Source organism: Nocardioides zeae (genome assembly GCF_010686755.1).
GTDB lineage: Bacteria > Actinomycetota > Actinomycetes > Propionibacteriales > Nocardioidaceae > Nocardioides > Nocardioides zeae.
On record NZ_JAAGXA010000006.1, the window covers coordinates 1 to 56517 of the forward strand.

Annotated in this window: 52 protein-coding genes (1 of these 52 only partly in view); 27 read left to right on the forward strand and 25 right to left on the reverse strand. The window is 72.7% G+C overall.

Annotated features, from left to right (window positions below; all coding sequences use genetic code 11):
* Nucleotides 1-177: 177 nt before the first annotated feature.
* Nucleotides 178-663, reverse strand: a complete 486-nt coding sequence (locus tag G3T38_RS09635) for a MarR family winged helix-turn-helix transcriptional regulator (protein ID WP_163772101.1) — start codon at nt 661-663, stop codon at nt 178-180.
* 65 nt (nt 664-728) lie between these two features.
* Here G3T38_RS09635 and G3T38_RS09640 point away from each other — a divergent pair, with 65 nt between their 5' ends.
* Complete coding sequence (locus G3T38_RS09640) at nt 729-1538, forward strand: methyltransferase domain-containing protein (protein WP_163772102.1); 810 nt, start codon at nt 729-731, stop codon at nt 1536-1538.
* Between the two features lie 10 nt (nt 1539-1548).
* Nucleotides 1549-2028, forward strand: coding sequence for a hotdog fold domain-containing protein (locus tag G3T38_RS09645; RefSeq protein WP_163772103.1), 480 nt, complete (start codon nt 1549-1551; stop codon nt 2026-2028).
* A gap of 46 nt (nt 2029-2074) precedes the next feature.
* Here G3T38_RS09645 and G3T38_RS09650 read toward each other — a convergent pair whose 3' ends face one another.
* The 4 genes from G3T38_RS09650 to G3T38_RS09665 all read right to left on the reverse strand — a co-directional run bounded on the left by G3T38_RS09650 (nt 2075) and on the right by G3T38_RS09665 (nt 5484).
* A complete protein-coding gene (locus tag G3T38_RS09650) occupies nt 2075-2926 on the reverse strand; it encodes an amino acid ABC transporter permease (RefSeq protein WP_163772104.1) in 852 nt (283 codons plus the stop codon).
* A complete protein-coding gene (locus tag G3T38_RS09655) occupies nt 2923-3621 on the reverse strand; it encodes an amino acid ABC transporter permease (RefSeq protein WP_163772105.1) in 699 nt (232 codons plus the stop codon). The genes G3T38_RS09650 and G3T38_RS09655 overlap by 4 nt, the downstream gene beginning before the upstream one ends.
* An 88-nt stretch (nt 3622-3709) precedes the next feature.
* Entirely contained in the window at nt 3710-4615 is a 906-nt protein-coding gene (locus tag G3T38_RS09660) for a transporter substrate-binding domain-containing protein (RefSeq protein ID WP_163772106.1), read from the reverse strand.
* A gap of 92 nt (nt 4616-4707) precedes the next feature.
* Nucleotides 4708-5484: an amino acid ABC transporter ATP-binding protein gene (locus G3T38_RS09665; protein WP_163772107.1), complete on the reverse strand. Its 777-nt coding sequence runs from the start codon at nt 5482-5484 to the stop codon at nt 4708-4710.
* A 149-nt stretch (nt 5485-5633) separates the two neighbouring features.
* Here G3T38_RS09665 and miaB point away from each other — a divergent pair, with 149 nt between their 5' ends.
* Nucleotides 5634-7145: a tRNA (N6-isopentenyl adenosine(37)-C2)-methylthiotransferase MiaB gene (gene miaB / locus G3T38_RS09670; RefSeq protein ID WP_163772108.1), complete on the forward strand. Its 1512-nt coding sequence runs from the start codon at nt 5634-5636 to the stop codon at nt 7143-7145.
* A 16-nt stretch (nt 7146-7161) separates the two neighbouring features.
* On the opposite strand, the gene G3T38_RS09675 is transcribed toward miaB, so the two are convergent.
* Genes G3T38_RS09675 through G3T38_RS09690 form a run of 4 tightly spaced genes read right to left on the reverse strand, consistent with a single transcriptional unit; the run spans nt 7162 to nt 10888 of the window.
* Nucleotides 7162-7932 (reverse strand): IclR family transcriptional regulator, encoded by a 771-nt coding sequence (locus G3T38_RS09675; RefSeq protein ID WP_163772109.1) that lies wholly within the window; start codon nt 7930-7932, stop codon nt 7162-7164.
* Nucleotides 7933-7942: 10 nt separating this feature from the next.
* Complete coding sequence (locus G3T38_RS09680) at nt 7943-8851, reverse strand: SDR family NAD(P)-dependent oxidoreductase (protein ID WP_163772110.1); 909 nt, start codon at nt 8849-8851, stop codon at nt 7943-7945.
* Nucleotides 8852-8854: 3 nt separating this feature from the next.
* On the reverse strand, nt 8855-10081 hold the full coding sequence (locus G3T38_RS09685; RefSeq protein ID WP_206675843.1) for a serine hydrolase domain-containing protein: 1227 nt from the start codon (nt 10079-10081) through the stop codon (nt 8855-8857).
* 39 nt (nt 10082-10120) lie between these two features.
* Entirely contained in the window at nt 10121-10888 is a 768-nt protein-coding gene (locus G3T38_RS09690) for an SDR family NAD(P)-dependent oxidoreductase (protein WP_163772111.1), read from the reverse strand.
* A 348-nt stretch (nt 10889-11236) separates the two neighbouring features.
* Here G3T38_RS09690 and G3T38_RS09695 point away from each other — a divergent pair, with 348 nt between their 5' ends.
* The 5 genes from G3T38_RS09695 to G3T38_RS09715 are packed head-to-tail and all read left to right on the forward strand — an operon-like array spanning nt 11237 to nt 17140.
* Entirely contained in the window at nt 11237-12337 is a 1101-nt protein-coding gene (locus G3T38_RS09695) for a sugar ABC transporter substrate-binding protein (RefSeq protein ID WP_163772112.1), read from the forward strand.
* Nucleotides 12337-13992 carry a sugar ABC transporter ATP-binding protein gene (locus G3T38_RS09700; protein WP_163772113.1) on the forward strand — a complete coding sequence of 552 codons (1656 nt, stop codon included), beginning with the start codon at nt 12337-12339 and terminating at the stop codon, nt 13990-13992. Before G3T38_RS09695 ends, G3T38_RS09700 begins: the two co-directional genes overlap by 1 nt.
* A complete protein-coding gene (locus G3T38_RS09705; RefSeq protein WP_206675844.1) occupies nt 13985-15055 on the forward strand; it encodes an ABC transporter permease in 1071 nt (356 codons plus the stop codon). The genes G3T38_RS09700 and G3T38_RS09705 overlap by 8 nt, the downstream gene beginning before the upstream one ends.
* 4 nt (nt 15056-15059) lie before the next feature.
* On the forward strand, nt 15060-15953 hold the full coding sequence (locus G3T38_RS09710) for an LLM class F420-dependent oxidoreductase (protein WP_338037572.1): 894 nt from the start codon (nt 15060-15062) through the stop codon (nt 15951-15953).
* Nucleotides 15950-17140 (forward strand): 4-hydroxybenzoate 3-monooxygenase, encoded by a 1191-nt coding sequence (locus G3T38_RS09715; protein WP_338037573.1) that lies wholly within the window; start codon nt 15950-15952, stop codon nt 17138-17140. Before G3T38_RS09710 ends, G3T38_RS09715 begins: the two co-directional genes overlap by 4 nt.
* Before the next feature lie 2 nt (nt 17141-17142).
* Here G3T38_RS09715 and G3T38_RS09720 read toward each other — a convergent pair whose 3' ends face one another.
* Genes G3T38_RS09720 through G3T38_RS09730 form a run of 3 tightly spaced genes read right to left on the reverse strand, consistent with a single transcriptional unit; the run spans nt 17143 to nt 18249 of the window.
* Nucleotides 17143-17406, reverse strand: coding sequence for a hypothetical protein (locus G3T38_RS09720; protein ID WP_163772114.1), 264 nt, complete (start codon nt 17404-17406; stop codon nt 17143-17145).
* A gap of 37 nt (nt 17407-17443) precedes the next feature.
* The gene (locus G3T38_RS09725) at nt 17444-17995 is read right to left on the reverse strand and encodes an NUDIX domain-containing protein (protein WP_163772115.1); all 552 of its coding nucleotides are present in this window, start codon (nt 17993-17995) and stop codon (nt 17444-17446) included.
* Nucleotides 17992-18249 (reverse strand): antitoxin, encoded by a 258-nt coding sequence (locus tag G3T38_RS09730; RefSeq protein WP_163772116.1) that lies wholly within the window; start codon nt 18247-18249, stop codon nt 17992-17994. Before G3T38_RS09730 ends, G3T38_RS09725 begins: the two co-directional genes overlap by 4 nt.
* A 42-nt stretch (nt 18250-18291) precedes the next feature.
* On the opposite strand from G3T38_RS09730, the gene miaA reads away from it, so the two are divergent.
* Nucleotides 18292-19230 (forward strand): tRNA (adenosine(37)-N6)-dimethylallyltransferase MiaA, encoded by a 939-nt coding sequence (gene miaA / locus G3T38_RS09735; RefSeq protein ID WP_338037574.1) that lies wholly within the window; start codon nt 18292-18294, stop codon nt 19228-19230.
* Nucleotides 19227-19796: a dihydrofolate reductase family protein gene (locus G3T38_RS09740; RefSeq protein WP_163772117.1), complete on the forward strand. Its 570-nt coding sequence runs from the start codon at nt 19227-19229 to the stop codon at nt 19794-19796. Before miaA ends, G3T38_RS09740 begins: the two co-directional genes overlap by 4 nt.
* A 154-nt stretch (nt 19797-19950) precedes the next feature.
* Here the strand turns inward: G3T38_RS09740 and G3T38_RS09745 are convergent, their stop codons facing one another.
* A complete protein-coding gene (locus G3T38_RS09745) occupies nt 19951-20841 on the reverse strand; it encodes a sterol desaturase family protein (RefSeq protein ID WP_174267835.1) in 891 nt (296 codons plus the stop codon).
* 69 nt (nt 20842-20910) lie between these two features.
* On the opposite strand from G3T38_RS09745, the gene G3T38_RS09750 reads away from it, so the two are divergent.
* Nucleotides 20911-21522, forward strand: a complete 612-nt coding sequence (locus G3T38_RS09750) for a TetR/AcrR family transcriptional regulator (protein WP_163772119.1) — start codon at nt 20911-20913, stop codon at nt 21520-21522.
* A 12-nt stretch (nt 21523-21534) separates the two neighbouring features.
* Here the strand turns inward: G3T38_RS09750 and G3T38_RS09755 are convergent, their stop codons facing one another.
* Complete coding sequence (locus tag G3T38_RS09755) at nt 21535-22584, reverse strand: lipase family protein (RefSeq protein WP_163772120.1); 1050 nt, start codon at nt 22582-22584, stop codon at nt 21535-21537.
* Nucleotides 22581-24026: a M28 family peptidase gene (locus tag G3T38_RS21550; protein WP_163772121.1), complete on the reverse strand. Its 1446-nt coding sequence runs from the start codon at nt 24024-24026 to the stop codon at nt 22581-22583. The genes G3T38_RS09755 and G3T38_RS21550 overlap by 4 nt, the downstream gene beginning before the upstream one ends.
* Nucleotides 24027-24113: 87 nt before the next feature.
* Here G3T38_RS21550 and G3T38_RS09765 point away from each other — a divergent pair, with 87 nt between their 5' ends.
* Nucleotides 24114-25148, forward strand: a complete 1035-nt coding sequence (locus G3T38_RS09765; protein WP_163772122.1) for an AsnC family protein — start codon at nt 24114-24116, stop codon at nt 25146-25148.
* Here G3T38_RS09765 and G3T38_RS09770 read toward each other — a convergent pair.
* The gene (locus G3T38_RS09770) at nt 25132-26457 is read right to left on the reverse strand and encodes an MFS transporter (RefSeq protein ID WP_163772123.1); all 1326 of its coding nucleotides are present in this window, start codon (nt 26455-26457) and stop codon (nt 25132-25134) included. The two genes, G3T38_RS09765 and G3T38_RS09770, sit on opposite strands and share 17 nt — an antisense overlap.
* A gap of 182 nt (nt 26458-26639) precedes the next feature.
* On the opposite strand from G3T38_RS09770, the gene dapF reads away from it, so the two are divergent.
* The 7 genes from dapF to G3T38_RS09805 all read left to right on the forward strand — a co-directional run bounded on the left by dapF (nt 26640) and on the right by G3T38_RS09805 (nt 36882).
* Complete coding sequence (gene dapF / locus G3T38_RS09775) at nt 26640-27521, forward strand: diaminopimelate epimerase (protein WP_338037575.1); 882 nt, start codon at nt 26640-26642, stop codon at nt 27519-27521.
* A gap of 110 nt (nt 27522-27631) precedes the next feature.
* Nucleotides 27632-29281, forward strand: a complete 1650-nt coding sequence (locus G3T38_RS09780) for an alkaline phosphatase D family protein (RefSeq protein ID WP_163772125.1) — start codon at nt 27632-27634, stop codon at nt 29279-29281.
* Nucleotides 29282-29323: 42 nt separating this feature from the next.
* Nucleotides 29324-30847: a GTPase HflX gene (hflX, locus tag G3T38_RS09785; protein ID WP_163772126.1), complete on the forward strand. Its 1524-nt coding sequence runs from the start codon at nt 29324-29326 to the stop codon at nt 30845-30847.
* Between the two features lie 126 nt (nt 30848-30973).
* Nucleotides 30974-33412: a protein translocase subunit SecD gene (gene secD, locus G3T38_RS09790; RefSeq protein ID WP_163772127.1), complete on the forward strand. Its 2439-nt coding sequence runs from the start codon at nt 30974-30976 to the stop codon at nt 33410-33412.
* A gap of 221 nt (nt 33413-33633) precedes the next feature.
* A complete protein-coding gene (locus G3T38_RS09795) occupies nt 33634-34074 on the forward strand; it encodes a MarR family winged helix-turn-helix transcriptional regulator (RefSeq protein WP_163772128.1) in 441 nt (146 codons plus the stop codon).
* Complete coding sequence (locus G3T38_RS09800) at nt 34071-34724, forward strand: hypothetical protein (protein WP_163772129.1); 654 nt, start codon at nt 34071-34073, stop codon at nt 34722-34724. Before G3T38_RS09795 ends, G3T38_RS09800 begins: the two co-directional genes overlap by 4 nt.
* A 58-nt stretch (nt 34725-34782) precedes the next feature.
* Nucleotides 34783-36882 carry an ATP-dependent DNA helicase gene (locus G3T38_RS09805; RefSeq protein ID WP_420846789.1) on the forward strand — a complete coding sequence of 700 codons (2100 nt, stop codon included), beginning with the start codon at nt 34783-34785 and terminating at the stop codon, nt 36880-36882.
* Here the strand turns inward: G3T38_RS09805 and G3T38_RS09810 are convergent.
* The 5 genes from G3T38_RS09810 to lexA all read right to left on the reverse strand — a co-directional run bounded on the left by G3T38_RS09810 (nt 36868) and on the right by lexA (nt 43507).
* Complete coding sequence (locus tag G3T38_RS09810) at nt 36868-38217, reverse strand: alkaline phosphatase family protein (protein WP_163772130.1); 1350 nt, start codon at nt 38215-38217, stop codon at nt 36868-36870. The genes G3T38_RS09805 and G3T38_RS09810 overlap by 15 nt on opposite strands.
* Before the next feature lies 1 nt (nt 38218).
* A complete protein-coding gene (locus G3T38_RS09815) occupies nt 38219-39931 on the reverse strand; it encodes an alkaline phosphatase D family protein (protein WP_338037576.1) in 1713 nt (570 codons plus the stop codon).
* A gap of 90 nt (nt 39932-40021) precedes the next feature.
* On the reverse strand, nt 40022-42133 hold the full coding sequence (locus G3T38_RS09820) for a fibronectin type III domain-containing protein (RefSeq protein WP_163772131.1): 2112 nt from the start codon (nt 42131-42133) through the stop codon (nt 40022-40024).
* A gap of 105 nt (nt 42134-42238) precedes the next feature.
* A complete protein-coding gene (locus G3T38_RS09825; RefSeq protein WP_163772132.1) occupies nt 42239-42682 on the reverse strand; it encodes a hypothetical protein in 444 nt (147 codons plus the stop codon).
* Between the two features lie 81 nt (nt 42683-42763).
* Nucleotides 42764-43507, reverse strand: coding sequence for a transcriptional repressor LexA (lexA, locus tag G3T38_RS09830; RefSeq protein ID WP_163772133.1), 744 nt, complete (start codon nt 43505-43507; stop codon nt 42764-42766).
* A gap of 356 nt (nt 43508-43863) precedes the next feature.
* Here lexA and G3T38_RS09835 point away from each other — a divergent pair, with 356 nt between their 5' ends.
* Nucleotides 43864-44268 (forward strand): LysM peptidoglycan-binding domain-containing protein, encoded by a 405-nt coding sequence (locus G3T38_RS09835; protein ID WP_163772134.1) that lies wholly within the window; start codon nt 43864-43866, stop codon nt 44266-44268.
* Nucleotides 44269-44427: 159 nt separating this feature from the next.
* Here the strand turns inward: G3T38_RS09835 and G3T38_RS09840 are convergent, their stop codons facing one another.
* Nucleotides 44428-44763: a hypothetical protein gene (locus G3T38_RS09840; protein WP_163772135.1), complete on the reverse strand. Its 336-nt coding sequence runs from the start codon at nt 44761-44763 to the stop codon at nt 44428-44430.
* A 274-nt stretch (nt 44764-45037) separates the two neighbouring features.
* Here G3T38_RS09840 and nrdR point away from each other — a divergent pair, with 274 nt between their 5' ends.
* The 6 genes from nrdR to G3T38_RS22615 all read left to right on the forward strand — a co-directional run bounded on the left by nrdR (nt 45038) and on the right by G3T38_RS22615 (nt 53800).
* Nucleotides 45038-45595: a transcriptional regulator NrdR gene (gene nrdR / locus G3T38_RS09845; protein ID WP_163772136.1), complete on the forward strand. Its 558-nt coding sequence runs from the start codon at nt 45038-45040 to the stop codon at nt 45593-45595.
* A 214-nt stretch (nt 45596-45809) separates the two neighbouring features.
* The gene (locus tag G3T38_RS09850; protein WP_163772137.1) at nt 45810-48719 is read left to right on the forward strand and encodes a vitamin B12-dependent ribonucleotide reductase; all 2910 of its coding nucleotides are present in this window, start codon (nt 45810-45812) and stop codon (nt 48717-48719) included.
* Nucleotides 48720-49166: 447 nt separating this feature from the next.
* A complete protein-coding gene (locus G3T38_RS20895) occupies nt 49167-49310 on the forward strand; it encodes a hypothetical protein (protein ID WP_174267837.1) in 144 nt (47 codons plus the stop codon).
* A 55-nt stretch (nt 49311-49365) separates the two neighbouring features.
* Nucleotides 49366-50652: an SAVED domain-containing protein gene (locus tag G3T38_RS09855; RefSeq protein ID WP_174267838.1), complete on the forward strand. Its 1287-nt coding sequence runs from the start codon at nt 49366-49368 to the stop codon at nt 50650-50652.
* The gene (locus G3T38_RS09860; RefSeq protein WP_163772138.1) at nt 50649-51635 is read left to right on the forward strand and encodes an SMODS domain-containing nucleotidyltransferase; all 987 of its coding nucleotides are present in this window, start codon (nt 50649-50651) and stop codon (nt 51633-51635) included. Before G3T38_RS09855 ends, G3T38_RS09860 begins: the two co-directional genes overlap by 4 nt.
* Before the next feature lie 80 nt (nt 51636-51715).
* Nucleotides 51716-53800, forward strand: a complete 2085-nt coding sequence (locus tag G3T38_RS22615) for a ThiF family adenylyltransferase (RefSeq protein ID WP_163772139.1) — start codon at nt 51716-51718, stop codon at nt 53798-53800.
* 45 nt (nt 53801-53845) lie between these two features.
* Here the strand turns inward: G3T38_RS22615 and G3T38_RS09870 are convergent, their stop codons facing one another.
* Nucleotides 53846-54469 (reverse strand): hypothetical protein, encoded by a 624-nt coding sequence (locus G3T38_RS09870; RefSeq protein WP_163772140.1) that lies wholly within the window; start codon nt 54467-54469, stop codon nt 53846-53848.
* Nucleotides 54470-54806: 337 nt separating this feature from the next.
* Here G3T38_RS09870 and G3T38_RS09875 point away from each other — a divergent pair, with 337 nt between their 5' ends.
* The gene (locus tag G3T38_RS09875) at nt 54807-55241 is read left to right on the forward strand and encodes a hypothetical protein (protein WP_163772141.1); all 435 of its coding nucleotides are present in this window, start codon (nt 54807-54809) and stop codon (nt 55239-55241) included.
* Between the two features lie 6 nt (nt 55242-55247).
* Here the strand turns inward: G3T38_RS09875 and G3T38_RS09880 are convergent, their stop codons facing one another.
* Nucleotides 55248-56423, reverse strand: a complete 1176-nt coding sequence (locus G3T38_RS09880) for a vWA domain-containing protein (RefSeq protein WP_163772142.1) — start codon at nt 56421-56423, stop codon at nt 55248-55250.
* Nucleotides 56420-56517: the 3' end of a DUF5682 family protein gene (locus G3T38_RS09885; RefSeq protein WP_163772143.1), read on the reverse strand. The gene runs 2158 nt beyond the window's last position; the window shows 98 of its 2256 coding nt (coding positions 2159-2256); its start codon lies off the right edge, out of view; its stop codon occupies nt 56420-56422. Before G3T38_RS09885 ends, G3T38_RS09880 begins: the two co-directional genes overlap by 4 nt.

Below are 56517 nucleotides of genomic sequence, written 5' to 3' on the forward strand. Positions count from 1 at the left end.
GCTCTGTGCAACGAGAACCCACCACAGACCAACTCGAAGAACTCATCACGCGTCTCATACGAGAACACCTTCGGCAACGCCCACACCCCTCATCAAGCAGGCGTTGCTTAGACCGATGGACTCCGCCATGGTCGAAGCGGCGTGTTCCCCGGTCGACCGGGGAAAGTGTCGGCCCCTTCAGCGGAACGGCCGCATGAGCTCCCGCAGCAGGCCGGCGAGCGCGTCGCGGTCGGGGGCGGGGAGCTCGGCGAGCAGGGCCGCCTCCGCGTCGACCAGCGCGGCGAAGGCGTTGTCGACGGCGGTCTTGCCCTCGGCGGCGAGCCGGACGAGCACGCCGCGGCGGTCGTGGGGGTCGGGGAGGCGCTCGACGAGGCCGCGGGCGACGAGGCGGTCGACGCGGTTGGTCATCGTGCCGCTGGTCACGAGCGTCTCGCGCAGGAGGCGGCCGGGGGACAGCTCGTAGGGTTCGCCCGCGCGACGCAGCGCCGCCAGCACGTCGAACTCCCACGTCTCGATGCCGTGCTCCGCGAAGGCCCGGCGCCGGGCGAGGTCGAGGTGCTTGGAGAGCCGGCTGATGCGGCTGAAGACCTCGACGGGGCCGAGGTCGAGGTCGGGTCGCTCGCGCGCCCACGCCTCCGTCAGGTCGTCCACCTCGTCCCGCATGCCCCGCATCGTAGCCGCGATCGAGAATCTTGACATCAAGATGTCGGGGGCGCACCGTGGGTGGCATGGCCTGGGACCCGAGCGACTACCTGACCTACGCCGACGAGCGCGGCCGTCCGTACGGCGAGCTCCTGGCCCGCGTCGCCGTGGAGCCCGACCGGGTCCGGCGCGTCGTCGACCTCGGGTGCGGCCCCGGCAACCTCACGGCGCTGCTCGGACGCCGCTGGCCCGACGCCACGGTCGTCGGTGTCGACTCCTCGCCGGAGATGCTCGAGCGCGCCCGGCGCGACCACGCCGACGTGCCGGGCCTCTCCTTCGCGCGCGGCGACGTCCGCACGTGGACCGCGTCGGCCCCCGTCGACGTCCTGCTGTCCAACGCGACGTACCAGTGGGTGCCGGGGCACCTCGACCTCCTGCCGGGCCTGCTCGCGCAGGTCGCGCCCGGGGGAGTGCTCGCGTTCTCGGTGCCGGGCAACGTCGACGAGCCGAGCCACGTGCTGCGCCGGGAGCTGGCGGCGACCGCGCCGTACGCCATGTTCACCGCCGGCGTCGCCGACCCGGCGGCGCACGACGCGGCGGCGTACCTCGGCGTGCTCGCCGGCGCCGGCGCGCAGGTCGACGCGTGGGAGACCACCTACCTCCACGTGCTCCGCGGCGAGGACCCGGTGCTGACGTGGATCAGCTCGACCGGCGCCCGGCCCACGCTCGAGGCGCTGCCCGCCGACCTGCGCGAGCGGTTCCGCAGCGAGCTCGGGGAGCTGCTGCGCGCGGCGTACCCCACCACGGTGGTCGGCGGCGAGCCCGCCGTCGTGCTGCCGTTCCGGCGCGTGTTCGTCGTCGCACGGCGTGTGGACGGCGTGGTTACCGAGCAGTAAGGTTCGGGCCATGTCCGCCGTGCTGAACCTCTGGAAGCAGACCACGCAGCTGCCCGTCGTCGGGTCCCTCGTGGGGAAGCGGGTGTTCTCGCTGGCGTTCGCCCAGAAGGCGCCCTACTTCGCCACGATCCGGCCGCGGTTCACCGAGCTGCGTCCCAACTATGCGGAGCTGCTCATCCCGAAGCGCCGCGGCGTGCACAACCACATCGGCACGGTCCACGCGATCGCGCTCTGCAACGGTCTCGAGGCCGCGATGGGAGCGCTCGCGGAGGTCACCATCCCCGCGGACAAGCGCTGGATCCCCAAGGGCATGGACGTGGCGTACACGGCCAAGGCCGACAGCGACATCCGGTGCATCGCCGAGACCGACCCGGAGCAGTGGACGGGCGACGACCCGGACCTGCCGGTGCGCGTGCGCGGGGTGCGGGCCGACGGCGAGGTCGTCATCGAGGGCGTCATCCGGCTCTGGGTGACGCCGAAGAAGCGCTGAGCCCCTCCGACGTCACCCAGGCGTCCCGCCCCCCGGCAGGTCGCGGTCAGACGGTGCGCTGGTCGGCCGTCCCCACGGCCGACACCTCCAGCTGCTTCTTCTCGCCGACGAAGCGTCGCTGCACGACGTTGGCGAGCGCGGTGAGCAGCAGGTTGAGCACGAGGTAGATGCCCGCGATGACGATGAACACGGGCACGTGGTTCTGGAACTCCAGGTAGAGCGGCCGCGCGAGCGCGGTCAGGCCCGGCGCCGCGATGGCGTAGCCGAGGCTCGTGTCCTTCAACGTCACCACGCACTGGCTGATGATGGCCGGGATCATGATCTTCACGGCCTGCGGCAGCAGGATGATCCAGACGACCTGGGTCTTGCGCATGCCGATGGCGTACGCCGCTTCCGCCTGCCCCGAGGGCACCGCCAGGATGCCGGCACGGAACACCTCCGCGAGCACGGCGCCGTTGTAGAGCGACAACGCCCACACGACGCACCAGAACGGGCCGGTCGAGCCGTTGTAGATGCCGTAGACCGAGAAGAAGAAGATCATCAGCATCAGGACGGGGACGGCGCGGAAGAACTCGACGAGCGCCCAGGACGGGACGCGCACGACGGCGTGGTTCGACAGCTTGCCGATGCCGAGCACGAGGCCCAGCAGGACGGCGCCGACGATGCCGCCGGCGGCCATCTTCAGCGTCTCGAGGACGCCGTCGACGAGGATGCGCTCCAGGTAGGCGGGGGTCACGAAGACCTCCCACTTGTCCCCCTCGAGCTGGCCGCTCGACGAGAGCCGCCAGCCCACCAGCGCCAGGAGGGCGAGGAGGGCGACGACGGTCAGGACCGTGTAGAGACGGTGCCGCCGGACGGTCTTGGGACCGGGGGCGTCGAACAGGACACTCGTGCTCATCGCGCGACCCTCCAACGTCGTTCCATGCGGTTGCTGGCGAAGGACACGATCTCGACGAGCAGCACGAAGCCGCCGGCGAACACCGCGAGCAGCCACCACCGGTCACCGGGGTTGGCGTCGGTGAGCTGCTTGAGCTGGTAGGCCGTCTCGAGCACGGTGATGGCGATGGCCACGGTGGTGTTCTTGAGCAGCGCGATCTGGGTGCTCGCCAGCGGGGGCAGCGCGGCGCGGAACGCCTGCGGCAGCACGACCTGGCGCATCACCCCCGCGAACGGCAGGCCGATCGCCCGGGCCGCCTCGGCCTGGCCCACCGGCACCGCGTTGATGCCCGAGCGGATGGCCTCGCAGACGAAGCACGCCGTGTAGAGCGTGAGGCCGACGACCGCCGTGGCGAACGCGTTGGTCATGCGGATGTCGCCCCACCCGGTCGGGATGACGATGTCGACGAACCGGAAGGTCACGCCGATCTTCGGCCCCGCGTAGTAGAGGAAGAGCAGCACGACGAGCAGCGGGATGTTGCGCACCGACGTCACGTAGACGCCGGCGGCGCGGCGCATGATCGCCACCGGGCCGACGCGCAGGGCGGCCAGGAACGTGCCGAGCACGAGCGAGCCGATGCCGGCGGCGACGAACAGCAGGATCGCGGTGACGAAGCTGATGACGATCGCCTGGTAGTTCTCGGTGATCGCGGTCATGCGGCTCCTCGGGGTTCAGGGCCTCGGCGCCCACCGGCCCGGGACGACCCGCGGTCGTCCCGGGCCAGCGGCCGCGGGGGGAGGTGGATCAGGAGCAGGAGTCGAGCGTCGGGGGCTCGGGGGTCTCGGCACCCGAGGCGCCGAGGGTCTCCTCGAAGGCGTCCGCCCACGAGCCGTCCTCGAACGACTCCTCGAGCACGCCGTTGATCCACTCGCACATCTCGGGACGCTCGAGGCTGTAGCCGACGCCGATGCGCTCCTCGGAGAACTCGGGGCCGACGACCTTCAGCGCGCCGTCGTACTGCGCCGCGAGGCCCAGCAGGATCGAGCCGTCCGTCGACATGGCGGGCACGGTGCCGTCCGCGACCTGCTCGGCGCAGAGGCTGTAGGTGTCCGCGGGGACGCCGACCGCGCCGGCCTCGGTGACGTTCTCCAGCGAGGTCGAGCCGGAGGCCGAGCAGACCTCCTGGCCCTGGAGGTCCTCGATCGACTCGACGTCGCTGTCCTCGGGCACCAGCACCTGCTGGCCGGTGAGGAAGTACGGACCCGCCTGTCCGACGAGCTCGCGCCGGGCGTCGGTGATGGAGTACGACGCGGCGACCAGGTCGACGCGGCCCGACTGCAGGTAGGGCTCGCGGTTGTCGGAGATGGTCTCCTCGTAGTTCACCTTGCTGGTGTCGTCGGGGTCGATGCACAGGTCGGCGATCAGCAGCTTGGCGATGGCGACGTCGAACCCGCGGGGCAGGTCGTCGTTGGTGCCCTTGAAGCCGAGACCCGGCTGGTCGAACCGGACGCCCACGTTGATCTCGCCCGCGTCGGCCAGCTCCGCCATGCGGGAGCCGTCCTCGAACTTGCCGTCGCAGTCGTCGTCGGCCTCCACCGTGGTGTCGGCACCGCCCACGGCGTCGTCGTCGCTGCCGGCGTCGCCACAGGCGGCCAGGGACGCGGCGAGCACCACGCCCGAAGCCGCGGCCATCATCCTCGTGAGTCGCATCTGTTCCTCCTCGCTCCCCCTCGGTGGGGAGCAGATCGATCCGGTGGGTGGGTCGCGGCGCAGGGAACGCGCCGGATCAGGTCAGGTTCAGGTCAGTGCTTGAGGATCTTCCCGAGGAAGTCCTTGGCCCGGTCGCTCTGCGGGTTGGTGAAGAACTCCTCGGGGGTGTTCTCCTCGACGATCTGCCCGTCGGCCATGAACACGACGCGGTCGGCGGCCGTGCGGGCGAAGCCCATCTCGTGGGTGACCACGATCATCGTCATGCCGCCCTGCGCGAGGCTGACCATGACGTCGAGGACCTCCTTGATCATCTCCGGGTCGAGCGCCGAGGTGGGCTCGTCGAAGAGCATGACCTTGGGCTCCATCGCCAGCGCGCGGGCGATGGCGACGCGCTGCTGCTGGCCGCCGGAGAGCTGCGCGGGGTACTTGTCCGCCTGGTGGCCGACGCCCACCCGGTCGAGGAGCTCGCGGGCCTTGCGCTCGGCGTCGGCCTTCGACTGGCCGCGCACCTTGATGGGCCCCAGCGTCACGTTCTCGAGGATCGTCTTGTGGGCGAAGAGGTTGAAGCTCTGGAACACCATGCCGACCTCGGCGCGGAGGTTCGCGAGCGCCTTGCCCTCCTGGGGGAGCGGCTGGCCGTCGAGCGTGATGGTGCCCTCGCCGACCGTCTCGAGGCGGTTGATGGTGCGGCACAGGGTCGACTTGCCCGAGCCCGACGGGCCGATGACCACGACGACCTCGCCGCGGTGCACGGTCAGCTCGATGTCCTGGAGCACGTGGAGCTGGCCGAACCACTTCTGCACGCCCGACAGCACGACCAGGGGCTCGCCCTGACCTGCCGGCGCCGGGCCTTTCTCCAGCGTCGTCATGCCGCGGGAACCTAGTGCCGCATAGTCCTTTCGGGCCAGTCTCCCTGGTCCTCGCGTGTCAATCGGGACCGATTCGTGACCGTAGGTCCAGGTACGGCGGGGCGTCCGACTCGGCGGGGGCGCGCTCCGCGCCGTACCCTGGGCCGGTCATGCCTGAGACCGCCACGCCCGCCCCGCGCACCTACGACGTCCGCACGTTCGGCTGCCAGATGAACGTGCACGACTCCGAGCGCCTGACCGGCCTGCTCGAGGACGCCGGGATGGTCAAGGCCCCGGCCGGCGAGGACGCCGACGTCGTCGTGCTCAACACCTGCGCGGTGCGGGAGAACGCGGACAACAAGCTCTACGGCAACCTCGGCCACCTCGCGCCGGTGAAGGCGCGACGGCCGGGCATGCAGATCGCCGTCGGCGGCTGCCTCGCCCAGAAGGACCGCGGCGAGATCACCCGCAAGGCTCCCTGGGTCGACGTCGTCTTCGGCACGCACAACATCGGGTCGCTCCCGGTGCTGCTCGAGCGGGCGCGGGTGGCGGAGGAGGCGCAGGTCGAGATCCTCGAGAGCCTCGACGTCTTCCCCTCGACGCTGCCGACGAAGCGGGAGTCCGCCTACGCGGCGTGGGTCTCGATCTCGGTCGGCTGCAACAACACCTGCACCTTCTGCATCGTGCCCAGCCTCCGCGGCAAGGAGAAGGACCGCCGCCCGGGCGACGTGCTCGCCGAGATCGAGGCGCTCGTCGCCGAGGGCGTCACCGAGGTGACGCTGCTGGGGCAGAACGTCAACGCGTACGGCGTCGAGTTCGGCGACCGCCAGGCGTTCTCCAAGCTGTTGCGGGCCTGCGGCGAGATCGAGGGCCTCGAGCGCGTGCGGTTCACCTCGCCCCACCCGGCCGAGTTCACCGACGACGTCATCGAGGCGATGGCGGAGACGCCGAACGTCATGCCCTCGCTCCACATGCCGCTGCAGTCGGGCTCCGACACGGTGCTCAAGGCGATGCGCCGGTCCTACCGGCAGAAGAAGTTCCTCGGCATCATCGAGCGCGTGCGCGCCGCGATCCCCGACGCCGCGATCACCACCGACATCATCGTGGGCTTCCCGGGCGAGACCGAGGCCGACTTCGCGGACACCCTCCACGTCGTGCGCGAGTCCCGCTTCTCGGGCGCGTTCACGTTCCAGTACTCCACCCGCCCCGGCACCCCCGCCGCCACCATGGAGGACCAGATCCCCAAGGCGGTCGTGCAGGAGCGCTACGAGCGTCTCGTCGCGCTCGTCAACGAGATCGCCTGGGAGGAGAACCGGCGCCTCGAGGGCCGCCGCCTCCAGCTCATGGTCGCCGAGGGCGAGGGTCGCAAGGACGCCGCGACCTCGCGCCTCTCCGGCCGTGCTCCCGACAACCGGCTCGTGCACTTCGCGGCCGACTTCTCGCTCGTCGAGGGCCAGGTGCCGCGACCGGGCGACATGGTCGAGGTCGAGGTCACGTACGGCGCGCCCCACCACCTCGTCGCCGACGGGCCCGTGCTGGCGGTGCGCCGCACCCGGGCCGGCGACGCGTGGGAGCGGCGCACGGCCGAGCCCGCCGCGCCGTCGGGGGTCTCGCTGGGCATGCCCACGGTGGGCGCACCCGCCCCGCTCCCGCCCGCCGTCGACGGGTGCGCGGTGCGCTGAGGCGGTCCGCCGTCCCTCAGCCGTCGAGCCCGCGCCCGATCCCGCGAGCGGTGACCTCCAGCGCCGCGACGTGGCGCTGGATGGTGGCCTCGAGGCGCGGCAGGACGATGCCGATGGCCGCGACGACCTCGCCGCGGCGCCGCACCGGCACGGCCACCGAGCAGGCGCCGAGGGTCATCTCCTCGTAGGTGACCGCGTAGCCGTTGCGCTCCACCTGGTCGAGCTGGGCGCGCAGCCGTGCCGGCTGGGTGATCGTGTAGGCGGTCAGGCGCTGCAACGAGGCCATCACCTCCACGCGCACCTGCTCGGGGGCGTGTGCGAGGAGCACCTTGCCGACCCCGGTCGCGTGCAGGGGCAGCCGCGCCCCGACCGAGCTCACCGCCGGCACGGAGGAGTGACCGGCCAACCGGTCGAGGTAGAGCGCGTGGCCGCGGTCGCGCACCGCGAGGTGCACGGTCGCGCGCGTCGTGCCGTAGAGGTCGTGCAGGTAGGGCGAGGCCACGTCGCGCAGGCCCCGCTGCACCGGGGAGAGCAGCCCCAGGTCCCACAGGCGACGCCCCACGACGTAGCGCCCCTCGGGGTCCCGGGTGAGCGCTCCCCACGCCACCAGGTCCCCGACGAGGCGGTGTGCGGTCGGCACGGGCAGGGACGCGCGCGCGGCCATCTCGGTGAGCGTCAACCGGCGGTGGCGCTCGTCGAAGGCGCCCAGCAGCGACAGCGCCCGCATCGTGACGGTGCCGCGGCCGGTCGTCTCCGGAGGTGATGAGACGTGGGTCACGCCGCTCATGGTGCCAGGATCATCCGGCCGCGATGCTGCTTTTGACCCCATCGACCAGGGCTCGGCGGCGCTGCTCGACCACGAGCCGACCGGGCGCCACCGGCACGTCGTGCCGCACGGCGTCGAGGACCTCGGCGTGCAGCGCGTCGAGCTCGTCGACGAACTCCGCGTGGGCGATGACGTAGGCGTCGTTCGCCCGGACGGCGTCGACGACGCACGCCGCCAGCACGGCCGGGTCCATCGCGCTCTCCTGCGCCTGGGCGAACTCGGCGTTCACCGGGTCCTGCGCGGCGTCGAAGGCCGTCGCGTCGTCCGCCCCGGCGCCGCCGACCGCGTCGAGGATCCGGGTGCGGGTGAGGCCCGGGCACAGGCAGGTGACGCCGATCCGCTCCGGCGCGAGCGCCAGACGCAGGGAGGCGCTCAGCCCGCGTACGGCGAACTTCGTCGTCGTGTAGATGCCGCCGGCGTCGAGCATCGGGATCAGCCCCGCCATCGACGCGGTGTTGACCACGTGGCCGCCCCGTCCGTGCCGGCGGATCCGCGGCACGACGGTGACGACGCCGTTCACGACGCCGCCCAGGTTGACGGCCAGCATGCGGTCCCAGTCGTCGTACCCCGCCGTGCTCATCGGGGCCGCGAGACCGATGCCCGCGTTGTTGACGAGCAGGTCGATGCCGCCGAGGTGCTCCTCGACGCGGTCCGCCACCGCGGCGAACGCGACGCGGTCGGTCACGTCCAGCCGGTGCAGCGCCAGCGTCCCGGACCGGCCCGCGATGCCGAGCACGCGCTCGGCATCGGCCAGGTTCGCCTCGCTGTGGTCGGCGACCGCCACCGCCATGCCCTCGTCGAGGAGCGCGGCGGCGACGGCCAGCCCGATACCGCTCGCGCCGCCGGTGACGAACGCGGTCCGGCCCTCGAGCTCACGCACCGCTCACACCACCGCGGAGATCGCGAGGTCGGACAGCCGCTGGAAGCGCAGGACGTTGTCGCCCTCCTCCATGGCGCCCGCCGTGAGGCAGACGAAGGTGACGTCGTTCTCGGGGTCGACCCAGAAGAGCGTCGACCCGGCGCCGTAGTTGCCGAAGGTCCGCGGCGACGTCATCGTGCCGAAGAAGGACGGGGCCACGCCCGTTCCCGAGAGCGCGAAGCCGAAGCCCAGGTTCCCGGGGCCCACCTCCCAGCCGCGTGCCTCCGCGATGCGGCGGTAGAGGTCGTTCGGCTCGTCCCCGGTCTGCACCCGCGTGACCTTGTCGATCACTGCCCGCGAGAGCAGCGGCTCGCCGGACTCGTCGAGGCCGTTGCGGCGGTACATCTCCGCCAGCAGGAAGAGGTCGTGAGCGGTCGTGACCGACCCGACCCAGGGCATCTCGGCGTCGCCGTCGATGACCTCGTTGAGGATCTCGAGGTCGGAGGCCGTCAGCCAGCCCTCCTCGCCGAAGACGGCGCGGATGGGAACGATGCGCGACGCGAGCCGCTCGGGCAGGCCGAAGGCGGTGTCGACCATGCCGAGCGGGTCCAGCACCTCGCGCTGCATCGAGTCGCTGAACCTGGCGTCGCCGTTCACCCGGCGGCACATCTCGCCCATCAGCGCGTGGTTGAGCGCGGGGGAGTAGTTGACGACGCTGCCCGGCACGGCGGCGAGGGGCAGCTCGCAGATCGCGGCGACCACGTCGCTGAGGTCGCCGAGGCGGCGGTAGGGCAGCGGCTCGGGGGTGACGACCATCCCGGCGCGGTGGGTCAGGAGGTGGCCGAGGGTCACACGCTCCTTGTTCGCGGCGAGGAAGCGGTCGTGCCCCAGGAACTCGGGGATCACGTCGACGACGCGGGTGTTGAAGGAGAGCAGGCCCCGGTCGATCGCGTTGTAGACCAGCGTGTTGGTCAACGCCTTCGACACCGAGAGCACGCGGAACACGTCGCTGCGGCTGGCGTGGCGCCCCGCGACGACGTCGGTGCTGCCGAGGGCGGTGTCGAGGACGACCTCGCCGTGACGGGCGACCTTGACGACGGCGCCGTGGTAGAGCCCGCGCTCGATGTCCGCCTCGATCGCCGAGGTCAGGCGGTGCAGCTGGCGGTTGCTCATGCCGCTGGTGGTGCCACGGGGCCCGGGGGTGGTGGCCGCTGCCTGGTCGGGCGCGGTGGGGGGTGCGGTGAGGGTCATGTCGTCTCCTGGTCGGACGGTGGGGTCGGGGTGGGCGGGTCAGCCCAGGGGGCTCGCGGCGAGGGCGCCGCCGTCGATCGGGATCACGGCGCCGGTGAGGTAGCCGGCCTCGGGGCCGAGGAGGAAGCACGCCAGCTCGGCTGCCTCGCTCGGCCGTCCGAGACGTCCCAGCGGCACGCCGGCGACCATCGCGCCGGCGCCGCTCTCGCCGTGGAACTCCTTGAGGGGTGCCTGGAGGGGGGTGTCGGTCATGCCGGGGGCCAGGCAGTTGGCGCGGACGCCGAGGGGTGCCCCCTCCACGGCAGCGACGCGGGTCAGGCCGATGACGCCGTGCTTGGCGCCGGTGTACGCCGCCAGGCCCGTGCCCGCGGTCAGCCCGGCGACCGACGAGGTCGTGACGATCCGGCCGCCGCCGGGCCGCTGCGCGAAGTGGCGCAGTGCCGCACGCAGGCCGAGGAAGACGCCGCGGAGGTCGACGGCGACGACCTCGTCGAACTCGTCGACCTCGGTGTCGGCGAGGCTGGCGAAGCGACCGGGCACGGCCGCGTTGAGGAACACCCCGTCGTAGCGCCCGAAGGCCTCGACCGCTGCCCGGTCGTAGGCCGCGACGTCCTCCTCCGCGGCGACGTCGGCCGCGACGACGAGGAGCCGGTCGCCGCCGAGGTCGCCGGCGACCCGGTCGAGTCCCGCTGCGTCGCGGTCGACGAGCACGACGGCGTGGCCCCGCTCGTGCAGGAGCCGCACGGTCGCCTCCCCGATGCCGCTCGCTGCGCCCGTCACGACGACGGTCCCCGGCTGCTCGCCCATGTCGTTGATCTCCTTCTCGCGGGTGCTCCGCGGGGGTTCCCCGCCGACGTGCCGCGGGTGGGTGGCGGCCGTCGTCCAGGGTCGGGCGACGTCGTGCCGCCGACCCCCGAACTGTCGACGACGCGGCGTGACCGGAGCCACATCGGGCTTCCGTCAGACGGAAGTCGACGCGTGCCAAGGCGATCGTGGCCTGCCCATCCTTCTGCCGGCCGACAGCAGCACGACGCAGCAGCCGGCCCCCCGGCCCACCGGGACCCCTCAGCACTCGGGGTGCTGCGGCCCACGGGTGCCGCCGACCCGACCAGGTGTCGTCCGACGGCCCCGCACCACCACCAGAAAGGCAACACGATGATGCACGCACGACTCCGCAAGCCCGCGGCCGCCGGCCTCGCGGTCCTCGCGACCTGCACGCTCGTCGCCGGCTGCAGCCGCGGCCCCGGCACGACGGGTGCGGCCGCCTCGGGTGGCGAGCAGGTCGAGATCGACCTCGGCGACCAGACGGTCACCGTCTCGGGCCCGCCGCGGATCGCCGTGGTGCTCCCCGGCACCAACAACAGCTACCTGCAGGCGCAGATCGACGAGGTCGAGGACGCGGTCGCCGAGATCGAGGGCGCCACCTACACCGTCTTCGACGGCAAGTTCGACCCGACGACGCAGTTCAACGCGCTCACCAACATCGTGCAGGGCGGGCAGTACAACGCGATCCTCCTGCCCTCGCTCGACTCGAACCTCAACTGCAACGTGGCCTCGAAGGTCGCCCCGGAGAACGACATCGTCGTGGTCGCCATGACCACCGCGCTCTGCGGTCGCACGACGAACGAGGGCGAGGAGCTCTGGCAGCCGGGCACGCTCACCTACCTGGGCGGGGTCGACACGGTCGACTACTGGACCGACTACCTCGAGTACGTCATCGCCGAGAACCCCGGCGAGCAGAAGATGGTGGTCCTGAAGGGACCCGACAACATCGGCATCACCATCAACCTGGACGCCGCGATCGAGAAGGTCACGGCGGAGCACCCGGAGCTCGAGATCGTCGGCCAGGCCAACACCGACTACTCGATCCCGGACGGCAACGAGAAGGCGACGTCGCTCCTGCAGGCCCACCCCGACGCCACGATCGTCTTCTCGGCGTACGTGACCCTCACCCAGGGCGCCGTGCAGGCCGTGGAGGCCGCCGGCCTCGAGGGCGACGTGAAGATCTACGACAAGGGCTCCTCGGAGTACTCGTTCGAGCAGCTGGCCGCCGGCACGATCGAGGCCACCGCCCCGGAGTACCCGCGCACGATCGTCCGCAAGGCCGTCGAGGTGCTCGGCCAGGCGTTCGCCGGCGAGGAGGTCCAGCGCTTCTACCCGAACAGCGGCGCACCGCTGCCCGAGGGCGCCGACCCCGAGACCGGCTTCTTCGTGATCACGGAGGACACCGCGGCCGACTTCCAGCCGGAGTCCTGATGGGCGCCCCGGAGGCCTCGGCGCCCACCCCGTCGCCCACCCGTGCGGCGGCCATCCGCACCCACGGGATCGGCCGCACCTTCGGTGCCGCCGTCGCTCTGGCCGACATCGACGTGACGATCACGGCCGGCACGGTGCACGCGCTCGTCGGCCAGAACGGTGCCGGGAAGTCGACCCTGCTCGGCATCCTCGCGGGTCGGATCGAGCCCACGTCGGGGACGTTCGAGGTCTTCGGGGAGCACGTCTCGATCGGCAGCCCGCGCGCGGCGCGCGCGGCCGGCATCGCGGCGATCTACCAGGAGCTGACGATCATCCCGCAGCTCACGGCGATGGCGAACGTCTTCGTCGCGCGGCCGCGCTCGCGGGCCGGGCTCCTCGACGAGCGCGCGATGCGGCGACGGTACGACGAGCTGTCGGCCCGCCTCGGGGTGCACGTGCCACCCGACGCGATCGCCCGGGACCTGTCGGTGGCCCAGCAGCAGCTGCTGGAGATCATGCGCGCGCTCGACGCGGAGGCGCGGGTGATCTTCTTCGACGAGCCGACGGCGCCCCTCGGGCCGAGCGAGCGCGAGGCCCTCTTCGCCCTCATGCGCGACCTGCGGGAGCAGGGCGTGACGATGGTGTTCGTCTCGCACGCGCTCGACGAGGTGCTGTCGATCAGCGACGACGTCACCGTCTTCCGCGACGGTCGGCTGCGGGCCAGCCGGCCGACCTCGACCTGGACGAAGCAGTCCCTCGTCGACGAGATGCTGGGCCGCTCGGCCGAGATCGCCCTCGCCGAGGTCGCGGCCACGACGGTGGAGGCGGTCACGGGCGCCGCGGACGCCCCGCTCGTGCCGGCCGCCCCGCGGCGCGCCGCCGACGCGGCCCCCCGCGCGGTGGCGACGTCCACCGCAGAGCCCGGGCTCCGGGTCCGCGACCTGTTCGTGTCGGGGTCGTCGGAGGGCGTCTCCTTCGAGGTCCGCGGCGGCGAGATGGTCGGCATCGGCGGTCTGGTCGGCGCAGGGCGATCCTCGGTGCTGCGCGCCCTCGCCGGTCTCGACCGGCGGGCCCGCGGCGAGCTGTGGATCGACGGACGGCAGGTGCCCTGGCCGCGGTCGGTGCGCCAGGCGCTGCGGCACGGCATCGCCCTGCTGCCCGAGGACCGCAAGGGCCAGGGCCTGGTGCTGGGGATGTCGGCCATGGAGAACGTCACGCTCTCGGACCTCGGCGCGGTCGCCACGGCGTCCGTCGTGTCGATGCGGCGGATGCGCCGCGCGGCCGGGGAGTCGGCCGCAGGCTACGGGTTCGACGTGCGCCGCCTCGACGAGCCGGCGCGCAACCTCTCCGGCGGCAACCAGCAGAAGCTGCTGCTGGCTCGCTGGGGCCACCGACGGCCCCGCTTCCTGCTCGCCGACGAGCCGACCCGCGGCATCGACGTGGGAGCCAAGGCCGAGATCCTCGCGACCCTGCAGGGTCTGGCCGCGGACGGCATGGGCGTCCTGCTCGTGTCGTCGGAGCTCGAGGAGGTCGCGACCAGCTGCACGCGCGTCTTCGTCATGTCGGGCGGCCGCGTGGTCGCCGACCAGCCCATCGACCTGGCGACGCGCAGCGTCGAGGACACCGTCGCCGACATCTTGTACGCCGCATTCCACGTGGAGGAGACCCATGTCTGACCTGACCGCCGCCCTGCGCCCCGGCGCGTCCACCGGCGGCGACGCCCTGCCCCCGACCGCGGGCTCCTCGGGTGCCCCCGCGGGTGGCCCGGCCGGCGGGCCTGCCGGTGGGGACACCGCCAAGCGGCGTCGCAGCTTCTCCGACCTCGCCTTCAAGTACGGCATGGTCTGGCTGCTCGTCCTGCTCGTGGGCTGGGCCGAGTGGACCTACCCGGGCTTCACGTCGTGGGGCAACATGCAGAACGTCCTGGCCCAGAACGCGACCATCGGCATCGTCGCCGTCGGCATGACGTTCGTGATGATCTCGGGTGGGTTCGACCTCAGCGTCGGCGCGATCTACGCCGGCTGCTCCGTGTTCTTCGCGCAGTTCGCGCTCTCGCTGCCGATGGAGCTCGCCTTCGTGCTGGCCGTCGCGATCGGTGCCACCGCCGGGCTGGTGAACGGCCTGCTCGTGACCGCGCTGAAGGTCAACCCCTTCGTGGCGACGCTCGGCACCGCCTCGGTCTTCGGCGGCGCCGCGTTCCTCTACTCCGACTCCTCGCCGATCCTCAACAACGAGCCCGGCTTCGAGTGGCTCGGCATGGGCAAGGTCGCAGGCGTCCCGGTCGCGATCCTCGTGCTGGCGCTGGTGTTCGTCATCGGTGGCCTCGTGCTGTCCCGCACCGTCTACGGGCGCTCGCTCTACGCCGTCGGCGGCAACGCGGAGGCGGCGCGCCTGGCGGGCCTGCCCGTGGGGCTGCTCAAGACCAGCGCCTACGTCCTCGTGGGCGCCTGCGCCGGCGTCGCGGGCTGCGTGATCGCCTCGCGGCTGCAGGTGGGCCAGGCCGACATCGGCAGCACCATCGCGCTCGACGCGATCGCCGCGGTGGTCATCGGCGGCACCTCGCTCTTCGGCGGCGAGGGCGCGGTCTGGCGGACGGCGGTGGGTCTCCTCATCATCGCGATCATCCGCAACGTCTCGCAGTCGCGCGGCTTCGACATCAACGTCGAGTCCGTCATCACCGGCTTCATCATCGTCGGTGCCGTGGCGCTCGACGCCTACGCGCGCAACCGGCGTCGGTGACGTCGTGAGGATCCGGGTGGGGGCGGTGCTGCCCCAGCGGGAGCTCGGCACCGACCCCGCGACCGTGCGGCGCTACCTGACGACGATCGAGGACCTCGGGTTCTCCCACGTGCTCACCTACGAGCACGTGCTCGGCGAGGAGCGGGCGCCCGACGCCGAGCCGGGGCCGTACGACGCGGGCAACGACTACCACGAGCCGCTGGTGCTCCTCGGGTTCGCGGCGGCCGCGTGCCGGCTCGAGCTCGTCACGGGCGTGCTGGTGCTGCCGCAGCGCCAGGCCCCGCTGGTCGCGAAGCAGGCGGCCGAGGTGGCCCTGCTCAGCGGGGGCCGGCTCCGGCTGGGCGTCGGGGTGGGCTGGAACCGGGCCGAGTACGACGCTCTCGGCGCGCGCTTCGGCGACCGAGGCCGCCGGCTCGACGAGCAGGTGCGTCTGCTGCGCGCGATGTGGAGCGAGCCCGTCGTCGAGCTCGGCGGCCGGCGGGTCGGGCTCAGTCCCCGCCCCGCCGCGCCGGTGCCGATCTGGTTCGGCGGCTCGAGCCCCGCGGCCTACCAGCGGATCGGCCGGCTGGGCGACGGGTGGCTGCCGCAGGTGCAGCCCGGGCCCGACCTCGACGCGGCGCGTGCGCTCGTCGAGCGTGCCGCCGAGGCGGCGGGGCGCGACCCCGCGGCGCTCGGGATGGAAGGCCGCCTCGTGCTGGACGACGACGTCCACCGCACGGCCGACGCGGTCGGTGCCTGGGCCGCCGCAGGCGCCACGCACGTCAGCGTCGACTCCATGTCGCGCGGGCTCCGGTCCGTCGACGACCACCTGGCGGCCCTGGCCGACCTCGCCGGCGCCCTCGGGCTGCGGGACGGGTCGCCGCGGGAGGCCGCCCCCACCACAGCGAGGGCATCGTGAACGAGCACACCACCCGCACCGAGGTCGCCGTCGTCGGCGGCGGCCCCGCCGGCCTCATGTTGTCCCACCTGCTGCACCTGGCGGGGATCGACAGCGTCGTGGTCGACCACCGTCGGGTCGCGGAGATCGAGAGCACCCACCGCGCCGGCATCCTCGAGCGCGACAGCGTCCGCCTGCTCGTCGACTCCGGGGTGTCCGACCGCGTGCTGCGGGAGGGGCACGAGCACGAGGGCATCGACCTGCGCTTCGGCGGTCGCAGCCACCGCGTGGACTTCTCGACGCTGGTGGGCGCCTCGTGCTGGCTCTACCCGCAGACCGAGGTCTTCGTCGACCTGCACGCCGCCCGCGTGCGCGACGGGGGCGACCTGCGCTACGGGGTCAGCGACACGGCTGTCGGCGGGACCGACGGCCCCGACCCGGAGCCCACGGTCACGTTCGTCGACGCCGAGGGCCGTCGTCAGCGCGTGGTCGCCGACCTCGTCGTCGGGGCGGACGGCTCGCGCAGCATCTGCCGGGCCCTCGTGGCCGGGCGGCGACAGCACTTCCGGGAGTACCCGTTCGCGTGGTTCGGAGTGCTCGTGGAGGCTCCGCCGAGCGCACCGGAGCTGATCTACGCGCGCTCCGAGCGGGGTTTCGCGCTGATCAGCCAGCGCACCGACGTCGTGCAGCGCATGTACTTCCAGTGCGACCCGACGGAGGACGCCGCCGCGTGGTCGGACGACCGCATCTGGGCGGAGCTCGACGCGCGGCTGGCCGGCGACGACGGCTTCACGCTCCAGCAGGGGCGGGTCATCGAGCGCACCGTGCTGCCCTTCCGCAGCTTCGTGCAGGCACCGATGACGCACGGGCGCCTCGCCCTCGCCGGCGACGCCGCCCACACGGTGCCGCCGACCGGGGCCAAGGGCCTCAACCTGGCGCTGTCCGACGTGCGCCTCCTGGCCGAGGCCGTCGAGCGGCTCCTGCGCAAGGACGACGACGGCGCCCTGGGCGCTTACTCCGACCAGGCACTGCGCCGGGTGTGGCGGGCGCAGCACTTCTCGTACTGGATGACCACGATGCTCCACCGCGTGGACGGTGCCAGCGAGTTCGACGAGCTCCGCCAGCTGGGTGAGCTGCAGGGCATCGTGGCCTCACCGCACGGTGCGGCCTACCTCGCCGAGGGCTACACGGGATGGCCGAACGGCTGAGCTCAGGCCGGCGGCTCCGACTCGGCGTCGGCGTCCTCGGACGGCTCGCGGTCGTCGTCGCCCTCGGTGGGCTCCTGCTGCTTGTCGTCCGGCGCGGTGACCTCGTCGGGCAGGTGGTCCTCCACCCCGGGGTTGAGCTCGGGGTCGGGGTCGGCCACCAGCGGCTCGGCGCTCGCGTAGCGGTCGCCCGGCGCCGCGTCGGGGCCGCCGGGGTTGGGCTCGGCGGGCTCGATCGTCGGCTCGGGCTGGGGACCGGGGTCGCTCATCGGGGCTCCTCCTCGGGGCGCGGCACGGTGGTCTCGTTCAGGAGTCGAAGCCGAAGGTGGTGTACGGCGCGAGTCCGGCCCCCACCGTAGCCAGCGCCTCCACGTCCGTCCCCGCGGGCGAGGCGGCCAGCGCCTGCAGCACCGTCAGCTCGTGGGGCACGACAGGGTCGGGCAGCGCGTCGAGGGCGAACCAGCGCAGGTCGGCGCACTTGGCGCCCTCCATCACCCGCGGCTCGCCGGTCCACGCGGGGGCGGCGAAGAAGAAGTCGACGCGCTCGTCGATGGCCGGTGAGACGTCGGGGCCCGGGGCGCGCCGCTGCATCGTGGTGAGGAAGACCAGCTCAGGGTCGATGCCGAGCTCCTCGGCCGCCTCGCGCCGCGCCGCGTCGGGCGCGGTCTCGCCCTTCTCCACGTGACCTGCTGCTCCGGCCGCCCAGTGGTCGTCCATGAAGCCGGTGCCGCTGCGCAGCTGCAGCAGCACCTCGACCGCTCCGGAACCGCCGGGAGCCCCCGGGCGCACGCACACGACGTACGCCGCGGGGACCACCGCGAAGCGGCCCCGGACGGTGTCCGGGGCGCTCGTCGTCACCGGGGGGTGCGGGGGCCGGTGCCCGTGGGACCGGTGTCGCCGTCGTTCTTGCCGTCGAGCTTGTCGAGGCCCTCCTTGGCCTTGACGGTGCCCTTGGCGATCTTGTCGGAGTACTTGCCCTTGGTCTTCTTGTCGGCGAACGCTGCTGCCTTGTCGATGCCGCCGGTGATCTTGTCGCCGTGCTTGTCGACGGCGCTCGACGCCTGCGTGCGGGCCTGGCCCAGGACGCCCTTGAGCTTGTCGCTGAATCCCATGTGCGTGCTCCTCTGAGGTCGGGTGCTGGAAGGATAGCCAGCGTGCCCGCACCGATCCCGCCGCCGATCGTGGCTGTGGTGGGCGCCACGGCGGCCGGCAAGACGGCCCTCTCGGTGGCCCTCGCCGAGCGCCTGGGCGGGGAGGTCGTCAACACCGACGCGATGCAGCTCTACCGCGGGATGGACATCGGCACGGCCAAGGCCAGCGCCGCCGAGCGCCGCGGCGTGCCCCACCACCTGCTCGACCTGCTCGACGTCACGGAGCCCGCCAGCGTGGCCGACTTCCAGGCCCTCGCGCGGTCGGTGATCGCCGATCTGCGCGCCCGCGCCCGGGTGCCCGTGCTCGTCGGCGGCTCGGCCCTCTACACCCGCGCCGTGCTCGACCGCTTCGACTTCCCGGGCACCGACCCGGCGGTGCGGGCGCGCTATGAGGCGCGGCTCGCCGAGGTCGGCGCGCCGGCGCTCCACCGGCTGCTCGCCGAGCGCGACCCGGACGCCGCGGCGGGCATCGTCCCGGAGAACGGGCGGCGCGTCGTGCGGGCGCTCGAGGTCGGCGAGCTGACCGGGCGCCCCTTCAGTGCCTCCCTCCCGCGGCTCGAGCACGTCGACCCCCGCACCCTCCAGGTCGGCGTCGACATCGACCGGCCCACGCTCGACGCGCGGATCGAGCAACGCGTGGACCGGATGTTCGAGGACGGCCTCGTCGCGGAGGTCGAGCGCCTGCTCGCCCGCGGCCTGGCGGACGGGCTGACGGCCCCCCGCGCGATCGGCTACCGCGAGGTGGCGGCCCACCTGGCCGGGGAGCTGTCGCTCGACGAGGCCCGCGCCCGCACCGTGGTCGCGACGCGGCGCTTCGCGCGCCGCCAGGACGCGTGGTTCCGCAAGGACCCCCGGATCGTCTGGGTCGGGTACGACGCGGACGACCGGGTGGATCGCGCCATCGCCGCGGTGCGCGCGCTCGACGAGAGGATCGGTCCGTGACCACCACCTACTACACCGCGTCCAGCCTCGACGGCTTCATCGCGACGCCCGACCACTCGCTCGACTGGCTGCTCAGCCGCGACATGGATCCCGACGGGCTCGGCAGCCACGCCGCGTTCATGGTGGACGTCGGTGCCCTCCTCATGGGGGCGTCCACCTACGCCTGGCTCGTGCGGAACGCCGGAGAAGAGGCGTGGCCCTACGCGGTGCCGACGTGGGTGCTGACGCACCGGGCCGACGAGCTGGCCGCGGCCCGGCCGTCGGCGTGGGCGGAGGCCGACCTCCGGTTCGTCGCCGCGGACGACGACGAGGCCCTGCGCGCGATCCACGTCGAGGCCGTGGCTGCTGCTGCGGCGCTCGCCCGCGCCGGCGTGTGGGTCGTCGGTGGCGGCGAGCTGGCGGGGCGCGTCGCCGACCTGGGGCTGCTCGACCGGGTCGTGCTCTCCTACGCGCCGTGCGTCCTCGGGTCGGGCGCCCCGGTCCTCCCGCGGCGGCTCGAGCTCGCGCTGCGGGAGACCGGCCGCAACCGCGACTTCGTCGTCGCGACGTACGACGTCGTGCGCTGAGGCGTCACGGCGGCCGCTGCGCGCACGTGTCCTACGGCCGCGCAGGGGGGGAATTTCCCCGGTCGACCGGGGAAAGTGTCGCTTCGACCATCAAATTTGATGCGCTCAGTGACACCTTCCCCGGTCGACCGGGGAAAGTGCCGGGCCCACCCGCCTACGGCTGCGCGGCCCGCTCGGCCGGCGTCGGCGTGCCGCGCTCGGGGGTCCAGCCGGGCGGGCCCGCGACGTACCCCCACCGCTCGCGCCAGGTGCGCGCGCCGCGCAGGTCGGCCCAGATCTCGCGGTAGTGGCCGTACTGCAGCTCGAGCAGGTTGAACGTCTCGACCTTCGTGGTCAGGCCGTAGCGGGGGCGTCGGTGCTCCTCGGCGAAGGTGCCGAACAGCCGGTCCCAGACGATGAGGATGCCGCCGTAGTTCTTGTCGAGGTACTCGGGGTCGGAGCCGTGGTGGACCCGGTGGTGCGACGGCGTGTTCATGACGAGCTCGACGGGCCGCGGGAGCTTCTCGACCAGCTCGGTGTGCACGTAGAACTGGTAGACGAGGTTGAGGCCGAACGCGACGTACAACGTCCACGGCGCGAACCCCAGCAGCGGCAGGGGGAGCCAGAAGAAGAACTCGAACCAGGGGTTCCACTTCTGGCGCAGCGCCGTGCCGAAGTTCATGAACTCGCTCGAGTGGTGGGCCTGGTGGCCGGCCCACGCGATGCGGACGCGGTGGCTGAAGCGGTGGTGCCAGTAGTAGCCGAGGTCGACGCCGAGCACGACGAGCACCCAGTACCACCACGTGTCGGTCGGCAGGTGGAACGGCGCGACGTAGGCGTAGACCGCCACGAACCCGACGAACGAGACGACCTTGAAGAGGGTGAGGAAGACCAGCGAGACGACGCCCATGGAGATCGACGCGCGGGCGTCCTTGAGCGCGTAGCCCGTCACGTTGTCGTCGTGGTCGAGCCAGCGCAGCGCCGCCAGCTCCACCAGGATCGTCAGCACGAAGAACGGTGCCGCCCAGGTGACGGGGTTTTTCAGGGGGTCCAGCACGTCCTGCATCACGCACCTCCGGGATATGACTTCGCGGTAACTTACCTCCAGGTCAGTTCCCCTGGCTAGGGTTGCCGCATGACCGCCGCTCCCCGCACCGGGACCAAGGGTGTGCCGCGGGCCGAGCGGGAGGCCCAGATCCTCGAGGCGGCGCTCGACGAGCTCGGCCGCGTGGGCTTCGCTGCCGCCTCCGTCGCCGCGATCGCGCGCGGGGCGGGCATCTCGAAGCCGATGGTCTACAGCTACTTCGGCTCCAAGGAGGGCCTGTACGCCGCGTGCGTCGACCACGCCGGGTCCGTCGTCGCCGACGAGGTCGAGCGCAGCGCCGCCCTCGGGGCCGTCGGGCTCGAACGCGGCCTCCTCACGGTCGCCGGGCTGACCGAGGCACTCGACGGGCGGCCCCACCTGTGGCGGGTGCTGTTCGACCCCACGGCGCCGAGCGTCGGCCCGGCCGCCGAGGCCGCGCGTCGCCACACCGTCCGGCTGCACGCGCGGGCCGTCGAGGGCGTGGGGGAGATGCTGCGCCTCGCCGGTGACACCGACCCGGTCGACCTCGACCTCATGGTGCAGGTCTGGGTCGGCATCCTCGACACGGTGATGCGCTGGTGGGCGGACCACCCCGACGAGGGCGGCGCCGCGGTGCTCGCCCGCGCCGAGCGGGTGGTGGGCGCGCTCGTCGACGTGCGCTGAGCGGCCGGCTGCTCAGCCCCGGCCGGCCGGGGCTGAGTCGAGCACCCGGCGCACCCACGCCACGACCGCCGCTGGTGCGTGCCGTGGCGCCAGCACGCCCGAGTGGTGGGTCGGCCAGGCGCGGGCGGTCACGGGCACCCCGTCCGCCCGCCAGCGCCGGACGAGGGCGGCGGTGAGGGGAGCCGGGGCGACCTCGTCGAGGAGGCCGAGGTCGATCCGCACCGGGACGCGGGGCAGCACGAGGTGGCGCACGTCCTCGGCGCGCAGGCGGGCGAGGAGGGCGGCGCGGGCGGTGGCCCCGCGGGGACCCCAGACGGCGGCCGGCGCCAGGCCGCCCCACGACGTCCCCTCCGCCAGCTCGACGAGGCAGCGCTCGTCGAGGTGGTGCCACCGGGCCCGCGCCGACGGGGACAGGCCGCCGTCGAGCAGCAGGTCCTCGAGCGCCGGGTCGACCGTGGTCGCTCCCCGCAGCATGAGGCCGGTCAGGGCCGTGACGACACCGGTGCCGGGCGCGCGCACGCGCACGCGGCTGGCGAGGCCGATGGTGCGGTCCATCCGGGTGACCGGGGTGAGGGCCGCGACGCCGCGCAGGTCGTGCCCGCTCCGGTGGTCGAGGCGCGCCCGGGCCGCCGCGTGCAGCACCGCGACGGCGCCCTCGGAGTGGCCGACCGCCACCCAGGCGTCCCCGATGCGTGGGTCCAGCGCGCGCCGGGCGGCCGCCATGTCGAGCACGGAGCGGGCGAGCGACGCGCCGATGAGGTAGGGGTGCGGACCGGGGCTCCCGATGCCCTCGTAGTCGGGACGCAGCACCGCCACGCCGTGCGCGAGGAGCCCCCGGCAGACCTCGTCGCCCTGCGTCATCCGCCTCCGCTCCGGGTGCTCCGGCGTGCAGGCGCTCGGCGCGGAGCGGTCGCCGCCGCCGGTCGTCATGTGGCCGTACACGGCGTAGGGCCAGCCGCCCGGCGGGGGCGGGGTGGCCGGCAGGTGCAGCAGCCCGGTCTGCTCGACCGCGGCCCCCCGCACGTCGTGGGAGGCGAAGCGCACGACGCGTCCGGGGATCACCAGCGCCCCCGGGGCAGCCGACGGCGCAGGCGGGCCGGCACGAGACCGATCCGCTGGCCGGGCGCGCGGTCGGCGCGCTCCAGGAGGTCGGCGAAGAAGCGGGCCACGGGCTCGAGCTGGTCGACGTCGACCTTGTCGAGGGTGTCGGCGTCGTCGTACAGGTAGAGCGGCCCCGAGATGAGGCTGACCGTCGGCACGCCCGCCAGGAGCGTGAAGGACGCGTCGGTCGGGATGCCCGTGCGGGACAGCTCGAACGGCGCCGCGTTGAGCAGGCTCGTGCTGTGCACGCCGTGGCGCCGCAGCGCGCGCACGAGCTGCACCTTCCACCACGGGTTGAGGTTCTCGAAGAGCCCCCGGGGCTCGGTCGCCTCCAGGGTCTCGAAGCCGCCGTCCGCGCCGCGTCGGGCCCGCCGCCCCACGTGCTCGATGGTCAGGTTGAGCACGATGTCGTACGGCGAGGCCGGGTCCAGCACGTAGCGGCGGGTGAGCTCCTGGTGGGCCTGGTAGCCCGTGAAGTGCGTGTCGAAGGTCGTGAACAGCACGTTCTTGCGGGGACGCCACCCGGCGCGGACGCGGGCGGCGAGGTGCTTGGCGAGGGCGATCACCTCCGCGGTCCCCGTCGCGTCCTCCACGGCGCCGGGGCCGACCGAGTCGTGGTGCGACTGCACCATGACCGTCTCCCGGCTGCGTCCCGGGAGCAGTCCGAGCACCGTCTGCGAGGTGACCTCGTCGCGCTCCACGGGCAGCACGAGCTCGGCGGTGGACCCGGCACGCAGGCGCGCGCGCAGCCGTGCGCCGGTGGCGGCGGTGATCCAGGCGCCGGGCAGGTCGAGGAGGTGCCGTCGGTAGTACTCGTTGTGGTAGCGCACCGACTCCGGGTAGTCCCGCAGCACGCCCACGACCGCGGCGGCCCCCGCCTCCCGGGCCGCCGCCACGACGCGCGTCAGCGACGTGACGTAGGGGTTCCGGCTGCTCATCACCTCGCGGCGCAGCACCCGGCGACCCGGGTCGTGGAACCACTCCGTCACCGGCAGCAGCGACCAGAGCGCCATGTCGAAGGAGAGGTCGAAGAGCACGACGGCGCCGCGGGCCGAGGCGCCCGGGAGCCCGCCGGGTCGGCGCAGCACGGCGGGGTCCGCGCCGATGTCGACGACCCGCCCGCGGACGGTGCCGCCGAGCGGGCCGACGGCGTCGTGCGCCGGCAGCGCCGAGTGCAGGATCGGTGCGCACTCGACCGGGTCGCCGTCGACGGTGAGCCGGCAGTCGGTGGCCCGCCAGGCGTACGACGGCACCTCGAGCACCTCGGTCCGCAGGCCGGCGGCGGCGAGCCGCCCCTCGACGTACGCCGCGGCAGCGCGCCCGCCGGGGGTCCCGGTCGCGCGCGGGGCGAGCGCGACGAGGTCGCGGACCGTGTCGAGGATGCTGTCGCCGTCGAGGTGCACGCCGCGAGCCTAGGTCTGCGACGGGTCGTAGCCACGGTCTGCACCGAATCCGTCATGCCTGCGGCGTGAGCACCTAGTATCCGTCACATGACCGAGCTGCTCGACGAGGTCGACCTCGCCGTCGTCCACGCCCTCCAGGTCGCCCCTCGTGCGCCGTGGACCCAGGTCGGCGCCGCCGTCGGCGTGGACGCCGCGACCGCGGCGCGGCACTGGGACCGGCTCGCGGCCGAGCGGCTGGCGTGGTGGACCGTGTGGCCGACCCCCGAGCAGTGGTCGCGCACGGCGGACGTCGCCGTCGTGCGGGTGCGCCCCGGGCCGGGAGCGCTCGACGCCGTCGCGGACCGCTGGTGCGCACTCCCGTGGGTGCTCGGGGTCGACGAGACGCCGCTCGGGCTCGTCGCCGTCGCCGCCGGCGACGCCGGGCTGGCGGCGCTCGCGGCCCGGGTCCGGGAGCAGGAGGCGGAGGACGCCCCGCTCGAGCACGTCGCGCTGGCGCAGCGGGTGCTCCGCGAGGACTCGACCTGGCGCCTGCGGGTGCTGGCGCCCCGGCAGCTGCGGGTGCTGGAGCCGCCGGCGGGCCCGACCGGCGCGACCGGCGCGGCAGGCCCGACCGGCCCGTCGGGGCAACCGGGGCCGGGCCCCGCGACCACGCCCGGCGCGCTCGTCGACGAGGTCGCGGCGGTGCTGCGCGACGACGTGCGCACCTCCCACGCCGCGCTCGGTCGCCGGCTGGGCGTCTCCGAGGCGACGGCACGTCGGGCCCTGGCGCGGGTGGCCCGCGCCGGGGCGCTCCGCTTCGGCTGCGACGTCGCCATGCCCGCCGTGGGTCTCGGACGGGGCGTGCTCCTCACCGCCCGGGCCGTGGGCGACGACCGCGAGGGGGCCCTCGCCCGCGTCGTGCGCGACCCGGCCGTCCACCGCGTCGCCGAGCTGGTCGACGACGCGCCGCTCCTCGTCGCGCTGCGCACCGCGACGCTGGAGCGCCTCCCCGAGCTCGAGCGCGGCTGGGGAGGCGCGGTCGAGGTGGTGGGGCGCACCACCGTCGTGCGCGCCCGCAAGCGCAACGGTCACCTGCTCGACGTCGACGGTCGGTCGCGGGGCCACGTCACGCCGGCGTGGTGACCCCGCCCTCGCGCAGCGCGTCGTCGAGGCGGTAGCGCCGCAGCGGCACGAGGCTCAGCACGACGAGCGTCGCCGGCACGAGGGAGATCCCCAGCGCCACCGCCAGCCGGGCGGCGTCGGTCTGCTCCGCCCCGCCGCCGCTGGCCGAGGTGTAGCCGCCGAGCGTGAGCACGAGGCCGAAGAGCGCCGGCCCGAGCGCATAGCCCAGCAGCTCGCAGCCCGACCAGACACCGCTCAGCGTCCCGGCCTGGTCCTCGCCCGACGCGGCGGCGTCGTGGGCGGCGAGGTCGGGCAGCATCGCGAGGGGCAGGAGCTGGCCCCCGGCGTACCCCACCCCGACGACCCCCGCCCCCACGAGCAGCGCCACCGTCCCGCCGTCCCGGGCGAGCAGGAGCGTCCCGAGCCCGACGGCGAGCACGAGCGTCGCCAGGGTGAAGGCGTCCTTCTTGCCCACGCGCAGCGCGACCCGCTGCCACAGGGGAGCGACCACCACGGCCGGGCCCACGAACGCCACGAAGGCCCAGGTCGCGAAGGCGGGATCGCCGACGAGGGTGCGGGCCGCGTAGACGATGCCCGCGAGCACGGTGCCCATGGCCGCCGCCTGCAGCACGAAGGCCAGGAGGAGGGTGCGGGCGTGGGGCGAGGCCAGGGCCACCGCGAGCTGGGTGCGCAACGACCCGGTGGTCGCGGGGGTGCGGCGCAGCGGCGCGCCCCGGGTGCCCCACGCGAACGCGGCGGTGCCCGCGGCGATGACGAGCGCCATCACCAGGCCCATCGTCCGGTAGCCCGCGACCCCGCCGACGGCGTCGACCAGCAGCGGCGCGGAGCCGCCGGCGAGGAGGATCGCGAGGGTGATGACCACGACGCGCCCGGTCATCAGCCGTGTGCGCTCGTCGTAGTCGTCGGTGATCTCCGCGGACATGGCGAGGAACGGGACGAAGAAGAAGGCGTACGCCGCGGCGGCGACCAGCGAGCAGCCGAGGGCCCACACGGTGGCGGCCACGGGCCCGGACACGGGGGCGGCGAAGAGGGCCGCGAAGGCGAGGGCCATGACGATGCCGGCGCGCACCACGAAGGGGCGACGTCGGTCCGCCCGGGACGACCGGTCGCTGATCCGCCCGGCGACCGGGTTGAGCACGACGTCGAGCGCCTTCGGGGCGAGCACCACCAGCCCCGCGACGGCGGCCTGCACCCCGAGCTCGTCGGTCAGGTACGGCATGAGGAGCAGCCCCGGGACCGTGCCGTAGGTGCCGGTGGAGACCCCGGCGAGGGCGTAGCCCGCGCGGGTCCTGCGGGGGAGCGCCGTCATGCTCGGATGCTAGGAGCGACGTGACGTGGCCCCGGTGCGTGCGTCGGGGATCCGTCACCGGGGCACCCCGCCGCGGGCGGATCGGTCGCTGACGCCGCCCACGGGCCGGGATGCCGTCGCGCCGGCCGTGCGCTGGTCCGTCCGCTGGGCCCGGTCCCCAGGCCCGTGGGACCATCGGTGGCGTGACCCGCACGCACGCGCCGTACCCCTTCGCCAAGGGCCACGGCACCCAGAACGACTTCGTCATCCTCCCGGACGCCGAGGGCGACCGGCACGAGACGATCGACGCCGCGGGCGTGCGGGCGCTGACCGATCGCCGGGCCGGGATCGGCGGCGACGGGATCCTCCGGGTCGTGCGCACCGCCGCGACCGCCGACCCCGCCGCCGTGGCGGCGCGGGACGAGGCCGAGTGGTTCATGGACTACCGCAACGCCGACGGGTCGATCGCGGAGATGTGCGGCAACGGCATCCGCGTCTTCGCCCGGTGGCTCGTCGAGCGGGAGGGCGTCGACGCCTCGGCACCGCTCCGGATCGCCACCCGCGCCGGCGTGCTGGCCGTCGCCGTGGAGCCCGACGGGCGGATCAGCGCGTCGATGGGCGCGCCCCGACGCCTCCCCGCCTCCGAGGTGACCGTCCGCGACACCGGCGCGACGCTCCCGACGACGGGCGTCGACATGGGCAACCCGCACGCGGTCGCCTTCGTCGACGACCTCGCGGAGGCGGGGTCGCTGCTGAGCGAGCCGGTGTACGACGCGGGCGTCTACCCGACCGGCGTCAACATCGAGTTCGTCGTGCGCCGCGGCGAGCGCCATGTGGCCATGCGCGTCCACGAGCGCGGGTCGGGGGAGACGCTGTCGTGCGGCACGGGCGCCGCGGCCGTCATGGTCGCGAGCGCGCTCGCCGACGGCGCCGTCCCCGCCGACGGCACCCCGCCGGCCGCGCCCGTCGTCTACCGCGTCGACGTGCCGGGCGGCGAGCTCGACCTCACGTGGACCTCCGCCGGCGACGTGGTGCTGACCGGCCCCGCCGAGATCGTCGCGGAGGGCTTCACCACCCTGGGCTGACCGCCGGGCTGACGACCGGGCTGAGGGCGCGGGGGCCGTTCAGCCGTCCGCCGGGGCGCCGAGGCGCGCCCGACACCCGGGGTTCACCGCCCGCCGGTGGGCTGCGGTGCGTGTCGAGGTCACGGCTTCTCGGGCAGTCGGTCATCCAGCGGCGGGGCGTGCTCGCCCTCGGCGGCGGCGTGGTGGGAGGTGTGCTCCTCGGTCGGCCGCCCGTCGACGGCGACGCGGTGCAGGCGCGGGTCACGAGCCGGCCGGTCCCGCGGAGCACTCCCGGGCTCGTGCGCAGCCGCGACGCGATCACCCACGCGCAGACCGGCGACGTCACGCCGACGTCCGGTGTGCTGTGGGCGCGCGGGACGGCGCCGGGCCAGCTCCAGGTGCGCCTGCGCAGCGGCAGCCGGGTGATCGGCACGCGGGTCGGGCCGGCCGGCACCGCGGACACCGACTTCACCGCCCGCGTCTCGCTGGCGGGCCTCGAACCGGGGCGCGACTACGAGGCCGACCTCTGGTTCGCCGGCTCCGACGGCACGGAGAGCGACCCGACCCACGTCAGCTTCACGACGCCCTCGGACACCCCGGCGCGCACGACGTTCGCGTGGTCCGGCGACACCTGCGGCCAGGGCTACGGCATCAGTCCCGACGCGGGCGGTCTGCTCGGGTACGGCGCGGTCGCCGACCTCCGCCCCGACGTCTTCATCCACTGCGGCGACAACATCTACGCCGACGAGCCGATCACCGACACGATGGTCGAGGTCGACGGGTCGGTGTGGCGCAACGTCGTGACGGAGCACGTGCAGCGGCCCGCGCAGACGCTGGCGGAGTTCCGGGGGCGGTACCGCTACGTGCTGCTCGACGAGAACGTGCGGCGGCTGCACGCCACCACGCCCGTCATCGCGCAGTGGGACGACCACGAGACGACCAACAACTGGTATCCCGGCGAGGTCCTGACCGACGACACGACGACGTTCCGCTACACCGACGAGCGCCGGGTCGACGTGCTCGCGCGCATGGCTCGGCAGGCCTTCCAGGAGCACATGCCGATCGGCGAGGCCCACCTGCTGGGCCGCGGGTCGACCGGCTTCGCGGAGAAGGGCCTCTACCGCAAGGTGCCCCGCGGGGCGCACCTCGACGTCTTCTGCCTCGACCAGCGCACGTTCCGCGGTGCCAACTACGCGGGCACGACCGAGGGCGAGCCGGCGCTGCTCGGCGAGGAGCAGACGGAGTGGCTCATCCGCGAGGTCACCGCCTCGCGCGCCACGTGGAAGGTCATCTCGGCCGACCAGCCCATCGGGCTCGCCCCGCGCCGCCAGCAGGACCTCGACGGCTACGGCAACGGCGACCACGGCGCACCCCGCGGACGCGAGCACGAGCTGGCGCGGATCCTGTCGGCCTTCAAGGCGGCGGGCGTGCGGAACGTCGTGTGGATCACCGCGGACGTGCACTTCACCGCCGCGCACCGCTTCGACCCGGCCGACGCGACGTACGCCGACTTCGACCCCTTCTGGGAGTTCATCTCGGGGCCGCTGGCGGCCTGCGCGTTCGGGACGAAGGAGCCGGACCGCACCTTCGGCGCGACGCAGCTCTACGTCAAGGGCAACACGGTCGACCACCGCCGCGCGCCGCGGCCCGACCAGACGTACGTCGGGTGGGGCGAGATCGACGCGGACGGCCGCCTGCGGGTCGAGCTGCGCGACGCGGCCGGCACGGTGCTGTGGTCGGTGGACCTCGATCCGGTGGATCCCGTTACGCCTCCGGCTTAACCCGTCGCGCAGGTGGGGCGGGCGACCTACTCTGGTGGGCGTATGAGCAACGCACCTGACTTCTCGCTCTCCGCCGAGCTGGCGGCCACCTCCGACTGGGACGACGACGACTTCGTCTCCGGGTACGCCGACGAGCCCGAGGAGCCCGACGACCTCGTCGAGGACGTCGTGCCGGCCGACGGCCCCGACCCCGAGGACCTGACGACCGGCGCGATGGACCTCGCCGAGCGCCACCAGCTGCGGCGCGTGGCCAGCCTGCGCACCGAGCTCGAGGACATCACCGAGGTCGAGTACCGGCAGCTCCGCCTCGAGCGCGTCGTGCTCGTCGGCGTCTGGACCGAGGGCTCCGTCGCCGACGCCGAGAACTCCATGGCCGAGCTGGCCCTGCTCGCCGAGACGGCGGGCTCCGAGGTGCTCGAGGCGCTCTACCAGCGCCGGCAGAGCCCCGACCCCGCGACGTACGTCGGTCGGGGCAAGGTCGAGGGCATCGCCGAGATCGTGCAGGCCACCGGCGCCGACACCGTCATCTGTGACGGCGAGCTGGCGCCCAGCCAGCTGCGCAACCTGGAGGACCGCCTCAAGGTCAAGGTCGTCGACCGCACGGCGCTGATCCTCGACATCTTCGCCCAGCACGCGAAGAGCCGCGAGGGCCAGGCGCAGGTCGAGCTCGCGCAGCTGAGCTACATGAAGCAGCGCCTGCGCGGCTGGGGCGGCAACCTCTCGCGCCAGGCCGGTGGCCGGGTCGCCGGCGGCGCGGGCATCGGTGGCCGTGGTCCCGGTGAGACGAAGATCGAGACGGACCGCCGTCGCATCAACACGAAGATCGCCAAGCTGCGGCGCCAGCTCGCCCAGATGAAGGGCACGCGCGACACGATGCGCTCGGAGCGTCGGCGCAACCAGATCCCCAGCGTCGCGATCGCGGGCTACACCAACGCCGGCAAGTCCTCGCTGCTCAACCGGCTGACCGACGCCGGCGTGCTCGTCGAGAACGCCCTGTTCGCGACGCTCGACCCGACGACGCGCCGCACGACGACGTCCGACGGCCGGGTCTACACGATGTCCGACACCGTCGGCTTCGTGCGCCACCTGCCCCACCAGCTCGTCGAGGCGTTCCGCTCGACCCTGGAGGAGGTCGCCGACTCCGACCTCATCCTCCACGTCGTCGACGGGTCGCACCCCGACCCCGAGGGCCAGATCGCCGCCGTGCGCGAGGTCTTCGCCGAGATCGGGGCCGACAAGGTGCCCGAGCTGCTCATCGTCAACAAGGCCGACATCGCCGACGAGATCGCGCTCGCGCGCCTGCGGCAGCGGGAACCGCACCTCGTGGTCGTCAGCGCCCGCACCGGCGAGGGCATCGCCGAGGCGCTCCGCGTCGTCGAGGGCGAGCTGCCCCACCCGGCGGAGCCGTTCGATGCGCTGGTGCCCTACGCACGGGGCGACCTCATGAACCGCATCCACCAGCACGCGGAGATCGACCAGCTCGAGCACACCGGGGACGGCACGCGCGTCTCCGGCCGCGCGAACGCGTCCCTCGCGGGCGAGCTCGCGCCGTACGCCGCGGGGTGAGCCCGCTCCCCGGCCCGTCCGGGGAGCGTGGGGACGCGCGGCGCTGCCGATGCCACGGCGCGGCGGAGGGTCTGTAACCTTTCATCCGTTTGCGTCCTCGTCGGCCCTCGTCAGAGCAGGTAGTGCATGTCTCGCGGAATCATCCTCCGACTGCTGTTCGTGGTCGCGCTGCTCGCCGCCTGTGCGGCGGCCGCGTGGAAGATCGAGCCCCGGCTGGGCATCGACCTCGAGGGCGGCAGCCAGATCACGCTGACCGTGCTGTCCGACAAGGCGGGGGAGGACCCCACCGCCGGTGACGTCGACCAGGTGGTCGAGGTGCTCCGCCAGCGCGTCGACGGCCTCGGTGTCAGCGAGTCGACCGTCGTGCGGTCCGGTTCGAACCGGATCATCATCGAGCTGCCCGGCGTCGAGAACCCCGACGAGGCGCTGGAGGTGCTCGGCCAGACCGCGCAGCTCGAGGTGCGGCCGGTCGTGCGCGCGTTCTCGCAGGCCGACGCCGGCACGGTCCCCGAGTGCGCCGAGGCCGCAGCGGCCGCGCGCGAGGACGACTCCACCGACGCGGAGGCGCAGGAGTGCGCCGTGACCGACGAGCAGGGACAGGGCCTCGTCGTGGGCCCGGTGGCCCTCAAGGGCAACGAGATCACCGGCGCCCAGGCCGAGCAGCCGCAGAACCAGGTCGACTGGGCCGTGACCGTCGACTTCTCGAGCTCCGGCTCCGACGCCTTCGGCGAGCTCAGCAAGGCCGCCGCCTGCGCGCAGAACCCGGCGAACCGGATCGCGATCCTCCTCGACGACGAGCCCATCTCCTCACCCGAGGTCACCATCCCCTGCGGCGGCTCCATCACGGGCTCCACGCAGATCACCGGCAGCTTCAGCCAGGGCGAGGCCGACGACCTCGCCGTGCTCATCGAGGGCGGCTCCCTGCCCCTGCGCATCGCCGGCGAGGCGGACGGCGACGACATCGCGCCCGACGTCCGCACCATCGGCCCCACGCTCGGCAACTCGGCCATCAAGTCGTCCGCCGAGGCCGGCATCATCGGTGTCGCGCTGACGGGCCTGTTCGTCATCTTCGTCTACCGCTTCGTCGGCTTCCTCGCGACGATCGCGCTCGCGACCTACGCGCTCATCTCCTACGCGATGCTCGTCTTCCTCGGCGCGACCCTGACGCTGCCGGGTCTCGCCGGATTCGTGCTCGCCATCGGACTCGCGATCGACGCCAACGTGCTCGTCTTCGAGAGAGCGAGGGAGGAGTTCGCCGCGAACCGGGCGGCGGGCCTCCGCAGAGCGCTCCAGGTGGGCTTCAACAAGGCGTTCACCGCCATCCTCGACTCCAACGTGACGACGCTGCTCGCGGCGATCCTGCTGGTGTTCCTGGCCTCCGGCCCGGTGCAGGGCTTCGGTGTCACCCTCATCATCGGCACCGTGGCGTCGATGATCTCGGCGCTCGTCATCGCCCGCATCCTGACGACGGCCGGCGTGTCGTCGCGCTGGGTGAACCGCAACCCGAAGGTCACCGGCCTCGCGTCCGTCGGCCGGGTGCGGCTGTGGCTCGAGCGCAAGAACCCGCGCCTCATCCAGCGCCGCAAGGTGTTCGTGCTCGGCTCGCTCACCGCGTGCATCATCGCCGTCGCCGGCATCGCGACCCAGGGCCTCAACCTCGGCCTGGAGTTCACGGGCGGCCGCAACGTCGTGTACGCGACGGAGCAGGCCATCACGCCCGACCGTGCCCGCGAGGTCATCGCGGACGCCGGGTTCCCCGAGGCCGTCGTGCAGACCGCCGACGCCGGCGACATCTCCGTGCGCACCGGCCGGATCAGCGACGCCGAGGAGGGCCAGATCCGCGAGGCGCTCGACCAGGAGGTCGGTGTCGCCGAGGTCGTCTCCGACGACAGCCTGGGCGCCGCGCTCGGCGGGGAGCTCTTCCGCAACGCGATCATCGCGCTCGTGCTGGCCCTGCTCGCCCAGATGATCTACCTGGCGATCCGGTTCAAGTGGACCTTCGGCGTGGCCGCGGCGCTGGCCATGGCCAACGACGTCATCCTCGTCGTCGGCATCTTCGCGTGGCTCGGCAAGCCCATCGACGGCGTGTTCCTCGCCGCCGCGCTGACCATCATCGGTCTGTCCATCAACGACACGATCGTCGTCTTCGACCGCGTGCGCGAGAAGTGGTGGGCCACCGGCCAGGCGCGCAAGGACCGCCTCGCCGCAGCGGCCGACGCGGACGCGAAGTCGGCCGAGGGCGGCACCGTGCTGACGAAGCAGGCCGCCGAGGTCGAGGACCCGGACTTCGTCGACGTCACGAACCGCGCCGTCATCGAGACCCTGCCCCGCACCGTCAACACCGGCATCGGCTCGATCTTCATCCTGGCCGCGCTCACCATCCTCGGTGGCGACTCGCTCCAGGACTTCGCGCTCGCGCTGCTCCTCGGCCTGCTGTTCGGCACGGCGTCCACGACGCTGCTCGCCGGACCGCTGCTGACGTACTTCAACCAGCGCTCGCCGTTCTCGCGCGACAAGAAGGAGCGCACCAGCCGCGACCCGAACGACTCGGGCGCCGTGGTCTGACGGACCACCCCCCGCGTCGTACCCACGGCCCGCCCCTCCCGGGGCGGGCTGTTGGCGTTGGTGGGGGAGGGGGCGGCACTTTCCCCGGTCGACCGGGGAACACGCCGCTTTGACCATCAATGTTGATACGCCAAGCGGTCGGTTCCCCGGCTGACCGGGGAACTGACCGTCCGTGATCCCACCACAACGTGAAGCATCTTCACGGTTGGTAAGGTCGCGCCATGACCGACGGTGAACGCCTCCTGGACGCGGTGCTCCGCCTCACGACCGCGCTCCAGCGCGACATGGAGACCGGTCTCGCGGCAGTCGGCCTCACGCCGGCCCGGGCGCACCTGGTCGGGGTGCTCGTGACGTCCGGTCCGCAGCCGCAGCAGGCGTTGGCCCGGCAGCTGGAGGTCACGCCCCGCAACGTCACCGGTCTGGTCGACGCGTTGGAGCGCGACGGCTTCGTCACGCGGGAGCCGCAGCCGACCGATCGTCGTGCGAGCATCGTCACCCTCACGGCGCGGGGTCGCGAGGTCGCGGACGGGCTGGTGGCCGGCCGCCGTGAGCTCGGCGGGCAGCTCGCCCGGGTCCTGCCCGCGGGGAGGGTCGCGGCCCTCGCCGACGACGTGGCCGCGCTGGCTGACGAGGTCGAGCGTCTGGCCGGGGGAGCGCGATGAGTGCCACGAGCGCCCCGGCGAGCGTCGTGGTGCGCCGCCTGCTCGCGTCGGAGGCGGGCGGCTACCGCAGCATCGCGCGCTGGGCACGGCGCCGCCCCGACGTCCCCACGGGTGCGGAGCCGGTCGGGTACAGCCAGATCAGCGGCCCCATGATGTGGCTCTTCGTCATCGGTTCGGCGGTCGAGGTGGTGGTCGTCCACGTGCTGCTGCACCGCTGGCCGTGGGTGCAGTGGCCGGTCCTGGTGCTGGGGGTGTGGGGGCTCGTCTTCATGCTCGGGCTGCTCGCGGGCGTGCGCACCCACCCCCACCTGCTGACGGCGCACGCGCTGCGCGTGCGCTCCGGCCCGGTCCTCGACCTCGGGATCCCGTACGCCGCGATCGCGTCCGTCTCGACCGCCGAGCGCCCGCTGGAGTCGTCCGCGCAGGTCGTCGGGACGGACGCCCCGTCGGACGGCGGGCCCGGCACGTGGCTGGGCGTCGCGGTGTCGGGCGGGACGAACGTGCAGCTCCGGCTGGTCCGACCGCTCACCGTCCCGCACCCCGGCCTGCGCGGGACGGGGGATCTCGAGGTCGTCGAGGTGGGCCTGTGGGCCGACGAGCCGCGGGTGCTGGCCCGCGAGCTGCGGCAGCGCGCGGGCCTGGGGGGCTGAGGGGCCGCCTGTGGATGCGCCGCGTCGTACCGGCGCCGCCGCGGCTAGGGTTGCCCGGGTGTCCTCCCCCTCCGCGAACGCCCCCGACGAGCCTGCCGTGACGGCCTCCGCCGGGCCTCCGTCGCGGGTGCGCGAGGTGCTCGGCACGGCGGTCGCGGCCCTCGGCGGCGCCGAGCGGGCGGGGCAGCTGCAGATGGCCGACGCCGTCGCGGAGGCCCTCGCGGGCGAGGAGCACCTGCTCGTGCAGGCCGGCACCGGCACGGGCAAGTCGCTGGCCTACCTGGTGCCCTCCATGCTCCACTCCGAGCGCGTCGTGATCGCCACGGCGACCCTCGCCCTGCAGCACCAGCTGGTCGAGCGCGACCTCCCGCGGCTGGTGAAGGCGGTGAAGGGCGAGAAGGGCGTCGACACGTCCTACGCGGTGCTCAAGGGCCGGTCCAACTACGCGTGCCTGCACCGGATCCGCGAGGGCGTCCCCGACGACCAGGGCGTGCTGGTCGAGGTCCCCGAGGGCACGCTCGGCGCCGAGGTGCTGGCGCTGCGCTCGTGGGCCGAGGAGCAGGCCGAGTCGGGCGGTCCCGGCGACAAGGACCACGCGCCGCGCCACAACGACCGCACGTGGCGGCAGGTCAGCGTCAGTGCCCGGGAGTGCCTGGGCGCCACGCGGTGCGCCTACGGCGAGGAGTGCTTCGCCGAGCGGGCCAAGGCCAAGGCCGCCGACTCGCAGCTCGTCGTCACCAACCACTCGCTGCTCGCGATCGACGCGATCGAGGGCATCCCGATGATCCCGGAATACGACGCGGTCGTCGTCGACGAGGCCCACGAGCTGGTCGCCCGGGTGACGCAGGCGGCCACCGACGAGCTCAGCGCCAACGACGTCGACCGGGCCGCGCGCCGGGCCCGGCGCCACGTGGAGGAGGCGGACGCGCCGAGCAACCCCGCCGACGACCTGGCCGACGCCGCCGAGTCGCTGCGGGCCGCGATGAGCGAGACGGAGGCGGGCCGGCTCGACCGGCTGCCCGACATCGTCGCGGAGTCGATCGAGCTGGTGCGCGACGCGGCCCGCGAGTGCGTCTCGGCGTTCGCTCGGGGGCCGAAGGACGCGCCCGGCGAGCCCGATGCGGGCAAGGCGCAGGCGAAGGCGGGCGTCCAGGAGGTCTTCGCGACCGCCGAGCGCCTGGCCGCGAACAGCGAGAACGACGTCGTGTGGCTCTCCCGGCCGTTCGGGTCGGGCCGCGACCGGATCCCCGACCGCCTCTGCGTGGCGCCCCTGCAGGTGTGGGGCCAGATGCGCGACCGGCTGCTGACGGAGTCGACGGTCGTCTTCACCTCGGCGACGCTCATGCTCGGCGGCGACTTCGACGTGGTGGCGTCGACGGTCGGGCTCAAGCCGTCCGAGCGCGCGGACCGGATCGGGGCCTCCGACGCGGCGCCGGCGGCGAAGGTGGACGGCGACGCTGCCGCCACCTCGGGTGTCCTGCCGTGGCGCGGTCTCGACGTCGGCTCGCCGTTCGACTACGGGCGGCAGGGGATCCTGTACGTCGCGCGTCACCTCCCGCCGCCGGGTCGCGACGGTCTCGGCGCGGCCCAGGTGGACGAGATCGTGCGGCTCATCGACGCCGCTGAGGGGCGCACGCTCGGGCTCTTCTCCTCACGCCGCGCGGCCGAGGCGGCAGCCGAGGCCGTGCGGGAGCGTCTGCCCCACCTGACGACGCTGGCGCAGGGCGATGCCCAGCTCTCCGAGCTGACCCGCCAGTTCGTCGGCGACCCCCACACCAACCTGTTCGGCACGCTCGGCCTCTGGCAAGGCCTCGACGTGCCCGGCGACACCTGCCAGCTCGTCATCATCGACCGCATCCCGTTCCCGCGGCCGGACGATCCGCTCATGTCGGCCCGGCAGCGCGCCGTGGACGCGGCCGGCGGCAACGGCTTCATGCAGGTCGCGGCCACCCACGCCGCACTGCTCCTGGCCCAGGGCGCGGGCCGCCTGATCCGCACGGTCGAGGACCGCGGCGTGGTGGCGATGCTCGACCCGCGGCTGGCGACGGCGCGCTACGGCCGCTTCCTCGAGGCCAGCCTGCCCGCGATGTGGCGCACGACGGACCCCGAGATCGTCGTCAAGGCGCTCGCGCGGCTGTCGGCCTCAGCCGAGGAGTGACCGGCCGTCCCACGCCCACCGTCCGGTGGGGAAGGGCAGGCCGAGGAAGCGGGCGACCGTCGGCGTGACATCGACGGTGGTGGCCACCAGCGGCGAGGTGCGCCCCCGCGGCACGGCCGGGTGCCCGCCGGCGAGGAAGAAGGGGATCGGCTCCGTCGTGGGGTGCCCGTGGTTGCCGGGGATGGGGTTGGCGAGCACGTGCGGGTCGGAGAACCGCCACCCGGCGCGGCAGTAGACGACGACGTCGCCGGCGTTGGGCCCCAGACGGAGGCTCGGCACCCGCGCCCGGTCGTAGACACCGAGCACGCCGCGCTGCGCCTTCGCGATCGCCACGATGCGGTCGACGCCCGCTTGCCGCTGGGAGGCCGGGCCCGTCCAGTAGACGAGGTTCGCGCCGCCGTTCTGCGCGATCGCGACCTTGCCCGTCAGCAGCGGGTCGGCGTCGAACGGCGAGCTCAACGAGACGACCTTGTGGGGCAGCGACCAGTCCATCGAGTGGTCGGCGAGCACCACGACCAGCGACCGCGCCCAGCGGCCGGTCGCCTTCAGCATGTCGACGAAGCGCTTCACCTGCAGGTCGGTCGCCACCAGCGCCGTACGCCGCAGCAGCTCCAGCGACAGCCCGCCCGTCAGGTCGGTGTGGCCGACCCGGTCGACGTCGCCGAGGTTGACGAAGACGAGGTGGGGGTCGAACTCCTCGACGATGGAGAGCGCCGCGTCCATGGTGAACGGGTCGGGGGCGTGGCCGCTGACGGGCACGATCGGGCCGGGTTCCCAGCGGTAGGTCGCGTTCCGCCCGAAGATCCCGTAGAGGTACTCCTTGCTCAGCACCGAGCCCGCCGTCATGCCGTGCTTGCGCGCGAGCGTCATGAGCGTGGTGGCCTTGAGGTCCGTGGGGAGCTCCAGGGTGCGCTCCGCGCCGAGGGTGCGGTCGTAGATCGCGTTGGCCGGCACGCCGTTCCGGTCGGGGCGCACGCCGGTCATCATCATCACGTGGTTGGGGATCGTCTCCATGATCGGGAGCGACCGACCCTGCGGGAAGTGGAGACCGCCCGCCCGCAGCGCCTGCAGGTTCGGCATCAGCCCCGAGTCGATCTCGTCGGGTCGGCAACCGTCGACGACGATCACGTAGGCCCGGTTGGTCATCGCCGGGCGGGTGCCGGCCGCCGCTCGCCCCGCGCCGAGGGCGGCCGAGAAGGTGAGCGCGGCGCCGCCCGCTCCGGCGACCTTGAGGAAGGTACGGCGCTGGGCCGCGGGCCGCAGGTGCTCTCGCTCGGGGTCCCCGTCGAGGAACGGCGACGGGGTCGCGGGGTCCCGGTGCACGCAGTCGGTCATGTCAGCGTCCTCCCACGGGCCCGGCGGCCCGGCTGATGGTGTTGGTGCCGGCGAGCGTCTGGAACGACACGGCGTGGGTGCTGCCGGCACCGCGCTGGTCGCGCGGGCCGGTGACGTACCAGTCCATCTGCACCCGGGCGCTCGTCACGTCGAGCACGGAGTAGCCGTGCGAGTCGAAGTCGAGGTAGCGGACGTGCCGGTTGGCCAGCCGGATCGCCGACTCGACGGCGACGCTCCCGGTGCGCGGCGGCACGCCGAGGATGTCCTTGAGGTTGTTGGACGTCACCGAGCTGGCGACGAACTCGACGCCGGCCGAGCGGCCGAGCGGGTAGGTCGCGACGTCGTACGGCAGGTCGGCGGCCCACCCGGAGTGGATGTCGCCGGTGACGAACACCGTGTCGCGGATGCCCCGGTCGCGAATGTGGGCGAAGAGCTCGCGCCGGTCGTCGGTGTAGCCGTCCCACTGGTCGACGTTGTAGGGCGACCCGTCCCGGGGCAGCAGGTGGGTCACGTCGTTGACGGGGTCGAGGAGCTCGGTCGGCAGCTGGGCGAAGGTGACCGGGGCGATCATCACCGGGTTGCCGACGAGCTTCCACTGCACCTGGGTGGTGCCGAGCGCGGTCTTCAGCCAGTCGAGCTGGGCGCGACCGGTGATGGTGCGCGCGGGGTCGCTGACGCGGGCGTCGACGGCGGGGTGGGCGACCTGCTCGTCGCGGTAGGTGCGCAGGTCCAGCATCGAGAGCTCGGCGAGGCGGCCGAACCGGAGGCTGCGGAAGAGTCGCGTCCCGTCGCCGAGCGCGGCGGTGCCGTTCATCCGCACGGGCATCCACTCGTCGTAGGCCCGGTGCGCCCGCGCGCGCCGCGTCGCCCAGTCGCCCTCGGTGGCCGGCTGGTGGTTCTCGGCGCCGTCGCGCCAGGCGTCGTTGGTGGTCTCGTGGTCGTCCCAGGTGACGATGAAGGGGTACTTCGAGTGCAGCCACTGCAGGTCCGGGTCCTGCTTGTACTGCGCGTGGCGCTGCCGGTAGTCGGCGAGCGAGACCATCTCCCGGGCCGGCACGTGAGGGCGCACGTCGACGTTGTCCTGGCCGAGCCCGTACTCGCCCGGCCCGTACTCGTACAGGTAGTCGCCGAGGTGGAGGATCGCGTCGAGGTCGTCGCGCTGCGCGAGGTGGCGGTAGGCGTGGAAGTAGCCGGCCTGCAGGTTGGCGCACGACACGACGCCGAGACGCACGCGCTCGGGGACGGCGGTCGCGGCCGGCGCCGTCCGGGTGCGACCGACGGGGCTCGCGACTCCCTGGAAGAGGAAGCGGTAGACGTACCGCGTGCCCGGCCGGAGCCCGGTCGCGTCGATCTTCACGGTGTGGTCGGCGGCAGGTCCCGTGCGGTACGTGCCGCGCGCCGCGAGGTGGCGGAAGCGGGTGTCGGTCGCGACCTGCCACTCGACGGTGACGTTGCCGCCGCGTCCGGAGCCGGGGGTCGCGTCGCGCTGGGGCGTGACCCGTGTCCACAGCACGACCCGGTCGGGGAGCGGGTCGCCGGAGGCGACACCGTGCTGGAAGTACGGCGAGGCGGCGGCCGCACCGGCCTCCGGTGCGTCGAACGGGTCGGTGGCCACCGCGGCGGCGCCAGCGACGGCGGAGCCGGCGAGCACGGTACGGCGCCGGACCGCGGGCAGCGGCGGGCGGAGGTCGTCGCGCGATGAGTCCTGGGGCACACCTCCGTAACGAGGGGTGCGCCCGCGGGTTCCGTGCCCGGGGATGTGAGCACGATCCGTACGGCGAGCCGTCGCCACCCGTTCACGTCGCTACTGCGCGAGCACGGAGACCGACCGCATTCCCGGACCCGTCCCGCGGGCGTTGACCGCGTGGACGTGCACGACCCACCGGCCGCCGGGGAGCGGCAGGTCGACCGATCGAGCGGACGGGGCCAGCACCCGGGAGACCTTGCCCGTGCGGCCGCCGACGGGACGGGCCACCACGTAGTAGGCCGTGATCGGCGCCCCGTTCGCGTGCGCGGCGCCCCACCGCACGTACGCCGTCGTCGGCGGGCCCACCGGCCCCGGTCGGACGCTGAGACCGGTGGGCGCGGACGGCACCGATGCCCGCGGCAACCGCACGGTCAGGGACGCGGAGGCGCCGTGCCCGGTCGCGGACGTGGGCCGCACCTCGACGGCGAGCGAACTGCCGGGGCGGCGCCCGTCGAGCGTGAGGCGGCGCTGTCGGGCCGGGACCCACTGGGAGCGGCCGTTGACCACCACGACGTACCCGGTCACGTCGGCGGCGCCCGTCGTCGGCAGGGACCACGTGAGCGTCGCCGAGGTCGGCCTGACGTCGGTCGCCGCGAGCCGCGTCACCGCGCCGGGCGGGGTGCGTCCGGTGGTGCCCGACCACGGCCCGCGCTCACCGCCGACGACGCTGCGCACCTCGACCCGGTACGTCGCCGCCGTCCGCAGGCCGCCCAGCTGGTGCCGGCCACCGCGGGCCGTCGCCTCGCTCGTCGCCGAGGTCGCGCCGACAGGGACCGTCTCGGGGCCTCGGACGAGGTGCTCGCCGTCCCAGAGCCGCACCTCGTACGCCGTCGGTGGCGTCCCCGACGCGGTGCCCCAGCGGACCTGCAGCACCCCGGGGGCGGGCGGGGCCATCCGCACGTCGGTGACGGCGGGCGGAGCCGCGGCGGCGCACGACGTGGTGATGCGGGCGGACCAGGCGCCGAGGCTCCCGTAGTCCGACCAGGTGGGGCGCCCGTCTGCAGCGACACCCGTCGTGACGGGGACACCGTCGATCTCGACGGCCCAGCGGCCGGCGGGCACGAGACCGCTCACGAGGTCGGCGTCGAGGCCGAGCACGGCCCCGTCGCCGTGCGTGCCCGTGCCGCCGACCTCCTGCACCCCGCCGTCGGCGCGGAGGAGGCGCAGACCGACGTCGAGGTTGCCGCCCGGGGAAGGAGCGACCTGGGCCCGGACCGTGCCGCTGCACGTCGTGTCGACGAGGAGGACGTCGCGGTCGGTCCGGGTGCTGATCACGCCGTGGGTCACGGTGCCGGGGGCGACGACGGTGCCGGTCGAGGGACTGTCGCGGTGGTCGTCGGCGCGCAGCGGCGCGCCGTTGGCGGCGATGAGCGCGACGTCGTCCTCCCGGCGGACGGCGCCGGGGAAGTCACCGTTGCTCCACTGGACGAGCGACCGGCCGTCGCTGCGCCCCATGATCGGCGCCCAGTAGCCGTGGCCCGGGTGGTACTCGAACTCCTCGTCGCCGTCGTGGGCGAGCCCGAGCGTGTGGCCCAGCTCGTGGGAGGCCGCGGCCGCCAGCGTGTCGGCGAGCGCTGGGAGCCGACCGGGCTCGGACCGCGCCGCGGCGAGATCGTCGGGGTCCACGAACACCCAGGTGGGGGACTGGTCGGCCGAACCGACCCGGTCGAAGGCGTCGGCGAAGGCGATCCCGCCGCACGGCTCGTCGCACAGGGTGCTGGCCGCCGTCGTGCTGGTCGTGAGCAGGACCCGCATCCCGTAGGCGCGGTCGCTCGTCGACGCGCGCTCGAGGGCGTCCGCGCCCGGATCGGCGGTCGTGACGTCGACCGCGAAGGGCGCCAGGTCGTCGGCGACCCGCTGCCAGACGAGCCGCACCAGCTCGAGCGTCGCCTCGTCCCAGCCCCCCGCGGGTCGGAGGCCGGGGTAGGTGCCCGCCGCGAGGCCGTGGCCCGTGTTCCACGCCGTGCCACGGACGTCGTGGCCGTCGACGTCGAGGAAGACGGTGCGCTCGGCGCCGGGCAGCGAGGAGAGCGCGAGGGCGTCGTCGGCTGCGGCACCGGCCGGAGCGGCCACGGCGACGCCTCGGTCCGCCCCCGCGCCGGCCGCCGCGGGCAGGGCGCAGCCAGCGACCACGAGGGCCACGACGACGAGGAGACGGAAGAGCGACATGGACTCATCCAACCCCGGCGGAGCGTCGAACGGGGTGCGGCCCGGCGGACCTGGGGATGACGGGCCCGCGCCGTACGGGTGTGGACGGCGAGCGGGCCGCACGGGTCAGAAGAAGGACAGCACGTAGGCGCCCAGGAGCGCGACGATGACCACGAGCGCGACGACGCGGGCCCAGGTCGGGACGCTGCTGACGAAGTGGTCGGGCGTGCCCTCGTCCCGGGCGCTCGTGCCGCGGAGCTCCGGCGGGTCGTCCAGGTCGCCCGCGTAGGGCTCGGGAGCCTGCCACCCGCCGCCGTTGGAGGGGTGCTGGCGGCGGGCCTCGAGCTCGGCCGAGCACTGGTCCATCCACGCGTCGACGACACCCGCGTCGTACACCTGCGCGTCGTGCACGGACGGGAACGGACGGGGGTCGAAGGGTCCGGGATGGAAGCCGGTGCGCCGCCCGCGGCGCATCTCCTCGACCAGCGCGGCCACGTGGGCGTCCACGTCGCGGATCCGGTAGCCGTCGGCAGCCTCCAGCACCGGGAAGCGCGGGGTGTCGCTCGGCATTGCGGTCTCCTCGGGGACGGCCTCGACGTGATCCTACGGCCGTCCCCGGGCCCGGATCGACCGGGCCCGGAGCGACGAGGATCAGAGGCGGCGGAGGACCGCGGTGACCTTGCCGAGGATCGTCGCGTGGGTGCCGTCGATGGGGTCGTACGCCTCGTTGTGGGGGAGGAGCCAGACCTGGCCGTTGCGGCGCTGGAACGTCTTCACGGTCGCCTCGCCGTCGATCATGGCGGCGACGATCTCGCCGTTCTCGGCCGTCGGCTGCTGGCGGACCACCACGTAGTCACCGTCGCAGATGGCCGCGTCGATCATCGAGTCGCCGGAGACCTCGAGCAGGTAGAGCGTGCCGTCACCGACCAGCTGCTGCGGCAGGGGGAACACGTCCTCGGTCCGCTGCTCCGCGAGGATCGGGCCACCGGCGGCGATGCGCCCCACGACGGGCACGTACGTCGCGGCGGGGCGCGCCTCGCCGATGTCGGTCTCGTCGATGTCGGTCTCCTCGGCGCTGGAGAGCGCCGAACGCTCGACCTCGACGCCGGGCCCGACGACCTGGATCGCCCGGGGACGGTTCGGGTCGCGGCGCAGGTAGCCCTTCTCCTCCAGCGCCTTGAGCTGGTGGGCGACGGAGGAGGAGCTCGTGAGGCCCACCTGCTCGCCGATCTCGCGCATGCTCGGCGGGTAGCCGCGCTCGTCGAGCGCGGTCGTGATGACCGCGAGCACGCGTGCCTGGCGCGGGGTGAGGCGCGCCTGGCCCGCACCGGGCTGCGGCACCCCCGACACGTCCGTCACCCCTGCGTCGTCGCCCGGGTCCTTGGTCGCCGCCATGTCCGTCCTTCTTTCCGCGCCCTCGACGCTTCGCCGCTCGGTCGACTGCTCGGTGGCCGCGCCGCCGCTGCTCTGCTGCCGGGGCGGGCCACCGTCGTGGACCGCACGCTAGTCGTCGGACCCATCAGGATTCAAACATCTGTTCGACCGGGCGTGTCCCGCGTCGCACGAGGCGGCTGGTCGAAGAAATGTTCGACCCAGGTCTTGAAGCGATCGAACACCTGCTCTAGTGTCGCTCACGTGTTCGATCGAACGTGTGATCGACGGTCGGGTCTGCGGAGCTCGCGATCCAGAACTGTCGGTGGCCGTCGATAGACATCGCTCGTCACGGCCCGACACTTCCCCAGGAGGTCACCATGAGCTCGACCGCTTTCGCCTCGCAGCTGCCGACGGCCCGTGCCGCCCGCCCCGTGCGCGCTGCCCGCCCGGCCCGTCCGGCGGTCCGTCCGGCGGCCCGGGCGCAGGGTTCGCTGCGCCTGACGCGACGCGGACGTCTGGTCGTCCTGGTGCTCGGCCTCGTCGCCATGCTGGCGCTGGGGGTCGTGCTCGGCTCGGTGTCCGCGGCGAGCGACGGCTCGACGGCCGGGCAGACGGAGACGATCCGCGTCCAGTCGGGCGACACGCTGTGGGACATCGCAGCCGCACGTGCGGGCTCCGGTGAGTCGGTGCAGGACGTCATCGACGAGATCCGCTCGATCAACCACCTGAGCTCGGGCGCGCTGATGGCCGGCGACCAGCTCGAGGTGCCCGCGGCGGGCTGAGCCCGCCACGCGTCGCGGTCGTCCGCGACGCCCACGATCCCGGCAGGTCGACTCGACCCCGACCTGCCGGACCAGGGGAAGAGAGCGAGGGGGCGAGCCCGCGACGGCGGGCTCGCCCCCTCGTGCCGTGCGTGCGGTGCCGATGGCCCGTGCGGCGGTTCAGCGTGCCGCGCGCTTGCCTCCGGTCGGGCGGGGCGGCTGGTCGGTGGGCGAGCCGTTCGCCCCGGCCAGCAGGCGCAGGGCGCTCCCGCCGAGCAGCAGTCCGATGAAGAGGCACGCGATCGCGCCCAGGCAGGCGAGGGCGAGCAGGAGCCAGGCGACGCCGCTGCCGTCGTCGCGCGCGGCGCGGCCGAGGTCGATCGCCATCCACACGAGGTAGCCCCACGCGACGACCGTCACGGTGATGCCGAGGGCGTGGAGGGCCAGGGTGCGGCCGGATCCGCGGGCGCGGGTCGGCTCGCTCGAACGGTCTCCTGCGCGCTTCCCCCCGGCCACCGTCCCATCATGACGGATGGGCGCGCGACACGCCGTCGAACGGCTCTGACCTGCGCGTTCCGCGACTTCCTCGGAGGTCGTCCGGGGGCACTTGCACGGCTTGGGGTCGACGCGTACGGTTACCCCCACATCTAGTACTTACACGGATGTAGTTATCCACATCTAGTTCACAGATCGCTTGCAGATACCCACACCCGACGCCTGGTTCATCCACAGGCGAGGTCGTTTCATCCACATCTGCGTCCACATCCCAGGTCCGAGGAGGAGTCGCGTCGTGCACTGCCCGTTCTGCCGCAACAGCGACACGAAGGTCCTCGACTCCCGGGTCGCGGAGGACGGCGCGTCGATCCGACGTCGTCGGTCCTGCCTCGCGTGCGAGCAGCGGTTCACGACGGTCGAGCTCATGCAGCTGTCGGTGCTCAAGCGGTCGGGTGCGAGCGAGCCCTTCAACCGTGCGAAGGCGATCGCCGGAGTGCGGAAGGCCTGCAAGGGCCGCCCGGTGAGCGACGACGACCTCGCCTGCCTGGGCCAGGCCGTCGAGGACACGTTGCGTGCCTCCGGCTCGGCCGAGATCAAGGCGCACGACGTGGGCCTCGCGATCCTCGGCCCGCTGCGGCAGCTCGACGAGGTGGCCTACCTGCGCTTCGCGAGCGTCTACCGCTCCTTCGAGTCCGCCGCCGACTTCGAGGCGGAGATCGGCCTGCTGCGGCTCGACCGGGCGGAGGCCGCGGCCGCCGCCGGCGAGGCCGGAGACGGTCCCGGCGGGGATCCCAGAACTGTCAGTGCCGTCGGCAACGCTGGACAGCGGCCGGCGCCCGCCACGAGCGGCTGACCACCAGCTGCCCGGCACGTCGTGGGGAAGCGGCGTGCCGGGCACACCATCGTTCGTCGGCCCAGCGTCGACATCCGCACGCACCACAGCACGCAGACCAGCAATACATGTCGCCGCGAGGGCGTTGTACGGGGGAGTCCCCGGCCCTCGTGCGCGACCAGCACGACCGAACGACAGCCAGTAGTGACCCAGCAGCGACGATCGAGGAGATTTCATGACGGAGACGGTGAGCGGCCCGGGCGCAGCAGGCGCTGAGGGTCGTTCGGGCGCGGCCGGCCTCACCCTGACCCCGGTGTTCAGCACCCCGGGTGTGCACCCCTACGACGAGATCACCTGGGAGCGTCGCGACGTCGTCCAGACGAACTGGAAGACGGGCGCCACCGTCTTCGAGCAGCGCGGCGTCGAGTTCCCCGACTTCTGGTCCGTCAACGCCTCGACCATCGTCACGTCGAAGTACTTCCGCGGTGCCCTCGGCACCGACGCGCGGGAGTGGAGCCTCAAGCAGCTCGTCGACCGCGTCGTGAAGACGTACGTCGCGGCCGGCGTCGAGCACGGCTACTTCGCCGACGAGGCGGCGGCCCAGGTCTTCGAGCACGAGCTCACCTGGCTGCTGGTCCACCAGTACTTCTCGTTCAACTCGCCCGTGTGGTTCAACGTGGGCACCTCGAGCCCCCAGCAGGTCTCCGCCTGCTTCATCCTGTCGGTCGACGACTCGATGGACTCGATCCTGAACTGGTACAAGGAGGAGGGCTTCATCTTCAAGGGCGGCTCCGGTGCCGGCCTGAACCTCTCCCGCATCCGCTCCAGCAAGGAGCTGCTCTCCTCGGGCGGCACCGCGAGCGGCCCCGTCTCCTTCATGCGCGGCGCCGACGCGTCCGCGGGCACCATCAAGTCGGGCGGCGCCACGCGTCGCGCGGCCAAGATGGTCGTGCTCGACGTCGACCACCCCGACATCGAGGAGTTCGTCGCGACGAAGGCGCGCGAGGAGGACAAGATCCGTGCCCTCCGTGACGCCGGGTTCGACATGGACCTGGGCGGCGAGGACATCACCTCGGTGCAGTACCAGAACGCCAACAACTCGGTCCGCGTCTCCGACGAGTTCATGCGCGCCGTCGAGGACGGCACGGAGTTCGGTCTCCGCGCCCGTCAGACCGGCGAGGTCATCGAGACGGTCGACGCCCGCGAGCTCTTCCACAAGATCGCGAAGGCGGCGTGGGAGTGCGCCGACCCGGGTCTGCAGTACGACGACACGATCAACGACTGGCACACCAACCCCGAGACGGGTCGCATCACCGCGTCCAACCCCTGCTCGGAGTACATGTCGCTCGACAACTCGTCGTGCAACCTGGCGTCGCTCAACCTGCTGAAGTTCCTCAAGGACGACGACACCTTCGACGCCGACCTGTTCGCCAAGGCCGTCGAGATCATCATCACCGCGATGGACATCTCGATCTGCTTCGCGGACTTCCCGACGGAGCCCATCGGCGAGACGACGCGCAACTACCGCCAGCTCGGCATCGGGTACGCCAACCTCGGCGCGCTGCTGATGGCCATGGGCCTCGGCTACGACTCCGACGGTGGCCGCGCGATGGCCGGCACCATCACCTCGCTGATGACCGGCACCTCCTACCGCCGCTCGGCCGAGCTCGCCGCGATCGTGGGTCCCTACAACGGCTACGCCCGCAACGCCGAGGCGCACCAGCGCGTCATGCGCAAGCACCAGGCCGCCAACGACGCCGTGCGCACGCTGCACAGCAACGACACGGCCGTGCACCGCCTCGCCACCAAGGAGTGGGCGCAGGTCGTCGAGCTGGGCAAGGTCAACGGCTTCCGCAACGCGCAGGCCTCCGTGCTCGCGCCGACCGGCACCATCGGCTTCATGATGGACTGCGACACCACCGGCATCGAGCCCGACTTCTCGCTCGTGAAGTTCAAGAAGCTCGTCGGCGGCGGCTCGATGCAAATCGTCAACCAGACGATTCCGCGCGCGCTGAAGAAGCTCGGCTACCAGCCGGAGCAGGTCGAGGCGATCGTCGACTACATCGCCGAGCACGGCCACGTCATCGACGCCCCGGGCCTGCGCCAGGAGCACTACGAGGTGTTCGACACCGCGATGGGTGCCCGCTCGCTGAAGCCGATGGGCCACGTCCGCATGATGGCCGCGGCGCAGCCGTTCCTCTCGGGCGCGATCAGCAAGACGGTCAACCTGCCCGAGTCGGCCACGGTCGAGGAGATCGAGGACGTCTACCTGCAGTCGTGGAAGCTGGGCCTCAAGGCCACGGCGATCTACCGCGACAACTGCAAGGTCGGCCAGCCCCTCTCCGACGGCGGCGGCAAGGCGAAGAAGGACGCGGCGGACGCCGCCGAGGCTGCCGAGGCTGCCGAGGTCGTGGAGAAGGTCGTCGAGAAGATCGTCTACGCCCCGACCCGCAAGCGCCTGCCGAAGTCGCGCGTCTCCCGCACGACGTCGTTCACGGTCGGCGGTGCCGAGGGCTACATGACCTCCGGTGCCCACGACGACGGCGAGCTCGGCGAGATCTTCCTCAAGCTCGGCAAGCAGGGCTCGACCCTGGCCGGTGTGATGGACGCGTTCTCGATCGCGGTCTCCATCGGTCTGCAGTACGGCGTGCCGCTCGAGACCTACGTCTCGAAGTTCACCAACCTGCGCTTCGAGCCGGCCGGTCTGACCGACGACCCGGACGTCCGGATGAGCCAGTCGATCATGGACTACATCTTCCGTCGCCTGGCGCTGGACTACCTGCCGTTCGACGAGCGGGCGGGCCTCGGCATCTACTCCGCCGAGGAGCGCCAGCGTCACCTGGAGACGGGCTCCTACGAGCCGGTCGAGGAGACGGGCTCGGCGGCCGAGCTGCTCGAGGCGCCGACCGTGGAGATCACGCCGCTGCCCGAGGCCACGGTCGTGACGGCCGAGGAGAAGGCCGCGTCCGCCGAGGCCGGCGCCAAGCCCGCCCCGAAGGAGGCCCACACCTCCGCGGAGCTGCTCGAGAAGATCACGGGCACGGCGGTCGACAGCCCGCTCTGCTTCACCTGCGGCACCAAGATGCGCCCGGCTGGTTCGTGCTACGTCTGCGAGGGCTGCGGCTCGACCAGCGGTTGCAGCTGACTGTGATGTTGCCCGGTTCGTCACAAGAAGTTGCCTTGTCTGGCAGCGGTTGCCCTGGTGGCAAACCGCATCATCATCGAGTTGATGGGGACATCTGTTAGTTGAGGATGACGATCGAACAATGCCAGCCCGGCTCCCCCAACATGGGGGAGTCGGGCCGGTGCTGTCTCCGGAAGGTCCGGGGCGCGCCTGCGTGTTTGCCGAGTGTCCCCAGGCACGGTGACCACCGCGGCCGGCGGCTACGCCCGCACCCTCGGTGCCGGCATGTTGTCGGCGCTACATGATCCACTGAACGCGGGCAGAAGAAGCCCAGACAAAAAGCAAGGACCCGGCCTTGCCGGGCCGGGTCCTTGTGGCACAGACACAGATGGTCCATGCGGGTGTGCGTCCGTACTGAACCACCGTCCGTGCCGACTTGTCACGTCGCCACGGACGGAGGTGAGAAAGATGGCTCGACGGAACACCCGTCAGACCGGAGCGAAGGCGGTCAAGGCCGCAGGCAAGGTGCTCAGCAACCCCAAGAGCAGCAAGACCGCGAAGACCGCGGCCGCCAGCGCCCTGTCCCAGAGTCCCAAGCGCGGCAAGAAGTAGTCCGCCGCGCGTGGCCATCGCGTCGCCCTGAGCGACGTCTCATCAGGAGCAGTGCATGACTGACTCAGCTACGACCCGACCCCTCAACCCGAGGCCGGCACCCATCGAGGACGCCGACCAGCCGGTCCGTGACACAACGATTCGCGGGACCATCAAGGAGACGGTGCGCTACGCCCTCTGGGGCAAGGGCGCCGGCCGTTGCACTATCTGCAACCACCGGCTGTTCGGCGAGGAGCACACCTACCTCCACTCCATCAACGCCGCGGAGGCGGCCCACATCCGCGGTGCGACCGGCACCGCGGGGTCCCCGCGCGGCGTCATCCAGGGCGAGCCCGACGACCTAGACAGGGAGGCGGAGGAGAACCTCCTCCTTCTGTGTCACACCTGCCACAAGATGATCGACGACAAGGCCCACGTCGCGTTCTTCACCGCACCCAAGCTGCGCGAGCTCAAGGCACGGCACGAGTCGCGAGTCGAACGTGTCACAGAGGACGGAGGCCTCACCCGAACGGCCGTCATCCGGGTCGGCTCGGACGTACGCGGGTCGTTCTCGATGGCGTCGCGGCGAGAGGTCGCCGACACGGTGATTGCTCACGACTACCTGGGGCTCGTCGACAGTCAGCGCAGCGGCCAGTTCGTGTGCGAACTCTCTGGCGAGGCCATCGATGACGGGTACTGGGACATGGCCGGCAGCATGATCCGTCGCACGCTCTCACAGGTTCGCCAGGCCGTGGCCGATGATGAGATTACGCACATCTCGGTGTTCGCGATCGCGCCTATCCCGGCCCTCGTCCTCCTGGGCGCGGAGCTCGACGACAAGGTCGATACCCGGCTGTGGCAGAAGCACCGTGGCGCCGGGTGGTCCTACCCGTCCCAAGGTTCGCCGGTGAGCTTCGCCCTCGAGCGGTCGAGCCAGGCGTCGAGGGACGAGGGGCGGGACGCCACGGACGTGGTCCTGATCTGCTCACTCAGCGCCGAGGTGGACACGGCCCGTCTGCCGACCGACCTGGCCGACGTCCCGGTGTTCACGCTTCGTCCTGACGGGATCACGCCGACGCCGACGCTGCTTGAGCACGAGGACACCCTCATGGCCTTCGGCAAGTCGTTCCGCGACATGCTCGGTGCAGCGGAACAGGCGTATCCGGGTGCGGGGCGCTGGCACCTGATCGGTGCCCTGCCGGTTGCGGCGGCCGTCGAGGCTGGGCGTGCGTTCATGAGAGAAACCCAGCCACCGGTCGCGGTGTACCAACGCACCGTCGACGGCGCCTACGAGGCAGTCCTGCTCATCAACCAGCAGGGCCGCGACACCTCGGCCAACGATCCGAAGGCGAGCCGACCGTGAAGCACATCGACCACTTCAACGTCCTGCTGCGCGACACCATCAACCTGAGCAAGTTCAACCTCGACGTCCTCGAGGACAAGGCAGATGAGGTGTTCGCCGCCCTCCATGACGACGAGCTGAGCGGCGACGACGTTCTCAGCATGAAGCGGCAGGGGTCCTGGGCGCAACGCACCATCATCACGCCGCAGCCAGGCAAGGACTTCGACGCCGACGTCATGGTGCGGCTGCGGTACAACCCCGACTGGGTCGACGACCCGCGCAAGTACTCCAACCTTGTCTACAACGCCATCGACGACAGCCCGGTCTTGAACTGGCGCGACTTCGAGCGCCACGCGCGGTGCGTCCGTGTCCACTACGACGGCATGCACGTCGACGTAGTGCCGTACGTGGTGTTCCCCGACGGCACCCAGCGCATCATCAACCGCGACAAGAACAAGTTCGAGATCACCACTCCTGACGAGTTCACATCCTGGATGCAGGAGAAGGACCAGCTGGCCAACGGGAACCTCCGCAGGGCCATCCGCATCGTCAAGTACCTGCGTGATCACAAGGGGTCGTTCACCGGCACGCCCTCGATCATCATCACGACGCTGCTCGGAAACCAGGTGACGCCAGCCGCGAAGCTGAACAACCCGGACGCGTTCAAGGACGTCCCCACCACGCTCCTCACCCTCATCGCCGGTCTGAACGGGTGGCTCGCCGAGTACGACGGCGTCCCTCCGGTGAAGCCTTCCGGCACCGGTATCGACTTCACGCACCGGTGGCAGCCGGAGTCGTTCTCGTACTTCAAGAAGCGCATCGCCGCGCACGGAGCGGAGATCGACGACGCGTTCCATGAGACCGACCACGAAGACAGCGTGACGAAGTGGCAGGCGCTCTTCGGGGAAGGTTTCAAGGCGCCCAAGACCAGTGGGGGTGGGTCGGGGGGAGCTGCCGGGACCGGCGCAGCCACGACGTCCAGCCGTAACGGGCGGGCGGGGTGAGTACCGCCAGGCGCCCTCGTCGCCGGTCGGGTGCCGACCGGCGGCGTGCCCGACCGGCCAGGGCAGCGCAGGAGTCCCTGGTGTCGACGGAGTACGACGTCGGTAACACGCCGGTGTTGAGCGCCCTCGAGGTGAGCGACCTGGTGGAGACCGTGGTGGGGCCGAGCGAATGGCAGGCGCAGGCACTGCTCGACCTCGACGATGCGGTCGGAGAGTTCGCCGAGTTCGTCGTCGAGGCGGGCCCCGTCTTCGACGAGGAGACTGCGGTGTGCCACGTGAAGGTCAGCTTCGACACCACCGGGTGCTCGAGGTCCCCGAGAGCGAAGGTGCGCTTCCATGACCGTGAGGAGTTCACCATCGCCATCGAGCCGGGTGAGGGCTGGCCCCCGCACGTGATGGTGGACCACCTGCGCTTCTTGGGGGCTGCGCACGTCCTCTCGGGGTTCCAGCTGTGCCTGTACTTGGACCCGGCTCGCGAGTGGGACCCAGGCGACGGCATCCGTTCGACCCTGAGTCGGCTGCGAGACTGGGTGGAGAACACCGCGGGCAACAAGTACGACCCGAACACTGCGCTCTACCACGCGGTCGGAGGGACGCCGCACCTTACGCCCGGCACGCCGACCATCGTGATCCGCGACCCGTTGCCGACGACTGCGCGGCCCACGCGCATGTACCTGCACGCCCGCGCCGCCAGCGACGAGACGGCCTCCAATCAGGACATGCCGCCCAACCGATACGACCTCATCGCCGACCGCCTTGACGATCGCGACTTGGTCATCCCGGTCATACCGCTACGCGGCGACCTGCCCATCGGCGCCGGCTCGGGCGCCCTGTCGGAACTGTTCGGCCGCATCGAGGTTACGCAGGGCCTGTGGCCTCGCGACACGCAGCGCGCCATCCATGAGCGCGCGCTCGAGCTCAGTCCGGCACTGACGCCGCCGAGAACGACCACCGCGGCCGTTGACGAAATCCGTTCCATCGCCCGGAGAGGCCCCCTCGAGAGCCTGGCGTGGACGTGCGGCTGGAACGGGCACCGGCTGGCTGCGGACGTGGGTGCGAGCGAGGACAATGAGGCGTTCGAGTACCCCGAGCCGGAGGAGCCGGTCACCAGATTGGCCGCGGCGCTCATTGACGGCATGCGGCTCAACCCCGCAGGCGCCCAGCAGTACGCGCTCGTCGCGGTTCCCCACCCGGGCGGCGGTTCTCGCCACCTGATCTGCCTGCGCGTCCCAGCCCAAGTCGCTGACGTGACCCGTGAGGCGCTGGCGGCACCGGACGTCGTCGTCACCCCGGAGAAGCTTGTGCTCGCGAGCGGCCGTGTCCCGATGGAGTGGTGTCGGGTCAGCGACGAGCGAGGCGAGGTGACCGTCCGCCGCGACGTCGGCCGGCCCGTTGGCGAGCTGGTGGGGAAGACGGTGCACGTTTGGGGGACCGGCGGCATCGGGTCGTGGATCGCTGAGTGGGTCGTCCGAGCCGGTGTCGGGAAGGTCGTGCTGCACGACCCGGGATGCGTGACCGGAGGTCTGCTGGTGCGCCAGGACTTCGTCGAAGCCGACGTAGGGCTGCGAAAGGACAGGGCGCTTGCAACTCGACTGCGAGCCATGCGTGACGACGTGGAGGTCGAGCTGCTGGAGGATCTGACTCCGCCGGAGGCGATCCTCGAGGCAGACCTCCTCATTGACGCAACCATCAACCGCGCCGTCACCCGTTTCCTGGACGACCTGGTCGTGACGCGGCCGGACAGGCGCACGACGTTCGCGCAGATCGCCACCGACACCGACACCGGCACCTTGGGCATCGCGATCGTGGCGGTCCCGGGAGGCGGTCACACCCTGACTGAACTGGACACGGAAGCCGGCGCACAGGTGGAGGCCGACTCTGAGATCGAGGACTACCGGGTGTTCTGGAACGAGCCGAGTCCGGGGAGCGAGTTCGTCCCGACGCGTGGTTGCTCCATCCCGACGTTCCACGGCTCTGCGGCGGATCTTGCCGGCGTGAGCGGGGCGCTGCTCAACGCCATCTGCCTGCACCTCGCAAGCGGTCAGTCCGGCACTCACCTCATGGCCCTTCCCCAGTCCGGGGTGACCCCGTCACGCAGGCTGCTCATGCCCTCACTGCGCCAGATGTTGTCGTCACCAAGCGATCCGGCCGACTCGGCCGCTTAGCCGCAGGAAGTCATCCGGCCCCATGACCGAGGGCGGCCGGGTGGGTTACTGGCTGCCATGGAGCGAGAACGAGGCATCCTCGGCGAGCGCGAACCCATCCGAGCAGGTCGTGGTGAGGATGCCCGCGTTGACCAGAGCCGCGCCGCGGACCCGCTCGTCGTTCCCGAGATTCTTCAGCCCCGCCCCTCGGGCCAGCTTCTGGAGCAGTTTCTCCTGGCCCATATTGAGGCTGTCCCTTCCGAGGTGCCACCGCCAAGTGACGAGGGCAGAGTCCCTGTCGAGGCTGCCGTCGACCGAGCGGATGAACGCTCCTCCGTGGACGATGCGTACGCACAGGCCCGCGGCACTGAGTCGCGACTCGAGCTCGCCAAGCACCGCGTCTAGCTCGCTCAGGCTGACCTCGGCCAGCTCGACGAGCGTCTGCTCAGGGATCGTGCGGTTGATCTCGATCAGGAGTGCGGACACCAACTTCACCGCACGCTCACGGTGCTCAGCTGCGGTGGGCGGACCCGCGGGACCGGCTGCCGGCTCCGTCACAGTCGGCGCCGTCAGCAGCTGGCCATGGGGCAAGCTGAGGAGGGCGGCGAGTCGCTGGATCTCGCCGAGGGTGAGGCCCGCGTGGCTGGTGCCGGCCTCGATACCTCGCAGCACGGTTTGGGTGACACCCACTCCCATCTGGGCTGTAAGCCTGCGTTCGCCGAGCCCGAGCTCGAGGCGGCGTGCGCGTACCAGGTCGCCATCAACGGCGGGGGACCTGAGCCGTGGTCGTCATGTGAGGTGGTGGATGGAGATGCCCCACCGGCGGTACCAGCGGGATGGCTCGGGTGTGCTGCGGTCGGGTGCCATCTAACGGCTGACACGCAGGTGCGCGCGATGCGGGTCGGGGATCGTAGGAGCCGGGTGCGCGTGGCGTGGTGACAGGGCCGGAGCATCATGCTCCGGCCCTGTTCTCGTCGGGTGTACGCGTGGCGTTTCGTCGTGACCGACGAGTGGAACGGTGGCGCGCGTGACCACGCCTGACGCTCCTCCCGCTCCCGCCGCTCCCTCCCGCCGCACCCGATGGGTGGTGGCGGTCGTGCTGACCGCGGTGCTGGCCCTGGCGGTCGGCGTGACCATCGGACTTCTCGTGGGCGGCTCGGGCGACGACGACCTGCCGCGGGCCGAGGCCAACGCCACCGCGGCGTGCGTGACGGCGTCGCGCCTCGACGCCGACGAGCCGTTGCCCGAGCGCACCGACAACCGGCTCGAGGAGCCGGCCTTCTGGGAGATGCCCGCGGTGCACTACAACGCCATGGCGGCGGCCGCGGAGGACGACACCTACCAGGACCTCGCGGACGCGAGCGCGCTGCTGGGCACCGCGCTGAACACCGCCGACAGCGAGGGCATGGGCACGGCCGTCGAGCAGGTCCAGGCGGAGTGCGGAGACCTCGGGCTCGACTGAGCGACCTCACCCCGGCTGCGCCGTCACGATCCCCTCACCCGCGGCCCACGCGGTGATGTCGCGCCGCTCGATGGCGGCCGCGATGAGGTCCGGGAACGCCTCGGGCGTGCACGCGAACGTGGGCACGCCGAGCCCGGCGAGCGCGGAGGCGTGGTCCTCGTCGTACGCGGGTGCGCCGTCGTCGCTCAACGCCAGCAGTGCCACGACGGTCACCCCTGAGGCGACGAGACGCGCGCACCGCGCCAGCATCTCCTCGGCGATGCCGCCCTCGAACAGGTCGCTCAGCAGCACGAGCACGGTGTCGGCGGGCCGCTCGATGCGGCTCTCGCAGTAGGCCAGCGCGCGATTGATGTCGGTGCCGCCTCCGAGCTGCACCCCGAAGAGCACGTCGACGGGGTCGTCCATGTCGTCGGTGAGGTCGACGACCTCGGTGTCGAAGACGACGAGCCGTGTGGCGACCGACCGCAGGGAGGCGAGGACGGCGCCGTACACGGACGCGTAGACGACGGACGGCCCCATCGAGCCCGACTGGTCGACGCACAGCACGATCTCGCGCTCGAGCTGGTGGGCGCGGCGGGCGTGGCCGACGAGCCGTTCGGGCACGACGGTGTGGTGCTCGGGCAGGTAGTGCTTCAGGTTCGCCGCGATCGTGCGCCCCCAGTCGATGTCGGCCGGCCGGGGGCGGCGGCTGCGGGCGGCCCGGTCGAGCGCCCCGGTGACGGCCTGCACGGTGCGCGCCCGGATCCGCTCCTCGATCTCGTTGACGACGGTGCGCACGACCCGGCGGGCGGTCTGCTTCGAGTGCTCGGGGATCACGCCCCGCAGGCCCATCAGCGTCGTCACGAGGTGGACGTCCGGCTGCACCGCCTCCATCAGCTCCGGCTCCGCCAGCAGCTCACGGAGGCCGAGGCGTTCCATGGCGTCCACCTGGAGCACCTGCACGACGGAGCTGGGGAAGTAGGTGCGGATGTCGCCCAGCCAGCGGGCGACTCGCGGGGACGAACCACCGAGGCCACCGGCTCGCGAGCGGGAGCCGGAGCGCTCGCCGTACAACGCCTCCAGCGCCTCGTCCCGCTTCACGTCGTCGGCCGAGAGCTCCACCCTGCCGTCGGCGCCGAGCACCTCGTCGGACGGTGCCCCGAGCACCAACCGCCACCGCGTGCGCGCGTCCCGCTCGCTCATGCGACCGCCCCTCCCACCCCGGGAGCGCCGAGCAGCCGCGCCACCCCGGCCAGGACCGGCGCGGCAGCCTCGACGTCGAGAGCGACGGAGCGCG

What these genes read in the sequence shown, in the direction of transcription:
- hflX (WP_163772126.1), top strand. Translation starts at nt 29,324, where the DNA reads ATGAGCAACGCACCTGACTTCTCGCTCTCCGCCGAGCTGGCGGCCACC.
- G3T38_RS09880 (WP_163772142.1), bottom strand. Translation starts at nt 56,423, where the DNA reads ATGAGCGAGCGGGACGCGCGCACGCGGTGGCGGTTGGTGCTCGGGGCA.
- G3T38_RS09720 (WP_163772114.1), bottom strand. Translation starts at nt 17,406, where the DNA reads ATGAGCGACCCCGGTCCCCAGCCCGAGCCGACGATCGAGCCCGCCGAG.
- G3T38_RS09655 (WP_163772105.1), bottom strand. Translation starts at nt 3,621, where the DNA reads ATGACCGCGATCACCGAGAACTACCAGGCGATCGTCATCAGCTTCGTC.
- G3T38_RS20895 (WP_174267837.1), top strand. Translation starts at nt 49,167, where the DNA reads ATGGCTCGACGGAACACCCGTCAGACCGGAGCGAAGGCGGTCAAGGCC.
- G3T38_RS09685 (WP_206675843.1), bottom strand. Translation starts at nt 10,081, where the DNA reads ATGACCCTCACCGCACCCCCCACCGCGCCCGACCAGGCAGCGGCCACC.
- G3T38_RS09665 (WP_163772107.1), bottom strand. Translation starts at nt 5,484, where the DNA reads ATGACGACGCTGGAGAAAGGCCCGGCGCCGGCAGGTCAGGGCGAGCCC.
- G3T38_RS09825 (WP_163772132.1), bottom strand. Translation starts at nt 42,682, where the DNA reads ATGCCGAGCGACACCCCGCGCTTCCCGGTGCTGGAGGCTGCCGACGGC.
- G3T38_RS09765 (WP_163772122.1), top strand. Translation starts at nt 24,114, where the DNA reads ATGACCGAGCTGCTCGACGAGGTCGACCTCGCCGTCGTCCACGCCCTC.
- G3T38_RS09850 (WP_163772137.1), top strand. Translation starts at nt 45,810, where the DNA reads ATGACGGAGACGGTGAGCGGCCCGGGCGCAGCAGGCGCTGAGGGTCGT.
- G3T38_RS09810 (WP_163772130.1), bottom strand. Translation starts at nt 38,217, where the DNA reads ATGACCGACTGCGTGCACCGGGACCCCGCGACCCCGTCGCCGTTCCTC.
- G3T38_RS09835 (WP_163772134.1), top strand. Translation starts at nt 43,864, where the DNA reads ATGAGCTCGACCGCTTTCGCCTCGCAGCTGCCGACGGCCCGTGCCGCC.
- G3T38_RS09750 (WP_163772119.1), top strand. Translation starts at nt 20,911, where the DNA reads ATGACCGCCGCTCCCCGCACCGGGACCAAGGGTGTGCCGCGGGCCGAG.
- G3T38_RS09695 (WP_163772112.1), top strand. Translation starts at nt 11,237, where the DNA reads ATGATGCACGCACGACTCCGCAAGCCCGCGGCCGCCGGCCTCGCGGTC.
- G3T38_RS09770 (WP_163772123.1), bottom strand. Translation starts at nt 26,457, where the DNA reads ATGACGGCGCTCCCCCGCAGGACCCGCGCGGGCTACGCCCTCGCCGGG.
- G3T38_RS09745 (WP_174267835.1), bottom strand. Translation starts at nt 20,841, where the DNA reads ATGCAGGACGTGCTGGACCCCCTGAAAAACCCCGTCACCTGGGCGGCA.
- G3T38_RS09730 (WP_163772116.1), bottom strand. Translation starts at nt 18,249, where the DNA reads ATGGGATTCAGCGACAAGCTCAAGGGCGTCCTGGGCCAGGCCCGCACG.
- G3T38_RS09650 (WP_163772104.1), bottom strand. Translation starts at nt 2,926, where the DNA reads ATGAGCACGAGTGTCCTGTTCGACGCCCCCGGTCCCAAGACCGTCCGG.
- G3T38_RS09640 (WP_163772102.1), top strand. Translation starts at nt 729, where the DNA reads ATGGCCTGGGACCCGAGCGACTACCTGACCTACGCCGACGAGCGCGGC.
- G3T38_RS09855 (WP_174267838.1), top strand. Translation starts at nt 49,366, where the DNA reads ATGACTGACTCAGCTACGACCCGACCCCTCAACCCGAGGCCGGCACCC.
- G3T38_RS09820 (WP_163772131.1), bottom strand. Translation starts at nt 42,133, where the DNA reads ATGTCGCTCTTCCGTCTCCTCGTCGTCGTGGCCCTCGTGGTCGCTGGC.
- G3T38_RS09700 (WP_163772113.1), top strand. Translation starts at nt 12,337, where the DNA reads ATGGGCGCCCCGGAGGCCTCGGCGCCCACCCCGTCGCCCACCCGTGCG.
- miaB (WP_163772108.1), top strand. Translation starts at nt 5,634, where the DNA reads ATGCCTGAGACCGCCACGCCCGCCCCGCGCACCTACGACGTCCGCACG.
- G3T38_RS09635 (WP_163772101.1), bottom strand. Translation starts at nt 663, where the DNA reads ATGCGGGACGAGGTGGACGACCTGACGGAGGCGTGGGCGCGCGAGCGA.
- secD (WP_163772127.1), top strand. Translation starts at nt 30,974, where the DNA reads ATGTCTCGCGGAATCATCCTCCGACTGCTGTTCGTGGTCGCGCTGCTC.
- G3T38_RS09690 (WP_163772111.1), bottom strand. Translation starts at nt 10,888, where the DNA reads ATGGGCGAGCAGCCGGGGACCGTCGTCGTGACGGGCGCAGCGAGCGGC.
- G3T38_RS09675 (WP_163772109.1), bottom strand. Translation starts at nt 7,932, where the DNA reads ATGAGCGGCGTGACCCACGTCTCATCACCTCCGGAGACGACCGGCCGC.
- G3T38_RS09645 (WP_163772103.1), top strand. Translation starts at nt 1,549, where the DNA reads ATGTCCGCCGTGCTGAACCTCTGGAAGCAGACCACGCAGCTGCCCGTC.
- G3T38_RS09795 (WP_163772128.1), top strand. Translation starts at nt 33,634, where the DNA reads ATGACCGACGGTGAACGCCTCCTGGACGCGGTGCTCCGCCTCACGACC.
- G3T38_RS09705 (WP_206675844.1), top strand. Translation starts at nt 13,985, where the DNA reads ATGTCTGACCTGACCGCCGCCCTGCGCCCCGGCGCGTCCACCGGCGGC.
- lexA (WP_163772133.1), bottom strand. Translation starts at nt 43,507, where the DNA reads ATGGCGGCGACCAAGGACCCGGGCGACGACGCAGGGGTGACGGACGTG.
- G3T38_RS09800 (WP_163772129.1), top strand. Translation starts at nt 34,071, where the DNA reads ATGAGTGCCACGAGCGCCCCGGCGAGCGTCGTGGTGCGCCGCCTGCTC.
- G3T38_RS09660 (WP_163772106.1), bottom strand. Translation starts at nt 4,615, where the DNA reads ATGCGACTCACGAGGATGATGGCCGCGGCTTCGGGCGTGGTGCTCGCC.